This window comes from Enterococcus sp. DIV0970a (assembly GCF_051711265.1).
In the GTDB taxonomy this organism is placed as follows: domain Bacteria; phylum Bacillota; class Bacilli; order Lactobacillales; family Enterococcaceae; genus Enterococcus_D; species Enterococcus_D casseliflavus.
This window is the reverse complement of sequence record NZ_JBIOMF010000001.1, coordinates 1,326,440-1,384,110: the sequence shown is the minus strand read 5'-3', so window position 1 is coordinate 1,384,110 and position 57,671 is coordinate 1,326,440. Positions and strand designations below refer to the sequence as shown.

Genomic DNA, 57,671 nt, shown 5'->3' with positions numbered 1-57,671 from the left:
GCGCAGGTAATTCCTCTAAGCCGATTTCTAATAATAGGTTTTGTGCCATCTTATTTTCCCTCCTCAATCAGTTTTTGCGCCACTTCTGGATCAAGCAATGGATAACCGAGGTTTTCCCGTTCTGCTACAAATAGTTTTGCTACTTGACGTGCCATGTTACGGATACGTGCAAGGTACCCAGCACGTTCAGTGACGGAGACTGCACCACGTGCATCCAACAAATTGAAGGTATGGCTGCATTTTAAGATATAGTCGTAAGCTGGATGAACTAAGCGTTCATCGATACAGCGTTTTGCTTCTTTTTCAAAACGATCGAAGTTCCCTAAAAGCAAGTCTTGGTCACTGACTTCAAAGGAATATTTTGAATGTTCATACTCAGGTTGGCGGAAAATCTCACCATATTTGACACCTGCAGACCATTCAAGATCGTAGACACTTTCAACTTCTTGAATATAAGATGCTAGACGTTCTAAGCCGTAAGTGATCTCTGATGTCACTGGCTTACATGCTAAGCCGCCGACTTGTTGGAAGTAAGTAAACTGAGTGATCTCCATCCCGTCTAACCACACTTCCCAACCAAGACCTGCACAACCCATCGAAGGATTTTCCCAGTTATCTTCGACAAAACGAATATCATGTTCTAATGGATCGATCCCTAAAAGACGCAGGCTTTCTAAATAAAGCTCTTGGATATTTTCAGGAGAAGGCTTCATCACGACTTGGAACTGGTGGTGCTGATACAAACGATTTGGGTTTTCCCCGTAGCGGCCATCAGCTGGACGGCGAGAAGGTTCTACGTAAGCGGCGTTCCATGGTTCTGGACCGATTGCACGTAAAAATGTGTATGGGCTCATGGTTCCAGCCCCTTTTTCTGTATCATAGGCCTGCATCAGCATACAGCCGTTTTCGGACCAGAATTTTTGCAGGGTCAAAATCATCTCTTGCACAGTTAGTTTACTCATCTTTTTCTTCCTTTCTTATAACGCATTGACGACAGGATAAAATTCGACAACTGATCCAGGGATCAATTTCACTTCGACCACGACATCTGCTTCTAAAACATCCGATAAGTCGTAAAGCATTTGGTCTGGACTCGTTGTAAATTCATGTAAAAGCTGTTCATCCTTTAAAAGGCGAACTTGCAGTGGAATACTTGCTAATACTTTGAGCTTTTTTTCGGTAAACGCACTTGCTGGAATCGTCATATCAAATAACATAAAAACCCTCCTTTGTTTTTGTCTATTCTTGGTGTGAAACATAAAAAAGTCCCTATATCTATACAAAGTGTATAGATATAGGGACGATAAATTCGCGGTTCCACCCTACTTCCGACAAGTCGGCAGCTTCATTGATCATGCTCACGGACGCCTGCGAAATAAGGTTCCAACTTGGCTTTCACTCTCCCAAGTTCGCTTCATGGAATGGTCTTCTTTCTTTCTTCCGATCATAGCACGGATTCGATTACCCTTATGATAGTAGTTGAAGCTAGGGTTTGTCAATGATTAATTTGAACTTTTATGCTTCTGGACCTAAATCCGCCTGATCATGAAAGACGATCTCATCAGCGATTTTCCCATCACTTTCAAAAACGATGATCTCATTCATTCCGATTTTTAAAAACGGTGCTGGGACGTACAAGCGCTGCTGCGGTCCTTTTTCCCAAAAACGGCCGATCGTATGACCATTGACTTGGACAAACCCTTTACCCCAGCCTGGCAATTCGATAAAAGTATCTGCACATTCATCAAAAGCACATTCAAAGCGTGAGAAACTTGGTTGTCCTTTTTGCCATTTTCCTTGGAAATCAATGGCATGCAAATTATCCATCGGTAAGGGATAGATTTCCCAGTTGCTTTGGAAGGCACCATTGATGATCACACCGTCTTTGATGCCTTTGTGCTGATGGTTCATTTTTACGGAATAATTGACCCGCCCCATATTCTCCACTAAGATCCCCAACTCGTTTTCTGATTCTGATAAATCGAAACTGTAGGTTTGACCGATTTCTTGATCGTAATCGATGCGCAAAAGTTCCTGGTTGATAAACGTATGGGCACGATCCATCGTATTGATCAGACGGTAGTCGGCAATCTTCCGAGCAGGCCCAATCAGTGAGCGATAATAGATATAACCTGTCGCTTGATTGCAGGCTTCCATCGATAACGGGTAATTACTTATAATCGGTTGACTGATCGTGTCGATCGTCGAAAACAAGGAGACTCGTTCTTTCACTGAGAATGTTCCATAAGCTTTTCGCTCAATTTCCATACTCAAGGGAAACTCAGGAATTTCCGCATAGTCAGCGATCACCTTTTTGAAGGCTTGGTATTTGGCAGTAGGTTCTCCCCATTCTGTCAACAAGGCATCGTAATCATAGCTAGTGACATCCGGCGCTAAGCGTTCATAATAATTTGACCCGTTCATAAAGCCAAAGTTGGTCCCGCCATGAAACATATAGATATTGACAGAACCTAATGCTAAACAATCCTGCAATTCCTTTACTGCATCTTGTGTTGAGGTCGTATGGTGCTGGTCGTCACCCCAGGCATCAAACCAGCCGATCCAAAATTCCATGACCATCAGTGGCCGTTTTTCTCCGTGAAATTTTCGAAGTTTTTCAAAATTTTCCTTGATGTTGGAGCCGCAGTTGATCGTAGGCAATGCCAAGTCTTTGATACTGCCGTTTTCTAGCATATCGTGCCAAGGTCCGTCAGAGGTCACTAACGGCGTTTCTACACCATGCTGCCGCATCGCAGCCACCATTTTCCGCAAATACTCTTTATCATTGGCATAGCTGCCGTATTCATTTTCTACTTGCATCATTATAATCGGACCGCCTTGGGTGATCTGCAGATCCCGCACTTGTGGAAACAAATGGGCGAAATAACGAGTGATTTTTTCCATAAATGGGGGATAATCAAACCGAAGCTTCATCATAGGGTCTTGCAATAGCCAATAAGGCAGTCCCCCAAATTCCCACTCCGCACAAATATAAGGTGCTGGTCGCAAAATGACGTAAAGCCCTACTTCTTGTGCCGTTTGGATAAATCGCCGCAAATCAAGGATCCCATCAAATTGATAGACACCTTCCTGTGCTTCATGAAGATTCCAAGGAACATAGGTTTCGACGGTATTACAGCCCATCAAGCGTAGTTTCTCTAAGCGATCTTGCCAATATTCAGGAACGACACGAAAATAATGGATCGCTCCAGAGATCACTTTAAAAGGCTTGTTGTCTAGATAAAAGTCATCTTCAATAGCAAAAGTTCGCATCAGTTACGCCCCTCTTTGACGATATAGGTGGTGTATTGCGTCAGCATCATTTCTGAAGAAAGAACCTTACCCGTCAGAAGATCCGTTTTTCCAACAAACATTTCTGGCAGCGGTTGTGCTTCTTCGTGGAAATTGATGATGACGAAAAATTTCGCCTCTTCATTTTCACGACAGGCAATTTCTAGTTTTGTTGCCTCCTCGATCACTGGGGTAATATCGGTCTCTTTGACGATCGTTTTGAAAAGCTGATCTTGCAGCTGATCTTCCAACTGTCCACCAAAGTAATAGACGGTTCCATCGCCAAATGTATTTTTGGTCACTGCCGGCATTCCTGCATAGAAATTGCTCGTGTAATGCGCTAGCGCTTCGGCGTTTTCTAAATGGATCAAATCGCTGACTAAATTACTTGTTCCTGTAAGTTCTTCATTAACTAACGAAACCCCGTTTGATTGTTCTGGCGCTAATGCATCGATTTCTTCCACCCAGATGCCAGCTAACTCCCGCAAGGGGCCAGGGTAACCGCCTAAGTGAACATTGTCTGATTGATCAACGATGCCACTCATATACGTTGTAAGTAAAGCACCACCTTGCTTAACGAAATCAGTTAGCCGCTCTTGCATCCCTTCTTTGATCATGTACAGAACCGGAGCTGCGACTAGCTTGTATTTTGATAAGTCAGCATCCACGGGAACCAAATCGACCGCAATATTTTGTTCGTAAAAATAGCGATAGTAACGATGGATCTGTTCCACATATTTCAGATCAACGGTTGGACCACTCGTATATTCTAAAGCCCAATAATTGTCCCAATCGAAAATCACAGCAACCTGTGCTTGGGTTTGCGTGCCAATGATGTCTGAAAGCTGCGCTAATTCAGCCCCAAGAGCTGCTGTTTCTCGGAAAACCCGCGTGTCTTCATGACCGACATGTTCGATGACCGCACCATGGAATTTCTCACAAGCACCAATGGAACGTCGCAATTGGAAGTATTGGATCGTATCTGCCCCATGAGCAATCGTTTGATAGCTTTGCGCCCGCATCTGTCCTGGTTTTTTTAATGAATTATAAGGCTGCCAGTTTTGTTGGGAAGGTGTTTGTTCCATCAGCATAAAGGGTTGCTGTTTTAACCCGCGCATCAAATCATGGGTCATGGCTACTAAGCTCCATGGCGTATTGTACGATGGATAATTATCCCACGAAACAAGGTCCATTTCCTTTGCCCACTTGAAATAATCCAGTCCTTTAAAGGTTCCCATCAAATTCGTTGTAATCGGTGTTGTGGGATCGATTTTCCGAATAGCGTCCCGCTCCATCATGTAGTTTTTTAAAAGACTATCCGAGTTGAACCGCCGGTAGTCAATAGAAATTCCTGCAAATGCCGTCTTGTCATAGCCGATTCCTTCTGACAGCGCATTTGGCAGCACGATTTCATCCCATTCATACACGGTATGACCCCAAAATTCCATATTCCAGGCTTTATTCAGTGCTTCGATCGTATGATATTTATCCTTTAACCAGACACGAAACGCTTTTTCACAGTTGTCGCAATAACATTCGCCGCCGTATTCATTATTGATGTGCCAACAAGTCACTTGTGGATTTTCGCCGTAACGTTCGGCTAATTTCGTTGCCAAGCGTTCTGCGTATTTTTGATAAACCAAACTGTTGGGACAGGCATTGTGCCGTTGCCCAAACTTATGATGGCGTCCATCATAATCGGTGCGAGCGACTTCTGGATACTTCTTAAACATCCAAGCTGGCAAAGCAGCTGTGGAAGTGGCTAAGACGATGTCGAAACCTTCCGTACTTAATTTTTCGATGATTTGATCCAATTCCTCAAAATCATAATAATTTTCAGAGGGTTGGATCTTTGCCCATGAAAAAACATTGACGGTCGCGCTATTGATACTTGCTTTTTTAAAGATCCGAATGTCTTCTTCCCAAATCTCTTTCGGCCACTGATTTGGATTATAATCGCCGCCAAATAGAATTCTATCAAAAAATTTTGTCATGTAAGTGAACGCTCCTTTAAAATAAAATGATTTCTACTCTCTTATTGTAAGGCTTTTCATTCTGTTGTAGTATAATACATGAAACACTATTTTATAACTTTTCGAAACATGGAGGTACACTATGCCTATCTACTTTTATCAAACCAATCAGCAGCTGCCTTTATCTCTGGAAAGCATCGGCAACGATTGGACGCAAGATGACGTCGCTCGTCCTGATGGCTATCCCTACTTCCATTGGCTGCAAACCGAGCAAGGGGAAGGCCGAATCACATTTGGTCAGGAATCGTTTATCTTACGTCCAAATGAAGGCATTTTGATTTTTCCTTTTACGCCCCATCGCTATTATCCATTGACTGACTGGAAAACATCCTTCGCCACATTCCAAGGCCCTTTGGCAGCTGAGGTGTTAAAGCAGTACACGAATCAGCCCTATATATTAGCTGAAGAGTCAGAAACCTTTTCTTATGTCACCTGGATCAATCAACGGATCAAAGAAGACCAACAAATCAGTTGGGACCCGCTACGGGCTTCTAGCGAATGTTACCACTTTTTATTGGCGATCATGCAAGAACGCTCAGGGAATCCAACAGAAAAACACCCGCTGTTCCAACAATATCTGGTTCCCGTTATACAAGAAATCGAAACGAATTACGATCAGGCGATCACGATCAAAGAACTAGCAGGGCTCGTCTATGTGTCACCACAGTATCTCTCACGTTTGTTCCAACGTTTTTTGGGGCAATCTACTGCACAATATTTATTGAACTACCGCATGACCCGAGCCAAAGAGCTTTTGGTGGCACAGCCAGATCTGCCCATTCAACAAGCTGCCTTCGCAGTGGGGTTTCAAGATGCAAGTCACTTTACAGCATTATTCAAAAAAAGAGTCGGCTTAACTCCATTAAAGTTTCGCCAACTCTATCATTGATTTTTCGGTTTTAAGACGTCTTGCCATTGCCCCATCTGATCGATAAACTTCTTACTTTTTAGATAAATGCCCACATATTCATCATATAATAAATCAATCACTCGTCGGATCGCGGCTTTCGTTTCTGGCTTTAATTTGATTGAAGCAATCTGCTCGTAGGATATTTGCGAAAATAAGCGAATAAAATGGATCGCCCGAGAATCAGCATGATAACGACGTTCGTCCATCCCCCAGTGCTGTTCACATAAAATACCGCTATATTTTGAGGAATAGTCAAACCGACCGTCGGTTTTTCCGCAGATCGCACAATGGGTCCAATTCGGGGTGATCCCGAAACGGTGCAAAATCTGGATCTCAAAAATATTGGTGATGATCTCTGCGTCGTTTTCTTGGTCCATTAATTGCAAGGCCTCATGTAAAAATTGGTATAGATGTGGGTCATAGACCCGATCATCAATAGCAGAATCAGCCAAATTCAATAAGTAGGTTGCATAACCAGCAATAAAAATATCACTTTGGATCGTACGAAAAGGATGGATGTCTTTGGCATTGTTTAAAAAGGACAAGCCTTCCGTTTTGATGGTTCCCATGTAGGTGGCTTCAGTATAGGAGAGCAGTGCTGGTGCCAAGGGGTTGTTTTTCCGATGGGCACCCTTGACATAAAACATTTGCTTCCCAGCAGATTCCGTAAAGATTTTGACTAGCTTGTCTTTTTCTTTATGGTCTTTTGAAAAAAGTAAGATTCCTTTTGTTTCAACAAGATTCATCGTCGCACCCCATTTCTTTAAAAAAAACTGATCCAGTTCGCTAACTGCATCAGTTTTTCTTCATTAAAACAGATCATGTTTGATCTGCATGTCATCAATACTCATCTTTGCGATAGCCATAATCTGTTAAGAATGTTTGCTTGTCGCGCCAATCTTTTTGAACTTTTACCCATAATTCCAAGAAGACTTTGTCATCTAACAAGTGTTCAATGTCTAAACGAGCTTTCGTACCGATCTGTTTCAGCATTTTTCCGCCTTTGCCGATGATAATGCCTTTTTGACTGTCACGTTCGACAATGATCGTCGCTTGAATATGCACCTTGTCATTGTGGTCTCGTTTCATGGAGTCAACCACGACCGCTACTGAGTGAGGTACTTCATCTCTGGTCAGTAGCAAGACTTTTTCCCGCACCAATTCGGAAACGATAAAGTATTCTGGATGATCCGTGATTTGATCCTCTGGGAAGTACTGAGGCCCTTCTGGCATTTCATCGATCAGTAGCTTCATTAACGTTTCGAAATTATTGCCTTCTGTTGCGGAAATCGGTACGATCTCAGCAAAGTCCATTTGTGAGGAGTAGTCTTCAATAATTGCCAATAAGGCATCTGGATGGACTTTATCAATTTTATTGATCACGAGGAAAACCGGTGTCTGACTTTGGCGCAATCGTTCGATAATAAAATCATCGCCCTTCCCACGCTTTTGGTCCGCACTGATCATAAATAGCGTCACGTCAACTTCTCGCAGTGCACTATAGGCGGTTTCAACCATAAAATCGCCTAAACGGTGTTTGGGTTTGTGGATCCCTGGTGTATCGATAAAGATCAGCTGTGCGTCATCCGTCGTGTAGACCCCTTGGATTTTGTTACGGGTCGTTTGCGCTTTGTCACTCATGATCGCGATTTTTTGTCCTACGACTCGATTTAGTAGTGTTGATTTCCCAACATTTGGCCGCCCGACGATCGCAACGAAGCCTGATTTGTGTGTTGTCATTGTTGTTCCCCTTTATCTTGTGGTTTTGGTGCGCATCAGAAGAGCTGCAGCAATTTTGGCAAGAAGATGATCGCTGCGACGACTAACGCAAAAACTGCAGTCATCAGCACGGCACCAGCTGCCATATCTTTGATTTTTTTTCCAATAGGATGGAAATGGAAATCTGTAAACATATCTACGACGTTTTCAAAGACGGTGTTGATGATCTCAACGATCCAGACTAAGAAAACAGCTAGCAGCAACCAGAGCCATTCCATTTGACTCAAACGGAAAATAAAGCCCGCAATGATCGCAACGATTCCTAGTGCAACATGTTTACGCATATTGCGTTCCTCTTTAAATACGGTTTTTATACCAGTGAAAGCAAATTCGATCGACGAAATAAATTGTTTGTTTTTCCCAATATTCTTATCTTTTGAGTCCATAGGCATCCAGTATTTCCTTTTGCAATCCAAACATTTCCTTTTCATCTTCAGGTGTCATATGATCATAGCCATTGATATGCAAGAAACCATGTAACGCCAAGAAACCCAGCTCCCGATCATAGGTATGCCCGTATTCAGCAGCTTGTTCTTTCGCTCGTTCAATGGAGATCATAATATCTCCAAGATCACGCGGCAGCTCTTCAAGGGCTTCGTCAAAAATGATCGACAGCTCTTCGTCTGTTTCTTCTTCAAAGGCAAAACTAATGACATCCGTTGGCATATCTTTGCCGCGGTACTCCCGATTGATTTCTTGGATCGCCGCATTGTCCATAAATGTGACGGACATTTCTGTATCCTCTGGAAGTTCTAAATGTCCTGCAGCAAATTGCAACAGTCCTTCGATCTCTTTGATCTTGGTTTCCCCCACTGAATTTGTCTCATCTAAAAAGGTAATCTCCATTAGCGCTCTCTTCTTTCTTGTTCTTCTTTCATTTTCTCTGCTTCCGACTTCATTTTTGGATATTTGATCCGTGAATGGAAGGTACTGCAAAGTCCGTTGACCAGTGATTTTTCAATCATTCGGATTTCTTTCAAAGTCAGGCCTGTTTCATCCAGTTGACCGTCTAAGATCCGATCATTGATGAGATTTGCAACAAATTCTTGAATCTTTTGATTTGTTGGATTTTCCATCGCTCGAACAGCTGCTTCACAACTATCCGCGATACTCACAACGCCAGCTTCTCGTGTTTGCGGTTTTGGACCAGGATAACGGAAATCTTCTTCCGTCACCTCGGGATTACGCTCTTTGGCTTTCACGTAGAAATAACGCATCAAGGTCGTGCCATGGTGTTGACGACAAATGTCGATCACCATGCGCGGCATTTTGGCTTCTTCGAGAATTTCCGCCCCATCGATCACGTGACCGAAGATAATTTGTTTGCTGTCTTCAGGCAACAAGAAATTATGCGGGTTTTCGGCACCAGCAGGTAAATTTTCTACGAAGAAATTGGCATGTTTGACCTTGCCGATATCATGGTAATAACAAGCCACACGAGTCAGTAAGCTTTGCCCGCCGATTTCGGCAACGGCATTGGCACTAAGATTGGCAACCATCATACTGTGATGATACGTTCCTGGCGCTTCTTCCAGCAACTGTTTTAACAATGGATGATTCGGGTTACTCAATTCATTTAACACGATCATACTCTCATCCGTCACCAACAATTCGATGTAAGGATGTAGTCCCATCGTTAGCAAATAGCTTAAGAGAGAGCCTGCTAAACCACAAATGATCGTGGTCCAAGTGTTCCCGCGAGCAAAATCCATTCCTTGGAAAATCACCAGCACAAAACTCAGTAAGAGCGGAAAGACGATCACCCACGCTACTGCCGTTTTCCCTTGACTAGCGATGCGGGCGCGCTTGATCATCGTTCCCATCAAGCCAGAGAACAAATAGGTGACTAAGACGGTCGTCAACAAGTTGGTTCCGCTAGAATCAAAGTAAATAAAGAGTGCACTGATTACTTGGAAAATCGCAGACAAAATCCCCAAACGACGGCTGGAGAAAATACTCAGGATCAACGGTGTAAACGCAGCTGGGAAAAACAGCGGGATAAAGGTCACTAATTCAGATTGGAAAAGTTGGAAAAACTTCATGATCAAAATACTGAATGCCATTGCCAAAATATAAAACGTGACCGCATTCATCCGTTTTTCCACGTCTTTCGTCTGTTTCGTGTAATAAAACACCATAAGCATCTGTAAGACTGTTGCTAACACTAAAGCGATCAATGGAAAAACAGAAAAGGTCTGATTAGTCATTCCTAAAAGCTGCAGCTTCTCTAGGGCATTGGCATCGATCTGCGAGCCCTCACGGACAATGATCTCTCCTTGATAAATCATCACTGGAGGAACAGCATCCATGGCGGTTTGACGTGCTTCTTCTGTCCGTTTTTCATTTGGGATATCGTTCACGACGATTCCTTGATTGACTAAGAAACGTAAGACAGAAGCCATGTCTGAGCTAACGTCTAAGAACTGGATCTTATCTTCCGCCTCAGAACGAAACGTACTTAATTCCGTTTGGCGGATCTGTTTCGCCATTTGTTCATCAACTAATTGTAGCGCATAGGTACGCACTGTATTTAATTCATCATCACTTAATGAGAACATCGTCGTCAAAAAATTATTGGTAAATGACTGATAAAAATCCAGTTCATCATCACTCATTTTTTCAAATTCTTGTTTTAAGGCTGCGATATATTCATCTGTACTAGGTTTAGGGATATTTTCATCCTCATCGGCCTCAGCCACTTTTTTTTCATGAGCTTCATCCACTGATTTTTTGACTGAAGCAACTAAGTCAAATAAATGATCGATACGATCATGCTGCGTTTGCGCCAGTGTATCCTGATACGTGTACTCTGGTGGTACAGCTTCGGCAGCCAGTTTACGTTTTTGTTCCGTCGCAGCGGTATTTTCGATCGTTTTATTGGCACGGATATTTTCTTCCGCCACTTGACCTTCGCTATAATCGACATTGTTTTGTTTGACGCTGGTGTACATGATACCAATCGAAAAAAGAAAGAAAAGGAACATCAAAACTGGTAGATAGAATTTCCCAAGTCTTTCTCTAAATTTCCGTAGTGGTTGAATGATCATAGTTCTCCTCCTAAAAGACGATTAGCGCTTGTCTTTAAGATCTGCTTCTTCATATGCGCGAATGATCTCGGCAACAACTGGATGCCGCACGACATCTCCTGCTTCAAAATTAGCAAAAGCAATTTTAGGGATCTCTTGTAACGTTCGTTCGGCGTGGATCAGGCCGCTTAAAGTCCCTTTTGGCAAATCGATCTGGCTGGTATCGCCATTGACGATCATTTTAGAGTTGAATCCTAAACGGGTCAAAAACATTTTCATTTGAGCGATCGTCGTATTTTGCGCTTCATCTAAAATGACAAAGGCATCTTCTAGCGTACGTCCACGCATATATGCCAATGGTGCGATCTCAATGACGCCTCGTTCCATGAGACGGTTCGTATGGTCCATCCCAAAAATTTGATACAACGCATCATAAACGGGGCGTAAGTAAGGATCAACTTTTTCTTTCAAGTCTCCTGGTAGGAAACCAAGATTTTCTCCTGCTTCAACGGCGGGACGTGTCAAAATGATTTTTTGCACTTGGCCTTTCTTTAGAGCTGCAATTGCCATTACGACTGCTAAGAAGGTCTTTCCGGTTCCAGCGGGGCCGACACCAAACACTACATCATGTTTACGGACGGCTTCGATATATTTTTTTTGCCCAGCATTTTTCGCTCGGATCGGTTTGCCGTTACGGTCTTTGATGATCTCTTCTTCATACATATCTTTGAAATAATCAAGACTGCCCTTATTCACCATATTCAAAGCAGTGATCACATCAGGGGTACTGATATTGATGCCTCGCTTGATCAACTCTTGCAAAGCCCGAATCACGGATTGTGCCTTTTCAGCGGCTTCAGTTTCTCCTACGATTTGGATCAGCTCACCACGAGTGTGAATGACCGTTCCTGTGGAGTCTTCAATAATTTTGATGTTCTTATCGTGGGCACCTAATAATAAACGAACGTCATCGTTTTCACTAAGTGTTATCTCGATCGTTATTGTTTTGTCTGTCAAATATGTTACAGCTCCTTTTTTGGCGTTCTTATTAATAATAACATAAGATGGAAAAAAGAAAAATTACTTATCAAGCACAACAGTCGTTTCCCCTTGTCCTTATGCTTTTTTTAAGTTTTCGAAATCAGAAAAAAAAGCCGCAAGCATGTCATCCATACTTGCGGCGTGAGCTTACATTTGATCCAATAATTCTTTAACGATCGCATTGACTTGATTACCGTCTGCTTTGCCTTTAACTTGTGGCATTACAGCACCCATCACTTTTCCAAATTCTTTGGAAGAAGAAGCACCAGTTTTTTCAATCGCTCCAGCGACGATTTGGCGGATTTCCGCTTCATCGAGTTGTGCTGGCAAATATTTTTCAACAACTGCAATTTCAACTTTGACTTTCTCTGCTAGATCATTTCGGTCAGCTTTCTCAAACTCATTTAAAGAATCACGACGCTGTTTCATCTCACGAGACAAAACGGTCAACTCTTCTTCTTCATTCAAGTCAGAACCTTTTTTGATCTGCTCATTTTGAATTGATGCTTTCAACATGCGGATCACCTGCAAGGTTTCCTTGTCTTTGGCTTTCATCGCTGTCTTCATGTCATCATTCAGTGTACTTAGTAGTGTCACACTACCAGCTCCAATTCTCAAAACAGTAGAAAATTAGAATTTTTTGCGTTTTCTAGCTGCTTCAGATTTTTTCTTACGCTTTACGCTAGGTTTTTCGTAAAACTCACGTTTACGAGATTCCTGTAAAGTACCCGCTTTTGACACGGAACGTTTGAAGCGACGAAGAGCATCGTCAAGTGATTCGTTTTTGCGAACGACTGTTTTTGACATGTAAATTCCCTCCCTCCGAGCTTAAAAAGTAACCGTAGTTGTTATTGAAATAAAATCCCAAAAAACACGACTGTCCTTTAAAAATTATAGCTAACCCCTGAAAAAGTGTCAAGGCATTCTGTTAAAAAAGTCTTCGATCCCATCAAGTTTGTTTGGGTTTTCATTGACATTCTTCACAACGGCCCAAAATCTCGAAGCGATGTCCCTCGATCAAGCAGCCAGGAAGCTGTTCTTGGAAGAAGTCCATCGGGCAAATATGCAGTTCTTTTGTTTTGCCACAAACCGTGCAAATAAAGTGATGGTGATGATGGTCCTCTAATTCTGCACAGCAGTTATAGCGAAACTTCATCTCCCCGTTCAGCTCTGTTTCTTCTAAAATACCGATCTCAGAAAAATCATGCAGATTACGGTAGATCGTATCATAGCTCAAGCCAGGATACTTTTCTGACATGTATTCATGAATTTCCTTGGCTGGCAAATAGCGATTGCGTTTCACTAAATAGGCGATGATCGCTTCTCTTTTTTTGGTGTATTTAAAGCCATTTTCTTTCAATGTAGTCATGGCATGCTCAATAAGTGTTTGATTTTTCATCGTAGGCCCTCCTGATAAATCAAAATCATTCCGATTCTATCGATCTTAAGTATGGTATAATGAAATCAATAAAAAAGCAAGAGAGGATTTTTCTTATGAAGCCAACTGAACCTGAACAACCAGACTTGCAAGAAAAATTGCAAACCAGTGCCGCAGTGACGATGTTCGTGTTGTCGGACTCTGCCGGCGAAACGGCATCGAAGCTTGCACAAGCGACAATGGCCCAATACCCCAGCGTCGAATTTAACCTTTTTAGACGCACGTTTATCCACACAAAAGAGCATTTGATCAAAGCTTTGTCTGATGCAAAAAAACACAACGCCATTATTCTTCATACCTTGATCAAAGAAGAACTTGTGGATTTGACGAATCATTTTTGTGAAGAAGCTGACCTTTACCATTTCGACGTATTGACCCCTCCAGTAAGTGAAGTAGAACGCCGAACTGGCGTAGCACCTTCACGAGAGCCAGGGGCTTTGCACCACTTAAACGAAAATTATTTCAAACGCATCAAAGCCATGGAATTTGCGGTTATGTACGATGATGGGAAAGACCCTCGTGGTTTCTTGGAAGCAGATGTCGTGTTACTAGGGGTTTCTCGGACGTCAAAAACGCCTTTGAGTCTATTTCTAGCAAACAAAAATTTAAAAGTTGCTAACCTGCCTTTAGTACCGCAAGCCCACATCCCAAAACAGCTCTGGGAAATCGATCCGAAAAAAATCGTCGGGCTAACAAACGATCCGAATGTGTTAAACAGTATTCGCAAAGAACGGATGCGCTCCTACGGATTGAACCCAGATTCTGCGTATTCCGATATCGAAAAAATCAAAGCGGAGCTGACGTTTGCCAATGATCTGTATGAAAAACTAGGCTGTGTCGTGATCAATGTCGCTTCTCTTTCCATCGAAGAAACCGCCTCTATGATTTTGAATGCATTAAACTTAGAAGATCATAGCTATTACACGTCAGAAACGAAAGACTAACCTCGATGAAGCAATGAAAAATGGTGAGCAGAAAATCTTCTGCTCACCGTTTTTGGTCTGTGGCTCATTTATTATTCTCTTTTAGAACACTTGCAGCCCTTCACGATCGATTTGTAATTGTTCGATATACGCATTGCTCTCCAAGGCGTGCAAAAGTTTTGAGATTCGTTCTGCCCGTTCCTCTGGGACGATCGCTAAGACCGTAGGACCTGCGCCGCTTAAGAAACAGCCATAGCCGCCTTCTTCTTCGCAGATTTGGCGAATGGTCGACAAGTGCGGCACAAGCTTTTCCCTATAGGCTTCATGAAAACGATCCTGTTGCATCAATTTTCCTGCAAGAGGCAGATTGCCATTGATGACCGCTGCGATCATCACGTTGGCGATCGCACTGGCTTCGACAGCTTGCTCGTGCGAAAGGGTCTGCGGCAAAACTTGACGACTTGCTTCAGTCAACAGTTCTTCATGAGGAATATAGGCAATGATCTCGCACTCTGGAAAATGATGCTTGACTAAATACGTATGCTTGTGCTGATGATCGTAAGCAGCAACCGCAAAATCTCCATAAATCGCTGGTCCAACGTTGTCAGGATGCCCTTCGATGGCAGTTGCGATCTCAAGCTTTTGTGCTACACTCAGATTCATGTGGGCCATGCGGTTGGCTAGTTCAATCCCGGCGACGATCACCGAGGAACTGCTGCCTAAGCCTCTTGCCAAAGGAATGTCCGAACTCATTCGGATTTTCAAAGGCTTCATGTTTGGTGCTAATTTCAATGCCACACGCAAAAGCAAGTTGGTTTCGTCCGTTGGGATCTCTGAACCTAGCTCATGGATGATTTCCCACGTATCGTTTTCTTTTAAAACTTCAATGAACAAATACTTTGACAGGGCAATCCCGCAGGAATCAAAACCAGGCCCTAAGTTCGCACTGGTTGCAGGAACGCGGATCTTCATAGATTGGCAACTCCTTCACGAAGATGCTGACGCATTTCTTCTAAATCACTCATCTTATTGATGGTTACTTCTGTCGCTTTGATAGCTGTATCAGGATCCTTCAGACCATTTCCAGTAAAGACGGCAACGACAGTCTCACCTGGTTTGATTTTCCCTGCTTTCACGTGCTGGATGACACCAGCCAGCGAGGCAGCTGAGCCTGGTTCAATAAACACACCATCTTGCGCAGCAATTTTACGGTAAGCATTCAAAATTTCCTCATCGGTTACTGCATCGATGTGTCCATTTGATTCATCACGAGCGGCTTCTGCCAACTGCCAGCTGGCTGGATTGCCGATCCGAATCGCTGTAGCAATCGTTTCTGGTTGTTCGATGACTTCACCACGGACGATCGCAGCAGCACCTTCAGCTTCAAACCCATGCATTCTTGGCAACGCGGTGCCTTTTTTCTCATGCCATTCTTTGAACCCTTTCCAATATGCCGAGATATTCCCTGCATTACCGACAGGAATCGCAAGAACATCCGGTGCTTGTCCTAATTGTTCGCATACTTCAAAGGCCGCTGTTTTTTGTCCTTCTAAACGATAAGGATTGACTGAGTTTACTAGCGCCACGGCTTCGGTTTCTGCAATATCTCGTACTGCTTTTAACGCTTCATCAAAGTTTCCTGGGATCGAAATGATGTCGGCTCCATAAACGATTGCTTGCGCCAATTTTCCCATAGCGATCTTGCCATCTGGAATAACAACATAGGCTTTGATCCCCGCTCTGGTCGCATAAGCTGCTGCTGCCGCACTGGTATTTCCTGTCGATGCACAGACGATTGCTTTGGCACCTTCTTCCACCGCTTTTGCCACCGCCATGACCATCCCTCGGTCTTTAAAAGAGCCTGTCGGATTCAGCCCTTCGTATTTTCCATACAATTGAATCCCTAATTCCTTGGAAAGGCTTGGTAAGGGAATCAACGGCGTGTTGCCTTCAGCCAGCGACAATGCTGGTGTATTTTCGTTGACTGGCAGATATTCCTTGTATTGATGCAATAATCCTTGATACATGTTTATTCCTCCATCACTTTCATTATTTGTATGTCTTGTGCATCGGTATAAGTTGCGAGTTTTACTGTTAGCTCTTTTTCGCTCATTGGATTGGTGATTCCAGCTATTCGTTGGTCTGCTTCGTTGAACACCGTTTGCTCAAACGCAAACCATTCTGGAAGAGCGTTCCCTTTGATCTCTTGACTTGAAAAAGACACATAATGCCGGCTAGGAACTTCTTCTACAGATGCTAATGCTGTTTCTTTTTCAAAAGTTAGAAAAGGTTCAACGATCCCAAAACTTTTATTTTTTGCTAAAACGGTCAAATCCGCTACCACGCTGGTGGCCGTCGGTCGTGATCCTGCTCCTGGTCCATAAACCATTGATTGATCGATGCCTTCACTCTCGATAAAAATGCCATTAAACTCGTTTTGGATCGTCGCTAACGCATGGTTTTTCGGCACTAATACAGGTCCAACTGACACAGTAAGGGAACCGTCAACTGTCTTTTGTGCTACACCGATCAACTTCACTTCATAACCAAAGGCTTGTGCCTGCTTAATATCTGCCACAGCTAAGCCGCGGATGCCTTTTGTTGCCACATCAGCAACATAGATCGTTTTCCCAAAAGCAAATTTGGTCAGGATCACCATTTTATAGGCCGCATCGATACCGTCAACATCATTAGTAGGATCTGATTCGGCAAAACCTTTTGCTTGGGCTTGTGACAAAGCATCTTCATAGGTCATGCCATCTTCCGTCATTTTTGTCAGCATATAATTGGTCGTCCCATTGACGATACCAAAAATCCCTGTGATGGTATCAGGCAGATAGTGGGTGCTCAATGTACGCAAGATCGGAATGCCACCACCCACGCTGGCTTCATAATAAAGAGACACCCCGGCTTTTTCAGCGATTGCCAGCAGTTCAGGTCCATGGGTGGCAATCAAGTCTTTATTTGCCGTCACAACGTGCTTCTTATTTTCTAAAGCAGCTGAAATAAACGCTTTTGCCGGATCGATCTTCCCGATCAATTCCACAATTACGTCGATGGTCTCATCTTCAAACAACTCATTTGCCTCATTCGTCAACGCAAACCCGTACTTAGCCGCTAACGCAGACTTATCCTCGTAAGGCGAAGCTAATGCTTTCGTGATTTGCACACTGACTCCTGTGCGTGCCAGAATGGCTTCTTTTTGCTCTGCCAACACTTGGCATACCCCGCTGCCGACAACACCCATTCCTAATAATCCAATGTTCAATTGCTTACCCATAATGCCCCCTAACTGAAAACGTTATTAAAAACCGTTCATCTAATTTTAATATTTCCACTAGCATACCAAAAACAATAAGAAAAAACTAGGACTTTTGAGAAATTCTCGCCCTAGTTTTAACGGTGATGGATATGTTCGAATGTTTTTTGCAAAATATCCACAACATGTTTGTCATCAAGACTATAAAGGATGGTTTTTCCTTGTCTTTCCGACTTTACGATCCGATTATCTTTCAAAAGTTTCAGCTGATGAGAAACTGCTGATTGTTCCATATGTACTTGTTCTGCAATCGAAGTGACATTGCGCTCTCCTTCTTGAAGAGACAACAAAATTTTTAGTCTAGTGGGATCACTAAGCATTTTAAAAATCTGTGTTACTTGCTGAATTTCTTCTAGTTTCGGCGTAGTCATCGCGCCACATCCTCTCTTATTTCCTTTTGCATTTTAGCCCTTGATAGACAGCTTGTCAATCAATGCTCGACGATCAAGGAGAAGAAACCAGCTAAAAGACAAGAATAGATCCAAGCGTCAGAAAATTCCCTTTAGAAGCTTCGGTCCTTCAACACCTGTTTGCTGAGGGAAGCGAACGCTTCTTTTTCTACCACTCGGATCATTCAGTCAATTGCAATTTTTTTGATTATGAAGACATCAGATGACTTTATTCACCTGTGATTTCTTCGATCGCTGCTTGCAGATCAGCAATTTTTTGTTCTGCTGCTTCTGCCGTATCGCCTTTTACACCAATATAAAACTTGATTTTAGGTTCGGTCCCAGAAGGACGAACAGCAATCCAGCTTTCATCTTCCAAGGTGTATTTCAAAACATCAGAAGGCGGTGTGGTCATTTTTTGTTGGTGACCATCTAAGCCCACACGAGTCAACAATTTAAAGTCTTCTGTTTGCACGACAGGGGTTCCTGCGAAGACGGAAGGTGCTTTTTCACGGAAAGTCTTCATCAAGGCAGCAATCTTAGTTGCCCCTTCCATGCCGCTCATCGTTACAGAAATCGTTTTTTCTGCATAGTAGCCGTACTCTTCAAAAATATCTTGCAGACCATCATACAATGTTTTGTCTGATTGTTTGTAAAAAGCAGCCACTTCTGCTAATAAAACGAGCGCTTGGATCGCGTCCTTGTCCCGTACGAATGGTTTAACTAAGTAGCCATAGCTTTCTTCAAAGCCAAACATGAAAGTTTGAGAATGGTCTGTTTCAAATTGTTGGATTTTTTCGGCAATAAATTTAAAGCCAGTTAAAACATTGATCATATCAACATCGTAGGATTTAGCGATCGCTGTTGGCAATTCACTAGAAACGATCGATTTTAAGACTGCTGCATTTTCTGGCAATGTTCCAGCTGTTTTATGGGCTTCTAGAATGTAACGGATCATCAATGCACCTAACTGGTTACCTGTCAAGACTTGGTAGTTGCCATCTGGCATTCTTACTGCAGCCCCTAAGCGATCGGCATCTGGATCTGTTGCGATCAATAGATCAGCACCTTCTTTTTCTCCTAAAGCAATCGCATATTCAAAGGCAGAGTGCTCTTCTGGATTCGGTGATTTTACTGTACTGAAGTTTGGATCAGCAACCGCTTGTGAGGGTTCAATAATGAATTGTTGGAAACCAGCTTGTTTCAACGCTTTCTCGCCAAGCATCCGCCCTGTTCCGTGAAGTGGTGTATAGACAAGTTTCAAATCTTTGCCCACCGTATCGATCAATTCTTGATCGATCGTAACTTCTTTGATTTCTTTCAGATAGGCAGTATCGATTTCTTCGCCAATAATAGAGATCAAGCCGCTGTTTTTGGCTTCTTCTTCACTTAATACAGGGATCTCCAACGGATTTTCAATTTCCCGAACAAATTTTGTCAATGCATCCGCATCTGCTGGTGGCATTTGCCCACCATCTTCCCCATATACTTTGTAGCCATTGTATTCGGCTGGATTGTGAGAAGCAGTGATCATGATTCCAGTAAAGGTTTTTAAGTAACGCACAGCAAAAGATAATTCTGGCGTCGGACGTAAGCTTTCAAAGACAAAGGCTGGAATATCATGTTTTGCCAATGTTTTTGCTGCTTCCATCGCGAACTCAGGTGAAAAATGACGGGAATCATAGGCAATCGCTACGCCACGACGTCTTGTTTCGGGATCTTGTGTATCCATAAAGCGAGCCAAGCCTTCCGTTGCTTGACGAATCGTATAAATGTTCATCCGATTGATACCAGGTCCTAAAATCCCTCGCATGCCAGCAGTCCCAAATTCCAAAGGCATATAAAAAGCGTCTTCTAACATCGCAGGATCTGCTTCTAATGCGGTCAATTGTTCTTTTAATTGTGGATCTAAGTGTTCACTGTTTTTCCATTGATTAAATGTTTGTTCCCATGCCATAAAATAACCTCTCCTTTTTCCGTTAAAATGCTCTAAAATTAGTATAACACTACTTACAGATTTCTCAAAGAATAACCAAACGAAAAATAAAAAAAGCTGCTATCAAAAGTGATTGACACTTTAAAAATAACAGCTAATTCCATTAGATTATTTTGTTAATTGAGCATCCTTTTGTGTTTCAATAAAATCAAACACTTGTTGACCAGCAATACTGCCATCGCCGACTGCCGTTGTGATTTGACGCAAGCCTTTTTCACGAACATCGCCAATCGCGTAAACACCAGGAATTGAAGTTTCCATCTGATCATTTGTTAAGATCCAGCCAGCATCATTCGTGATACCGCTAGCTTTGAATGGTTCTGTCAACGGATCTAAACCAACATAGATAAAGACACCGCCAGCAGCTTCTTCTGTCACTTCATCCGTTTTTACGTTTCTGATTTGCACGCCAGTTACGACCATCTCATTGCCTTTGATTTCTTCCACAACAGAATCCCAAATAAAAGAGATTTTCTCGTTGGCAAATGCGCGGTCTTGGATGATTTTTTGTGCTCGTAATTCATCACGACGGTGAACGATCGTTACTTCAGAAGCAAATTGCGTTAAGTAGATAGCTTCTTCGACTGCTGAGTCGCCTCCACCAACAACGATCAAGCGTTTGTTACGGAAAAAGGCACCGTCACAAACCGCACAGTATGAAACTCCGCGTCCTGCGAATTCTTCTTCGCCTTTGACGCCTAACTTTCTATGTACACATCCTGTGGCAATGATGACTGTTTTCCCTTGATAGGTTTTGTCTTCGGTGGCAACTTCTTTGAACTCACCTTGATCCGTGATGCTTTGAACGATCCCATAGGCATTTTCAACACCAAATTTAATGGCACCTTCATACATTTTAAATGCTAATTCAGGGCCTAAGATTGATTCGAAGCCAGGATAGTTTTCAACCTCAGCCGTATTGTTCATTTGTCCGCCAGGTGCTCCTCGTTCAATCATTAGTACTGATAAATTCGATCTTGACGCATAAAGCGCTGCTGTCATCCCCGCAGGGCCTGCGCCGATGATAATTACATCATACATATATTTCCCTCCAATTTGGACTACCCATACTTTACTTTCAAAAGCAAATTCTTTCAACTCATCTGCTTACAAAAAATAATAAGATATTCCTGCTTTTACTTTTGAAAATTACATTGACTTTCTTTTCAATTTTTGTAAAATTTTCACGATACGTCTATTATATAGAAAATAAGGAGTCCTTACAATTGAATAAGAAAAAACTTTTAGGAAAATCAGACCGTGAACTGATTTTTCTCAGCTGGCCGATTTTTGTTGAGCTATTTTTGCGGGTCGTTATTGGGAATGTCAACGTTTGGATGATTTCTCATTATTCCGAGCCAGCAGTAGCGGCCGTCAGTGCTGCCAATCAACTATTGAATTTAACGGTCTTTATTTACGGTTTCATCACCGTGGGTACTCAGATCATTATCGCACAATTGATTGGTGCGAAAAAACGCGACCAGATACCGAAAGTCATCAATACCGCTCTTTTTGGGTCATTGTTCATCGGGATTTTGATCAGCTTGATGTTCCTTTTCGGCTCAACCTACCTTTTGCGATTCATGGGCTTAGATGCTGAATTAGTTGCTTTAGGTCATGGATACTTACAAGTGTATGGCGGAAGTCTGTTCCTTTCATCGATCACGGCGGTCATAATTGCTGTCATGCGTAGCCACAGTTTCACAAAACCTGCGTTATTGGTACCGATGTTTGCTAGTATCCTAGCCGTCATTGGCAATTACTTTGTCTTATACAGCCCCTTTGGTTTACCGAATTTCGGTGTGACTGGATTGGCATTTTCTAGCGTCTTTGGTAATTCGATCGGTTTACTAATTGCCGCCATGTTGCTGAAGAAACATGTGAATTTTTCTGTTTTATCTGCCCGTTTCTCGAATGTCGCTTGGGGCGTGATGAAAAACATTTTGACTTACGGATTGCCTTCTTCTGGCGAGTCTCTTTCCTATCAAGGAGCGCAAGTCGTAGTGACGATGATCGTGGCTCAACTAGGTGCAAGTGTCTTGATTGCAAAATCTTACGTAACAGCTATCACCCAATTTGTTTATTTGATCGCCTCCGCATTGAGTCAAGGGAATCAAATCATGATTGGACGCAATGTCGGTGCGGGTGAATTCGATCGCGCGCATCAGCGAGGCATGCGCACGATGGTGATCGGGATCATCGCCTCGGTAACGATCTGCTTATTGACCTATCTATTTATTGAACCGATCATGGGGATCTTTACTTCCAATACCGAAGTAATCGAGATTGCTAAAGGTGTCTTTTTAGTAGAGATCGTCTTAGAAACAGCGCGTGCAGTCAATATGATCCTAGTTGGTTCATTAAATGCAAGTGGTGACGTGAAGTTCCCATTGATCTGCAGCCTAATTGTTCTATGGGTCATCAGCTTACCGTTTTCATACTCACTGGCCATCGTCTTTAAATTTGGCTTGATCGGCGTTTGGATCGCTTATGCCATTGACGAAGCATTGCGCAGTGTCTTAATGATCTATCGCTGGCATTCTGGGGTATGGAAAACTAAATCTGTCGTTCATCCACAAGAAGCAGAACCTGAAGTCTTACCAGAAGCATAATAAGAGTCCAGTGGTCCCAACGGCCGCTGGATTTTTTGTTTTTTATAAGAAATAAAATGCGCCAAGAAGTTTGCTTGGTTTTTTTGAAGACTTTGCTCTATACTTATCTCAGAAACTATCGACTATGATTTACATTAAAAGGAGCGTTTGCTATGTCAATTTATGACTACCAAGCAACATTAGAAAACGGCGAAACTTATTCGCTAGCAAACTACGAAGGTCAACCGCTGGTGATCGTCAATACAGCTACAAAGTGCGGGTTGAGCCCGCAGTTCAAAGAATTACAAAGTCTTTATGAAACCTATAAAGACCAAGGGTTGGTCGTTCTAGGGTTTCCTTCTGACCAGTTCAAACAAGAAGTCGGCTCAGCCGAAGAAGCCGCAGCCGCTTGCCGAACCACCTATGGTGTTGATTTTCCGATGCACAAGTTAACGGTGATCAATGGCAAAGACGCAGATCCCTTGTTTCGCTATTTGGAAGCAGAAGCACCGGGTACATTAGGCAAAGCCATTAAATGGAATTTCACGAAATTCTTGGTGGACCGCCAAGGTAAAGTCGTGGAGCGTTTTGCTCCACAAACCAATCCTCAAAAAATGATTCCAGAAATTGAAAAAGTTCTTTAAAAAATGAATAAAGGCGACCTTAAGGACAAAACATGTCATGCTTAAGGTCGCCTTTTTTTGTAATTGCTGCAACGCAAGCCTTTTACAGCACTCTCATTGTCGGTTATCAATAATCTCTGAACAGCCATTTCTACTTATACAAATCATTCGTTTCAATAGATTTTAAAAAGACTTTAAAAAAACTGCAGTCGATCTACTTAGATTTCTCTAAGGGATCAACTGCAGCTTCTTATAATTAGTTATTCGATAAATCTTCACCGTTTGAAGCAATCACTTGTTTGTACCAATCAAATGATTTTTTCTTTGTTCGTTTCAAGGTGCCGTTTCCTTCATTGTCACGGTCCACATAAATGAAACCATAGCGTTTTTTCATTTCACCTGTTCCAGCTGAAACTAAATCGATACAACCCCAAGTCGTGTAACCCAATAAGTCGACACCATCTTGTTCAACCGCATCTTTCATTGCTTGAATATGCTCTGCCAAGTATTGGATCCGGTAGTCATCTTCCACATAGCCATCTGCATCTGGTGTATCCACAGCTCCTAAGCCGTTTTCAACGATAAACAATGGTTTTTGGTAGCGATCATAAATGTCATTCATTGTGATGCGCAAACCAAGTGGATCAATCTGCCACCCCCACTCACTTGCTTCCAAGTATGGGTTTTTCACAGAGGCAAAAATATTGCCAGCCGTTTGTTCTAATAATTCAGCGTCCGTGGTTGATACGCGGGAAGAATAGTAAGAGAAGGAAATAAAGTCTACGGTGTGAGCTTTCAACAGCTCAAGGTCGCCTTCTTCCATTTTGATTTCGATCCCATTGCGTTCCATTTCTTTCAGCGCATATTGTGGATATTCCCCACGTGATTGAACATCAATAAAGAAATAGTTTTCGCGATCTGCTTTGCGTGATTCCCAGACATCTTCTGGTTTGCTTGTATATGGATAGTATGCGCCAGCAGCTAACATACAGCCTACTTTGTTCTCAGGGTCGACTTCATGAGCGATTTTCGTTGCGATCGCAGAGGCCAATAGCTCATGGTGAGCCGCTTGGTATTTCACTTGCTCAACGTTATCGCCTTCTTCAAAGTAAAGACCTGCTCCCATAAATGGCGCATGGAGAATCATGTTGATTTCGTTGAAGGTCAACCAGTATTTTACTAATCCTTTGTAACGGTTGAAAATCACGTTACACAAGTTTTCATAGAATCCGACCAATTCACGAGAACGCCATGCCCCGTATTTTTCAACTAAATGCATTGGGCAATCAAAGTGAGTGATCGTTACTAATGGTTCGATCCCATATTTGTGGCATTCTTTGAAAAGATCTTCATAGAACTTCAAGCCGTCTTCATTTGGTTCTGTTTCATCCCCTTTAGGGAAAATCCGACTCCAAGCGATCGACAAACGGTAGGTTTTAAAGCCCATTTCGCCAAATAGCGCGATGTCTTCTTTGTAGCGATGATACATATCGATCGCTTCTTTTGCTGGGTAGAAATGTTCGTCATCAAAATCGAACATTTTCATTTGACCAGTAATGACTGGAAAACGATCTTTGCCGATCGGTACCACGTCAACGTTTGCCAAGCCGCGTCCGCCTTCTTGGTAGCCTCCTTCACATTGATTGGCAGCTGTTGCGCCGCCCCATAAAAAGTCTTTTCTAAATGCCATGTTTCTTTCCTACTTTCTCTTTATTTAACTAGTTCGCGATCAAGTTCGCGGGCTACTTCATCTTGTACTTCTACGCCTTCTTTTTCAAGACGTGCGATCGTTTCCTTAAATTTAGGCAAGTGATCTTTGTGGGCAATAAACAGTTCGTCCATGACACGTTTTGCCGTATCACCTGATGGAACCAATGGGTTGATGGTGAAGGCTTGTAATGCGATATTGTAATCCCCCGTCACAGCTGCTTCGATCGTTAATAATTCCATTGCTTTCATTACCTGTAACCAACCTTTTTCAGCTGTCGGTAACTCACCAAAGGCAACATTTCTAGCCCCTTGTCCGCCAACGTAAGCTGTTACTTCGACTACGCAATCGGCAGGAAGATCTGGAACGGCGCCTTCATTTTTGGTTGAAACGACGATTTGGGTATTTTTATTAGCATAAATGGAAGCAATCGTTTCACACGCTGCATCTGAGTAGTAAGCACCACCACGTTTTTGCAGCTGTTCTGGTTTATGATCCAATTCAGGATCTTTGTACAACTCAAACAATTCGGCTTCGGTTTGTTTCACTTGCTGTGCGCGTGTACCGACAGTCTTGTACTCTTCGATCGCATGATTCAACATTTCTTCTTGACGATAGTAATAACGGTGATACCCGCAAGGAATCATCTTCATTTGTTCCAGCTGTTCTTTGTAAAATGGTACATCAAAGATATTCTTCGGTAAGCCATTGTCTTCTTCATACATTTTATCAATAATGTCCATCGTAACGTCATTGCCGTGTGAGTCGGTAACTTTGTGCCAGTGAAAGTGGTTCAATCCTGCAAATTTGTAAATCAATTCGTCAGGTTCTTTGCCAAGCAACGCAGGTTCAACCATCGTTGCCATGACAGGCACGTTACACAACCCGATGACTTTGTCCCATTTTCCGTAACGCACGATTGCTTCAGTCACCATACCGCTTGGATTCGCAAAGTTGATCAACCAGGCATCGGGACACAAGCGTTTCATGTCTTCAACGATTTCAAGAATGATTGGAACCGTACGAAACGCTTTGAACATACCACCAGGGCCGTTGGTTTCTTGACCAATCATGCCGTAATAGGCAGGAATTCGTTCATCTTTGATACGGGCATTCAGCAATCCTACTCGGAATTGAGTCGTAACGAAATCAGCATCTTTTAACGCTTCTTCTCGATCCAATGTCATGTGGATTTTTACATCGTAGGGTGACGCATCCCACATCCGTTGTGCCATCGCACCAACGATTGCTAATTTTTCTTTTCCTGCTTCGATATCTACTAGCCAAATCTCACGAATCGGCAATTCTTCATAGCGTTTGATAAAGCCTTCCATTAACTCCGGGGTATAGCTGCTGCCGCCACCAATGGTTGCAATTTTAATTCCTTTTGTCATTGTATTGCTCCTTTGCTATTTTATTTACATTCTTATTATCATTCATAAAAACATTTGATTCAATGTAAATAGCATATTTAGAAAAAGCGTTTGCAAATCTCGCTTCTTCTTGCAGGTGTTTTGTAAAAAAGATTTACAAAGAGCATCAAATAAGGAATAATTAGGATGTAAACGATTCGCTAGGTACTGAATAAAAACGAATTTCTGTAAAAACCATTTACAAATAATCATAAAAAAATGTAAAAAGGAGCATATATACCATGTTGTTACAAGAAAAAATGCGCCAAATCAAACTAGCACCCGCCGAACGATCGTTGATTGATTATTTATTAGCCAATCCGACCGCGATGGCGGATCAAACCATCAAGGAATTATCTGAAAAAACCTATGTTCATCCTTCTACTTTTATTCGGATCGCAAAAAAATTAGGCTTCAATGGTTGGCTCGACTTAAAAACGGCCTTTGTGGAAGAGCAAACATATATGAGCAGCCATTTTACCGATGTGGATGCGAACTTTCCCTTCTCTTCCCATGACGGTATTATGACCATCGCCAAAAAGTTGGCAAAGCTTGAACAAACAACGATCGAAGATACGCTTTCCTTGATCCATCATGATGAATTACAAAAAGCGAAACAATCGTTGCTCAATGCCAACCATATCAGGATTTTCGCCAGCAATGCCAACACCTTGATTTCTCAAGACTTTGTTTTGAAGATGCGGCGTTTAGGAAAAAGTATCCACGTCTGCGATACCTTCGGCGAAAGTGCCTATGAGGCATCCAACTGTACCTCCGATACGACCGCAATCTTGATTTCTTACACAGGTGAAAACAAAATGGTTAAAGAAATCGGTAAGATTCTCGCCGAACGGCAGGTCTCCATCATTGGGATGACTAGTATTGGCGAGAATGCGTTAGCGAAATTAAGCGATTGTGTCTTAAATATCACAACAAGAGAAAGGCTTTATTCAAAGATCGCGAATTTTACGATCAATACCTCAGTTTGCTACTTGCTAGATTTGTTGTATGCAGTCGTCTTTTCGGAGCACTATGAGAAAAATCTGCAGCATTTGATCGATATTGGGATGGCGTATGATAAGCGCCCCACTTCATCAACGATAATCGCTGAACCAACCTATGATAAAAACCTTCATTATAAAGACTCACTGTTTCCCAATTAAATGACTGTCAAAAAGCGATCGAGCCTTCACGACCGATCGCTTTTATCCTTATATAGCTGTTTTGCAAGTAAACATTTCCTAAACTAAAGCCGTGATCAAGTCATCGGAACAACCAACTTCTCGTTTGTCAGACTCGATGATATCCAAATAATCCGCTGAGTTGGTCACTAGCACTGGGGTCTCAATATTGAATCCTGCTTTGATCAATGCATCTTTATCAAAGCTGATCAATTTTTGTCCACGAGTGACTTTATCGCCTTGCTTCACATGCGCTTCAAAGAACTCACCATTCAATTGAACAGTATCCAAACCAATATGGATCAAAAGTTCTAAACCATTCTCAGAAATCAACCCGATGGCATGTTTGGTTGGGAACAATGTCATCACAGTACCATCAAAAGGAGCCCCAACTTCGCCTTTTGAAGGATGGATCAGGATGCCTTTTCCTAGCACTCCTTGAGCAAAGGCTTCATCTTTGGCACTGCTTAGTGGCGCGATCGTTCCTTCTACTGGAGAAGTGATCACTTCTTTTCGAACAGTCATCGCTGGTTGTCCTTCTGCGATTTCTTCTTCCACTGCATCATCTTTCCAGAAAGCCATGGTCAAACCAAAGCCAATCGCTGCAGCGATCAAGATTCCGAAGACAGAGAACCACATGCCACTAGCGTCGCCTTCTGGAGTGATGTAGTTGAAAATGCCAAAGACCCCTAACCCACCAGAGGTGTAGCTCGTTGTTCCATTGATCATCAAGAAGGCACCTGCGACCGCACCACCGATCATTGAGTAGAAGAACGGCATTTTTTTCGGTAACGTGATCCCATAAATCGCTGGCTCCGTTACACCGAAAAGCCCTGAGATAATAGCTGGTGGACATAGTGCTTTCAGTTTTTTATCTTTCAGTTTAAAGTACATCGCCATCACTACGGCTGTTTGAGCAAAGCTGGCACCAAACGTAGCTACCAAAATCTGACTATAACCAAGTTGCGTGATTTGCATAATGTGTAACGGTACGACTGACCAGTGAAGACCGAAAATAACCAGTACTTGCCAGAAGAAACCTAGCAACAAGCCATAGGCAACTGGTGAGAAGTCCATCAACGCTTCAAATCCTGAGCTCAAAAGATCCGTCAACATACTGATTACAGGTCCAATCACCAAAAACCCAATTGGCAATGCAATCAAGAGAACCAAGAACGGCACTAAGAACGTTTGGACAACAGAAGGAATGATTTTTTTCGCAAATTTTTGAACTTGCGCAGCAAAGGCAATGATAAAGATGACCGGCACCACACTGCTAGTATACGTTGCGCCAACCCACGGAATTCCTAAAAACGTTTCGTACGCAGGCAAGCCTAACAAGCTATACGGTGCAGCAGCTCCCTCGCCAGCGCCTGCAAGAAATGCGGCTTGCAAAACTGATCCTTGAATTGTTGGGTAACAAAGCGCTGACCCGATCACGATTCCCACCATTGGATTTAAGCGAAACTTTTTCGCTGACGTATATCCTAAAATCACTGGCATAAACATGAAGATCGAATCGCCGATCGCATTAAACATCACATAGGTACCAGTCGTCGTTGTATAATCGATCAAGCCTGTTGTACCAATAAAAAGCAACAGTGCGTTTAGTCCTTTGATCATCCCCGCCGCACACAAAGCCCCTAAGAAGGGTTGGAAGCAGCCGCTCAAAATATCGATCAAACGATCAAACAAGTTGCCACCTGAAGCTGTTTCTTCAGCATCACCACTGATTCCTGCTACATCGATCACTTCTGCATAGACATCAGGTACATGGTTCCCGATAACCACCTGGTATTGACCGCCACTCTTCATGACCGTCACGACCCCATCCATGTTCTTTAAGACTTCATCATTTGCGACGCCTTCATCCTTTAATTTAAAACGCAGGCGTGTGATACAATGCGTCAAGCTATTGATGTTCTCTTTCCCACCAACATTTGCTACGATTTTTTCTGCTAATTCACGATATTTTCCCATTTTTGATTCCTCCAATTTTTTTGTATTGAAGGTTTAGCCAACTGAATGTCACTATCCAAAATGTTTTCTTTTTTGATTTCTTGCTACATGGTCAGATGCCTTGAAGCTGATGTTTGATAAGAATCATTGCGAAGAAATTTTTCTTTTTCGACACCTTCTCATGAATCAAAAAATCCTTCTCCTTTCTTGTTTTTTTTTCAATCAACGATTTTTTTGCACAAGTCTGGCAATATGAATCGTTAAATACAAACTTTCGTCACTGGACATTTGATACTGATACTGATTTTCTAATAGCTCAGCGATTTTTTGTACGCATTGATACGCATTTCGATACTTCACTTTGACCATAGCCAAAAGATCTTCATCGGTTTCATCCACATGAGTACTATGGTTTTGCATTCTTGAGACAAAAAATTTCAAATGCGTAGTGAAGCGATAAAAATAAACGGACTCTTCATCAAAGGTTGTTTTGAAAAAATATTTAACAATGTTTATGATGTCTTGCATCGTTTGGGTTAGTTCAGCAATATTGCCTTGGTCACCATTCTCAGTTTGCGCATTGACGAGATGCAGAGCAATAAAGCCAGCTTCGTCATCTGGCAGCTGAATCCCGTAATGTTCTTTGATTTTCTCTACTGTTTTGCAGCCTATTTGGTACTCATCGGGGAAAAAACGCTTGATATCCCACAATAAGACATTTTTGACCGTCATTCCTTTTTTCGATCGTTCAATGGCACAGTGCATGTGATCCGTCAACGAGATATAAATGGAATCATTGATTGGGGATGACAATTCTCGCCGAGCATACTCAATGATCTCATTGGATAATTCAAGATATTCCAGTGGTAAGTCAGCAAGCAGCTCTTGAAATTGAGATAAGATCGTCTGATTTTCTAAGCGATACACTTTATCGACCGTTTCTGAAGAAATTTCATCTCCCACTTTTTTCTTAAATGCAATCCCCCGCCCCATAACAATAATCTCGTTTTGACTTTGATCGGTAGTGATCACAACTTTATTGTTTAACACTTTACTGATTTTCATGTCCTACCCCCACTTACTTTATCATTGCGGATATGGTTCATTGCTTGTCTTTATTGCTGAGCCAACAGTCAACACAGAAAAAACCTCATGAAAGCAGCGCAAATACCGCAGCTTCATCAGGTTTAGCTTGTTAAAAATCAACAATCACTATCCATTAGAACCAGTTTTATTATCTTTATCATAGCAAAGGTGGAAAGCGCTGTCAATCGTTGTTCGTTATTTTTATATTCATCCCTTCTTTCTTTTTTCGTACAAAAAAACCTTAAAAACGAAAGTCTTTAAGGTTAGCGTTACTATTAAAACTATTAAACTTCACTTGCCTGCAAACGGTACATATCGGCATACAACCCTTTTTGAGCCAAAAGTTCATCATGGGTGCCTCGTTCGACGATCGAGCCTTTATCAAGCACCAAAATCAACTCGGCATCGCGGATGGTAGACAATCGATGGGCGATCGCGATCGTGGTTCGCCCTTGACGCATATTTGCCAACCCTTCTTGGATCAGTCCTTCTGTTTCAGTATCGATATTGGCAGTCGCCTCATCCAAGACCAGCACTTTCGGATCGGTCACCATGGTGCGGGCAAAGGAAATCAATTGTCGCTGCCCACTTGAATAGCTGGCGCCCCGTTCAATCACTTTGGCGTGGTATTTACCAGGTAATTTTTGAATAAAGGCATCTGCTTGAACAAATTTTGCTGCTGCTTCGATCTGTTCCTCACGAATGTCCTGATTCAATAAGCGGATATTGTCAGCGATGTCCCCATAAAACATGAAGGCGTCTTGCAATACGAGTCCGACTTTTTTCCGAAGCTCTTCCATCGTGAAGTCGCGAATATCTTGATCATCGATCAAAATTTGCCCTTCCCCGAATTCGTAAAAACGCATCAACACATTGATGATCGAGCTCTTGCCACTTCCTGTGTGACCGACTAAAGCCACGGTCTCACCTGGATAGGCGATAAAAGAAATATGATTCAATACGTTGTTTTTACCATCATAGGAAAAACTGACATCGCGAAATTCGATTTTTCCTTTGGTGATGGTTTGATTAGCATCGGGGTTTTGCTGGGGCGTGTATTCTTCGTTATCCATAATCTTTAGAATACGGCTACCGGCGACCATCCCATCAGTAAAGACGCTGAGAAAATCCATCATCTGTGTCATGGGATTAAAGAATCCTTGAATATAGGTCGTAAAGGCGAAAATCAACCCGACTTCAATGGGCGATTCTAAGGCATCAAACCCAAAGACCGTCAACGACAAGGCGATCGCTAAGGCATATAACAAACTAATGATTGGTGATAATAGCAGCGCATTCGTGCGGATCATAGCGTATCTAGTTTTCAAATAATCATCGTTGGTCGCTTCGAATTCTTCATTCAGCCGCGCCTCTTGACGGAATTGCTGAATGATTTGCATACCAGAAATCGATTCATTCAATTTCGTATTCAGCTGACTCAGTTTTTCCCGCATTTGACGATAGATACGAGAGCTGAATTTTTGATAATACCAGATGACTACCATTAGGATCGGCAGAAAAATCAAGTTCAGTAAGGCAATTTTGACGTTGATGCGGAACATGGCGGCAAAAGAAGAAACCACCGCAAAAATTCCTGTCAATACCATCAAGAAGACATACCAAAATTCATACAACGTTTCTGTGTCGTTGCTGACCCGTGAAACGATCGAACCCGCTGGCGTCTGATCGAAATAGCGCATCCCAAGACTATGCAATTTTTCAAATAATTTTGCTCGAATATACTGATAGGTTTTTAAAGAACCCATCGAATAAAGGAACCATTGGAAAAACCAAATCACAGCTTTTACCAACACCCCAAAGAAATACAATGCAGCAAAGAAATAAATGACTTGCTGGGTCGCCGTTTGATTGGTCAAATAATTATCCATAAAGGTTTGAATGATCAAAGGCAACAGGATATTGACGATCGATAGCACAAAAGCAAAAAAGATCGCTGCATAGAAGGTTTTTCGAAATGGCTTGGCAAAAAGAAACATTCGTTTGATGATGTTTTTTTGCTCTTTAAAGGGAATCGATTTACTCCATTCTGATTCTTGCATTAGGCTTCACTCCCTTCGATTTTGGCTTCTAGTTGCTGTTTGTCCCACATTTTTTTATACCAGCCATTTGCAGCCAATAATTGTTCATGGGTCCCGCGTTCACTGATTTTCCCATTGTCGATCACGAGAATTTCTTCTGCGTGCTTGACACTGCTTAGGCGGTGGGCAGCAATGATCGTTGTTTTATTCTGACGGAACGTCCGCAACTGTTGTAAAATAGCTTCTTCCGTTTTGGCATCTACTGCTGAAAGAGCGTCATCTAAAATCAATAATTCTGGATCGGTGATCAAAGCACGGGCAATGGATAACCGCTGTTTTTGTCCGCCAGAAAGAGAAACACCACGTTCCCCCACCATCGTTTCGTACCCTTCAGGAAACTGACTGATATCCTCGTGGATCACTGCCAATCCAGCAGCTGCTTCCACTTCTGCTTGAGAAGCCCGTGGCTGCGCAAAGCGGATATTGTCTCGAATCGTCATGGAAAATAAGAAATGATCTTGCGGAACATAACCGATCGACCCCAAAAGAGCATTCAAGGAGTATTGCTTGCTGTCGATGCCCCCGAAGGTGATCGCCCCGTCAAATGAATCATACTCTCGCAACAAGAGCTTCATCAAAGAGGTTTTTCCAGCACCGGTTTTCCCGACGACACCTAGTGTCTGACCAGCTGGCAAAGTAAAGTGGATGTCTTGCAGGGCAAAATCATCTCCTTGATAGTGAAACTCATTGATTTGAACGTTCACCGTTCCTTGGGCTGAGGCATCGACCGCATCTTTGGCTTCAATAATATGGGTCTTTGCCGCCAACAATTCGGCAACCCGATCATAACTAGCATTGCCTCGTTCCAGCACATTAAACAGACGTCCGATGGCAAACATCGGCCAAACTAACATACCGATATAACTGATGAAGGATACCAATTGACCGATCGAGATGGTACCGTCCATAACATAATTGCCGCCGACGATGATCGTTAGCACATAGGAGATTCCGATGATGATCGTAATAAACGGATCAAACAAGGCATCCAGAAAATTGACTTTGCGGTTTTTGATGATGGCATGGTCGATTTTGGTTTGAAAATCAGCGATGTCCTCTTTTTCCTGTCCAAAGGTTTTGATGACTTTCATCCCAGTAATACTTTCTTGGGCTTTGTCGTTGATGGAAGAAAATGCTTCTTGCGAGTCACGAAACGCATCATGCAATTTGCTGCCAAGAACCCTTGCCATGACTGCTAAGAAAGGCAGCGGCAATAGAGCAATGATCGTTAACCGCCAGTCGATAAAGAGAACCATCGCAATGATGGTTGCCCCTCCCGAGATGAAGGAATCGGCAAAGGTCAAGATCCCTGCCCCTGCCACATTTTGGATGGCATTCAAGTCATTGGTGGCATGGGCCATCAAATCACCTGTCCGATGCTTTTGATAAAACAACTGATCCATCCTTGTAAAATGTGCAAATAGCTGTCTGCGTAACGTTTTTTCTAGCCGAGCGGCACTGCCCCAGATATGCGTTCGCCAGACAAAACGAAACACGTATTGAGCGATGGCTGAAGCAATCAAGATCATGACCCAAAAAAAGATCGTCTGCATCGAGATCTCTTTTTCCGCAATCTCATCGATGATGATCCCGATAACTTTGGGAGGTGCCAACTGTACCAAGGCGACCAAGACTAAAGAGCCTACGCCTAACAAATAATGTTTCTTTTCTTGTTTAAAAAACCAACCTAACTTCCTAAATATTGACATAACACTCTCCATTTCTTTATGACCTGTTGCCTAAATTTTGCGATTTTTCCGAATATTCATTGGATTTAGATTCGATTGCTTCCCCGCTATTTACAGAACGTAAACAGAAAAAGCAGCTTGGGGACATTTTTGATTCGTTGCTGCGTTTTGCCGCAATAAAAAGCGAGCTGATAAAATCAGCCCGCTTTTTAGAAAAAACCTACTTTTGGTTTTTCATTTGCTGCATCATCTGACGAATTTTTTTCTCAGAAGGTTTTTGACCCATTGACATCATCATCGAGCGAAGCATATCCTCATTAACGGGAGGATTTTTCTTTAGATAATCTTGCATATATTTACGCGCCAAAAAGAAGCCGCCGACAGCGCCTAGTAATGCTGCAACAACAGCGATCACGATTACGATTCCTACACTAACCATTCGAAAACTCTCCTTTCTCTTGTACTCTCAATGAATCATTTTACTAGAAAAAAACACAAAAAGAAAGAGTGAAAGCTGGATTTATCCAAAAACTTTCACTCGTTTCCTCAACTTAATGCGACATCTCTTTTGTTGAATAACCAATTTGTTAAAAGGTAGATTAAAACACTGTAAACAAGGATCCCGATCGCCATTTCCCAATAGCCCAATCCCGGATCAAAGGCAGTCATCTGCATGTCAGGACTATTTAATAAACTCGGTATTTGCTCTTTAATATTCATAAAATTAAATGGATTCCACTTCAGCCATGGGTATTTTTCTTGCGCAAAAAGCATGATCGAGTTGATGATGCTGCTTCCAAACAACATACCCAAGCCTAAGCCTACCGCCAAGCTTTGGGAGCGAATGACGGCTGAGATAAAGATGGTCAATGCAATATAAAAGACAATCAATAGTAAGTTGGTTCCCGCAAAAACAAGGGCAACGAGAATCGCCGCTAGCCCGTTGTAGCCAGTAGCAGCAAAAGGTGATTCAGCTGCTAAAAATAAATTGGCGGCTGCTAAACTACTGATTAGTAAAACAGCGGTCCCTAAAAGCGCAAATAAAAACGTGTTGATGGCTTTTGCTGCTATGATTTGGCTTCTGGAAAAAGGCCGAATCAATAAGAACTTGATCGTTCCACGACTGAACTCTTCTGCCACTGAAGAAGCCGCCACAATCACTACAAATAAGTTTAAGAACGACGTCATATCGCTTAAAGAAGCAAATAAATCATTGGCACCAATTTCTGGACTACCTAAGCGTACAACATAGGTCAAGCCAAACGTCATTAAAACCAATAAAAGCAGCATGATCCAAGTAGAACGCTTTTTGGTTAATTTGATCCATTCATTTTTTATCAATGTCAGCATGCTTACAAACCTCCTTCTTCGGTCCAAGCCAAGAATGTATCTTCTAAAGAAGATTGCTTTGTCCGTAGTTCTTTTAAGCCGATACCCGCCGTCACGATCGCTGCAGCGATTTCAGAACGCTGATCTGTTGCTAGAGTGACTTGCAATTCATCTGCAACCTGCAAGACCTCGACCTCAAAGGAAGCTTTTAACAGTGCTTCTGTTTGCGCATTATCATCTGTTTTAATAATCAGTACATTTTTCTCTGCTTTCAACTCTGCCATTGCTACTTGATGAGTGACTTTTCCTTTTTGCACCACGATCAAATGATCGGCAATTTGTTCGATATCGCTTAATTGATGACTGGAAACTAAGACAGAAACTCCTTTTTCTCTCAAAGAAAGAATCATTTCTCGAAACTCCCGCATGCCTTTAGGATCCAGGCCATTCATCGGTTCATCTAAAACTAATAGATCTGGTTGATGGACCAACACCTAAACGCTGACGCATCCCTAATGAATAGGTTTTGACTTTTTGATGGATATGTCCTTCTAAATGCACCTGACGGATCAGGGCTTCTAGCTCAGAGGCTGTGCCTTTTTTCATCGCCATACGCTGATACTGCATCAAATTCTCATAACCGGTCATATAATTATAAAACTCAGGATTCTCAACGATCGCTCCGACTGAGGCAATCGCTGTTTTAAAAGAAGAATCCAATAAATTTCCCATAATGGCAATTGATCCTGTATTGTGCTTCATCAAGCCAACGATCATTCGGATGATCGTCGTCTTCCCAGCCCCATTGGGCCCTAATAAACCAACGACTTGTCCTTGGTCCACCACAAAGGAAACATCATCAATGATTCGTTTGGTTCCAATCAATTTGGAAACATTTTGCAGTGCTAATACTTCTGTCAAAGTTACCCCTTCTTCCTAACACCATTTCTGCAACGATTTTAAATAAAAAACGTTATGATAATATGTATACCATGCCATCTCTGTAAAAAAAAGTCAAGAAGCGAAAAAGGAACATCGATGCTCCTGTTTTTGCTTCTTGACAACTTCGTTTATCACTGTTGCTTTTCACGTTTGCCCTATTGCTGCTGGTCAAAAGCTTGGCAAAATTATAAGTTCTATTGGCTCGATCTTATAGCGGGCTCACTCCGTTTGGGTGAATGCCAGCTGGGCGAACGCCGCCTTGTTCTTGGCACTTCTGATCTGTTTGATCACTTGCTTGAGCTGTTTCCACTCCTTTGCGCTTGGGTGACCATTCCAATAAAAGAGGTAAGGCTGTTCTTCCTCGGAAAATTCCTGATGGATCGGATAATCGCTGATCACCAAATCTGGTTTTTGAGACAGCGAATAATGGGCCATCGCTCGATGCGTGGCATTCATCAAGCGGTTCTTGATCCAAAGCTCTTGCGTTTTTCCGTATTTCGAATGGATCGAGAACGTGACCGGCTGTTCATATTTGATAAAAATAACTCTCAGTAACATACAGTATTGGAAAATCAAGCGATCATTCATTTGCAGTAATCTACGCAAGTCTGGTAAAGAAACAGTCGCTTCCAAAAAAAACCGTTTCATGGTTGGATAAAGCACTGGAAAAGCGGCTTGCAGCTCTTGCTCGTCGGATGTTTTGCCAAAACTATCGCTTTTTTGTCGCGTACCAAAACAGCCAGAGGCGGAATGGATCATGACCAGATTAACCAATAAATAGTTTTTTTCGGCTTCTGTAAACGTCAACCGAAAATACACGGCTAATTTTTCAACAAGCTGCGCTTCTTGCTGGTACTTTGGCTGAGTCAGCCACGAGATGTTAGCAGCATCGAGATCCTCCTCAAGATAGGTGTTCATTACCCCAAACATATAATACAAGAAGCTGCGTTCAACCTCCGAAATTTCAGAAAACGGCAGATGATTCCTGTTAAACAGTGGGTTCAAAAAGACCTGATCAAACTGATTTTTTTCAATTAATGGGTGCTCAAAGGTTAGTACTTCGTTTGGTAAAAACGAAAGCGGATGCTTTTGATGGATTCTTTGCTCGGAGATAGCGAATAGATGAAGAAATTTATCGATATCGATTTTTCTCATATAAGGAGCATGGGTTTCAAACAACGCTTCAGCCTGCTCTTTCTCCTTGATCGATGCCAAGACTTGTGAGTCCTTCTCATCAAAAATTTGCCAATAGGTAAGATGATAAAAATAGCGGATCGCATATTCAGCACCTGCCAAAGGATCACCCTTTTTTAAACTATAGGACAAATGATAATTCGCCAAAACATGATTTAACTCCTGCAATTTTCGTTGAATCGTGCGGGGACTGCTAAAGGTTTTGTGACTGAGTTGTTCAAGGGAATGATAATCCCCCTGAAAGAGTGCATCCAGCAAGATAAACCCAACGGTTCCCTGCAACAATACACTATAGGCTTGGCTCAATAGAAATCGTGGAGAAAAAGTAATCGACACTTCTTTTTCCAACCGATCATAGGTCAAAGTAAACTGAGGATAGCGTGCACGAAACACCTCTACTTGCTGAACGATCGACTGCATTTTGTTGGTTTTCCTATCGAAAACACCTGAGAGCTCTTTAATTGTATAGTCTTTCTTGTTCGTTTCGTAACAATAACTTAGAAACGCATAAATTTGTTTTTCTGTCGTATCCAAAAGTGCCTGTAACATGAAATTTCCCTCGCTCGTATAATCAGCAAACGCTGTTTTTATCCTAAATTTGTCATCTTACAAAATTGTAAGCTGGCAGTGTTTGGTGATCGTACCACCGTGCGCTCTTTTCTGTCAAATCACTTTTAACAAATTTTCCTTTCGTTATCTGTATATTTTCATAAAAAAAGTCTGACGCCTCAAAACGATCGTCAGACTTTTTGTTAAAAACGGTAAAACAAAACGTGATTGTGCTTTCTGGGGAAGAAAATTCCAATCGTGGGTTATCAATTCTCTCATTATCCTCGGCTTTTTTCTTTACTGTCTCTCATCAGAAAATAACTTTCGATTCAGCCAGTAAAGAAAGACAGTAAGGATAACCACGCCTAGACCAAAGAGTAAATAGCGAATACTCGTATTTTTGCTGCCGGTTTTCGGTAGTAAGGCTCCATTGACCTCCTTAGCACTGCTTGTCTCCGTACGTTGTTCCTGTTCCATTTTCACTGAAGACGATGCTTTAGCGAGTTGTTTGCCTACGGGATCATTGGAGGAAACACTTCGCTTGCTTGACTGACTTTGGTTAGGCGCTAATTTGTTTGGTTTCGTTTCTGAATCTGAAAGATCCTCAGATGCCGCACCACTAACGGTCATTGTTCCTGTTGTTGCGGTGGTTTCTTGACTCCTAATTGTCTGACTCGATTCACTCTCACTAACTGGTTGGGTGTTGAAGTTTTCTGACTCACTTGCATAGTGACTACTTTCGATACTTTGAGAATCCTGACTTGTGTTTTCCGTAGTAGAAGTCCTTGGATCCGTCGATTGAGAGTCGCTAAATTTCGGTTCGATACTACTAAAGGAAGAGCTTGTTTCTTCAGACACCTTAGAGCTTGCGCTTATCTCAGAGTTCGTGGTCTCACTAGAGCTCGGGGGTGTGATTACCTGCCATTGACTAGGCTTCAAGTTTTCAGTAATCGTTGTTTTACCGTCATAAATCACAACTAAATCTACTTTATCCACACTTTTGATCTCATCGATGGCCATCTCAGCATAGATCCTTAAGTAGTTTTCAACACCTGAAAACCAATCGACATTTGTTAGATACGTTTCACCAATCACCTTTTCACTGTGTCCATTGCCATCCCGACCATAAGTTAAACGGATACAAACGTTTTGTGAAGTCAGCGTTTTGTTCGGCCGTACCGGGATCGTAATGACTTTCAAGGCTTCATCATAGATCACTCGATTCGTTTGAACAGAAAACGATAAATTTCCTCCGGCTCGTTCTTTTGCTGAAGTATGATCGAAACCAAACACCAGCAGCAATAATCCCGCTAACAGCAAAATCAACACAATTCCAACCAGTTTTCTCATTTCCTCACTTCCTAAATGAATATTTCAAGATAACTTGATAAGGAAATTATAATAAATTCTCAGAGAAAACATGCGCCGAAAAAAAAAGGGAAGACCCAATAAAATGGCATCTTCCCTTTAAATAAGTCTTTATTAATTATTCTTCCAAGTAAAAAACTGCCTCCAAAATTTCAGTTTCTATCTACCTGATAAATTTACTCCAACTTAACTTCAATGCGCACCCTGCTAAAACCATTCCTATTGCAATCCATAAATGATTAGACGATTCATTCGTTTGAGGAAACTGCTGTTTTTCTGATTGATTATGCAAAATATTTGATTGGGATACCTGCATGTTCCCTGTGATTGAACTTTGATGTGTCATCGCTCCATTATTACTAGAACTACTCCCGTTATTTGATTCTGAACTACTAATCATACTGCTTTCGCTACTTGGTTCCGTGCTGCTACCTGTACTACTTTCACTACTTGGTTCCGTGCTGCTACTAGTGCTGCTTTCACTACTTGGTTCCGTGCTGCTACTTGGTTCCGTGCTACTACTACTTGTACTGCTTTCACTACTTGGTTCCGTGCTACTGCTGGTGCTGCTTTCACTACTTGGTTCCGTACTACTGGACTCTCCTGGTTCACCGGTTCCGCCACCACCGCCACCATAGCGTGGCGTATAGCCAGTAATACTGCTTGTTCTTGGCACATCATTGACCAAAGCATCAAGGATGCCCCGATTGGTATATTGTTCCAATGAACCATCCGTTTCTGTTTTGTAGGTAATGTAGATCCGTTCCTCTGTATCCCGCAAAGGAATTTCAAAGGATCCGTCACTATTTAAAACGATCGGTACTTGCTCGTCATACGTTGGGTTGGAAACGCTGGGTCCATAGACCACTCGAGCACTCGTACTGACTAGTGTCTGATGAGGACCTACAAAGTCAATAAACGTTCCATCTTTGATCGTCACTTGGTCCGTGTCAAACGAGTTGATATACACTCGCCAATCAATGATCCGTTTGGGTTGTTGCGTACCTAAATACAGTCCTTGTTTGGTGAGTAAGGCACCATCCCCTGAATCATCCACTGCTTGAATAAAAATAGGCACCGATTGCGTCCCATTTGCCGTTTCAAAGTGGATGTTGTTGATCTGGTTTTCTATCACGTCATCACTGAACTTTGTCCAAAAATAAAAGTCCCCATGTACATTGGTATTTTGTTCGACAAATTCCGTGAAAACAAAGGTCAGCTGATTGCCAACTTGGGTAACATTGACCACTAAGTTGTTATTTTCATCGTATAAAGCATACGTATTATTAACGCCTTCAATCTCAGCTGGCAAGGTGACGGTCGCTTTGTCACCTGCTTTTAAATCACCTAAGTCCTCCAAACTCCAGGTCATATCTATTTTGAAGGAATCATCCTTTTCAATACTTGTGATGACCTCGTTGTGGCTATTAACGATCGATACATTTGTGATCAGCTTGGCACCCACATCGGTTTCCCCATAAACAACCCGCATACCAGCAAAAACAGGAATCAACAGCAGCAAGACAGCAAATGCTTTTCCTAAACGTTTGATCATTGGTTTCCTCCCTTAAGTGAGCGCTTAGCTAACCCCATCGGTCACAGCAATTACTGTACTCGACATGAATATTTTCATTAACAGTTGTCTTTTCGTTTCACGGTGAGAAAAATAGACTTCCAGTTGCCACATTCTTGCAGGGTATCCGCGACTGCCTAATAGAATCAGTGTTAACTAATTTTATCTGCTTTTCGGTGATTTACACAATTAAAACGCTTCATTGGTGAAAGAAAATAACAATGCAGCAAGCAAAAAACCAAATCCCAATCTGTGTTGATTGAAAGAGATTTGGCTAAAAAATAAATCACTCTGTCGGATCGGCGATCCTATCAATTTGCTGGAAGTACCGGTACTGACAAACAAAGTAAAAAACGATTTGGAAAATCAAAAAGAGACTAACGATCACGCCATAGTATTGCCAAACAGGCAATTCTACTAAAATACGCAAAGCGGTCATTGCCACCGCAAAATGGATCATTGCCACGACTGTTGGCAAGAAGTACATCACTTGCAGCTGGCGTCTCAGAACGTTGTGACGCTCCTTGGGCGACACACCTAAAATATGCAAGGAACGATGATACGCACCATCTTTATCTAAATCTGCAAATAAACGGAAATAGATAATCGAAGCGGAGAAAATAAAGAAAACCGAACCTAGTAATACCGTGATCATTAAGATGATGCCATTTCCTTGACGATTTTCTTGGAAAACTTGGTATTTCGAGGTATAAGACGTACGCATCGGAATGTCTTTTGCCGCTTCTGACCACTCTTCATCTGTATAGTCACCTTTGGCTTCAAACTCCCGACTGAGTTCTTCGTATTGCTGATCGATCAAGGCATTTTCTTTATCTAACTTTCCATTGAAATCAGATACCAATTCAGGTGTTTCAGCCCATTCTGGATAGTCTAACCAAATAAAACCAGATTCCATATCATCGTTAAATTCTTGTAAGAGAGCTTGCCATTCCTCAAAGGTCTTATCTGTCACAACTGACAATCCAAAGTAATCCAGAGAAAGCATTGAGGGGCTGTGGACAATCGTAACATCCTTTTTTATACCGGTTTCTGAACCTAATTCAAGTGGATAGATACTTGTGCGTTCGTTCTCAGGAACTTCTAGAAGCTGTTTTCGACGTGAATAATTAGCACTAAGTGTCATTATTTGATTATCTGCAACGGAATCAGCTTCCTCACCGATTTGTTTCATCATTTTCTGATAGTCGCTTTCTCGCATAATTGAAAAGCCATTCGTCGTATAAAATGAATCATTCATAACTGCAGATTCATCAAGATTCGCATAGGCCCATAGTAAGGAAACACTATCCGTTACAGGTGAGTACCCTTTTTCTTCTATGGCAGTTTTAATTTCATTCATTTTCCCCTCAGAATGATCGAGGTCTTCTGGCCCAGACCACGGAAACACATAGGCTACACTGATTCCTTGGATTGAAGAAAAAGAAGAACTGCCAATCGCCAGCATCACGGAAATCCCAACGAATGCCACGGAGGTACTAATAGCGATCAAACTATACATCGCCGCATTGTCTCGCATGCGAAAGATCCATTCGCTGATAGTCAGCATCCGAGTCCCACGTAAGAAGGTCGGGCGTTTTTTTAATCGTTTCAACAGAAATACGCTGAACTGATGGAATGACAAAATCGTGCCTGCAACAGTCAACAAGACTCCTAGCATAAGTGGCAGCATTGAGTAGGTTTGGTAGCTAAAATAAAAGACCGATCCATAGCCAACTAATAACAGCACAATTCCTGAAAATGCCAATGTCCAATGACTTTTTGGCTCAGGACGTGGTTTTTCATTTTCCTTGATCAATGAGATGATCTGTTCTCCTTGCAAGGCGCGAGTACTGAAAAAGGAGATCAAAAGAAAAATGAAGACATAGATCCCAAAGGTCAATCCTAAAGCTTCCAGAGGAACCATAAATTTCAGTCCTTCTGTTAAGTACATGACATTTTGCGCAATCAGCAGCAACAATTTCGTCACTAAAATCCCCAACCCAATACCGGTCACTGTAGCGCCGGTCCCTAAGAAGGCATTTTCGACAAATAAAATCTTTCGCAGATCTTTTTCTTCGATCCCCAAAATCAAGTAGATCGCCAGATCACGTTTGCGTCGTTTCAAAAAGACCACAAATGTATACCATAAAAACAACAGCGACAGTAAGGCGATCACCACGAGTGCGACGGATAGACCAACCTTAGCTAAGCTTGAAAGTGTATCGCTATTAGATAAGTTTTCTTCCAATTGCGGATGAAAGAGCAAAAGACTAAAGATATAAAACACCATCGCCGCAAAGGCACTGCTGACGAAGTAGGCCGCATAAGTTCGAAAATTCCCCCGCAGATTACGAATGATCAACTGTCTGAAATTCATGACGGTGACCTCCTAAATGTGCTAGGACTTCAAGAATTTTTTGATAAAATTGCTGTTGATCAGCACCACGATAGACTTCGTTATACAGCTTTCCGTCTTTGATGAAAACGACCCGATCAGAAAAGCTGGCGGAATACGGATCATGGGTGACCATCATAGTGGTGACTTTTCGCTGTTTGTTCATCTGACTTAGTATTTCCATGACATCTCGTGCTGCCTTGGAATCAAGATTACCCGTCGGTTCGTCTGCTAAAAGCAATTCTGGTTGATGGATCAAAGCTCTAGCAATCGCAACTCGCTGCTGCTCTCCACCGGAAAGCTGATAGATGCGTTTGTCTTTTTTCTCATAGATCCCAAGTTCACGTAATAGCTGCTCCGAACGTTCTTTCATCTCAGGAACTGCCACCCGATCCAATGTCAGTGGTAAAATCACATTCTCAAGCACGCTCAATGGCGAAAGCAAATTGTAGTTTTGAAAAACAAAGCCTAGTTGCCGACGACGAAACTCCGCGAGTTTTTGCTTAGATAATTCTAGTGGCTGCTCTCCCTTGAGGATCACCGAACCTGAAGTGGGATTATCCAATGTTGCCACCAAATTCAGCATGGTGGTCTTGCCACTGCCAGATGGACCCATAATGCTGATAAATTCTCCTTCTGGCACTTTGAGATCGATTTGTTGTAAAACCTCAACAGACACTTCCCCTGTATAGGTTTTCGATACATTTTTCAATTCTAGTAAAGCCATCATCTTCACTCCTTTGCTACCAGTTTAGCAGGCGACACCGCAATCAGTTATCGATTTCATGATAGAAAGCTTACAAAATTGTAAGAAAGCCTTCACCTCCGAAATGTTAAGGTAACCGTCGTGCCTTGATTCTCCTTAGAGGCAAGCGATACATCGATATCTAATTGCGTACTGATCGTTTCAACTAAATAAAGACCGATCCCAGTTGCCTCTCCTGTTTGCCGCCCATTCTGACCTGTATAAAAGGGGCGGAAAACCCGCGGGAGATCCGCTGCTGCAATCCCGCAGCCTTCATCTGCGATCGTTAAGCTTCTAGAAAAAGGATCGATCTCAAAATAGACTTTACTGTCTGGCTTTGAGTACTTGATGGCGTTGCTGATGAGTTGAAAGAGCAAAATACCTAGCCATTTTTTGTCTGTTGTCACCGTGATATCTGCTTCACTCATCAGCTTCGGATAGACTTCACTGCGAATAAAATTTCGCTTCTGGTCACCGATACTGTGTTTTAACAATTCCAACAATGAGGCTGATTCGATAACGAAGTCCTCCGTGAAATCTTCCAAGCGCACAAAATTCAGCGCAGTCGCCAAGCCACTTTTTAAGCGATCTGTTTCAGCCAAAAGATCATAGCTATCGACTTCTTCACTTTCAGCCATTAGCGCCAAAACTGAGACAGGTGTTTTCATTTGATGAACCCAGATATTCATGAAACGAATATGATTTTGATGGTGCTGATCTAATTCTGTCAGCCGCTCTTGCTCTTGCTGTTCATGGGCATCGAACTGCTTGCGCCATTGCTTGGAAAGGTAGCCATTGCTTCGGTGTGTCGCTCTTCCATGCTTGATATACTGATAAAACGCAGTATTGGAAAGGTAATCTACCAAATAAACAAGAACAATGAACAGCCCGAATAGAAGCAGACCATAACCAATTACGAGGTAATTTCGATAGCCATCCAACCAAATCACTAAAACGAACAATGAAATGGCTAGGAACGTAACGAGTAGTTTAGGTAAATGAACACTTGCATATGCTTTCATTCTTCCGTACCTATCACTGATAAGGCGTAGCCCTTTCCGCGAATCGTTTGGATCGGATCATTGATGCCCATTGCCGCCAGTTTTTTTCGCAAACGGCCGACATTGACAGAAAGCGTATTGTCATCAACGAAGCGCTCATCATCCCATAATAGATTTAAGATCCGTTCCCGTTTGACCATCTCTGGGTGTGCCGACATTAACAGGGTCAATAATTCTCCTTCTCGAACAGTCAGCCATTCACTGGATTCACGATAGACCATCTTCAATGCTTCGGGATAGTAGATCAATTCGCCGGCTTTCAAACTTCTCGCCCGATCAGACTGTGAATAATCCCCGTAGACTCTGCGAATGTGGCTTTTTACTTTTGCCAGCAGCAAGTCATAAGAAAAAGGTTTGACTAGATAATCATCAGCACCATATTCTAGAGCCATCACTTGATCCATATTGCCGTCACGGGCGGAGATGAAGAGAATTGGAACCAACGAACGTTCCCTGATTTTTTGGCACCAATAAAACCCATCATAATAAGGTAGATTGACATCCAACAAAACCAAATCAGGTTGGATCATCAAGAATTCATCTAAAACCGCAGCGAAATTTTCTGGAACAAAGGTTTGATACGCATAGCGGGATAATTGATTTTCCATCATTTTGACTAACGATTTGTCATCTTCGACCACGAATATTTTCATAGAAATCCTCCTGTTTTCTCTAAAGTTTACCAAAACTGCGTGAAAAAAACCGCAAAATTCCAGCTTTTTTAAAAAAAGTGTACTTATTTATTGTAAGCAAAATTATTTTATAGTATACTACGTTTTGTGATTAAAACTTACTTAAAGTAAAGGTGGAAAAAAATGAAAAATATTTTAGTTGTTAAAGCCAATAACCGTCCTGATGGAGTATCTGCAAAAATGTTTGATACGTTCGTTGAAAATCTTGATACCAACAATGTGGACGTTGTAACCTTTGATGTGTACGCACAACCAATGCCTTATATCGGTCAAACGTTATTTGAAGCATTTGGCAAACTTTCACAAGAACAAGAATTAAACCAAGAAGAACAAGAATTGATGACTGTCCGTCAAGACGTGATGAACAAATTCGCAGCAGCGGATACCATCGTTTTCGCTTTCCCAATGTGGAACTTAACGATTCCTGCTGCCTTGCACACATTCATCGACTATATCTTCCAAGCTGGCTTTACTTTTTCTTATAACGAAGATGGTTCAATGAACCAATTATTGAAAGACAAAGAAATCGTTCTATTGAATGCCCGTGGTGGTGTTTACTCAGGCGAAATGAGCGCAATGGAAAACGCTGTAACCTTTATGGAAAAAGTTTTCGGTGGTATGTTCGGCATGAACATCACAGAAGAAGTAATCATTGAAGGCCACAATGCAGATCCTTCTAAAACAGCAAAAATCATTGCTGAAGGTTTAGAACGCGTAGCAGCTGCTGCGAAAAAATTCTAATCATTGCTATCGATCAACTCCTCAACAAAGCGCTATTGCTTGTTGAGGAGTTTTTTTATCCAAAAGCGTAGCTCGTCCATGGAATCGATAAAATAAAGAAGCCCCTTAGAACACAGCGGTCTGTAGTGACCCCAAAAAGTTAGACTTTTATGGAGTGGAGAAATCCACTCCTTTTTTGTACGATAAGATTAACTGTTAGACAGCTGTTTTTACAGCTTCTCGAAACTGAACCGGACTTCGCCAATTTAATTTCTTTTTGATGCGTTTATGGTTGTAATAATAGATATATTGGTCAATTTTTGTTTTCAATTCATCTAAACTCCGATAGACTTCTCCATGAAAAATCTCTTGCTTTAATAAACCAAAGAAGTTTTCCATAGGTGAGTTATCTAAACAATTCCCTTTACGAGACATACTCTGGAAGATTTTATGCTGCTTCAATTTATTCTTATAAGCATTCATTTGATAGGCCCATCCTTGATCTGAATGGAAGGTTCTACGAAATGGACAATCATTTGTCATCTGGATTGCTTCTTCTAATCCTTCCATTATGGCTAGTGCGTTTGGTTTTTCAGAAATCCGATAAGATAGAATTTCACTATTGTAGAAATCCATGAAAGGATCTAAATACAGCTTTTTCTGACGAACGACACCTGTGGTGTCTACTTCATAATACTTAAACTCTGTGGTGTCAGTTGTAATTTTTTGGTGACAGATATTTGTATAAAACCGACGATGAATACGATTTTTGGCGACAGTACCAACCTTCCCACGATAAGAATTGTACCGTCGAGATTTTCGAGTGTAAGACTTTACTTCGATACCTAGTTTTTTTATCAGGCGTTGAATCTTCTTTTTATTGACATGAATCCCTTGATTCTCTAATTCTTTTTTTAGTCGCAGACAGCCATAGTCTTTATGCTCTTTGCGAATTTCAAGCATTTTTTCTTCAATTTCTTGGTCTGGGTTTGGTCTGTCAAACCGTTTCTGCCAATACATATAGGTTGCTTTAGGAAATTTCAATGTTTCAAGAAGCTCAACTAGTTTGAATGATCCTCGGAGGCTGGCGATGATTCGTGCGATTGATTCTTGCGTCTTTGCTGGGCTTCCTGTTTTCGCAGCTTCCTCAACTCTTTTAAAAAGGCATTCTCAATTTGAAGGGATCGGACTTGCTTTTCTAATGCCTTGATACGCTCGCGTTCTTCAGTTGTTGTATTTTCTTTTTTGTTTTCTTTTTTTCTAGTCAAAGTAAGTGGTCGCCCTTTCTCTTTTGAGAGCCCCTCAATACCTGCTTCTCTGAAATTACGCATCCAATTGGCAATAAGCGCAGGGTTGTTCATTTCTAAAGTGCTAGCAACTTCTCGATAGGACATCTCACTTGTTTGATATAACTCTAGCGCATTTAACTTAAATTGAACAGAATATTTCTGATTTTGATGCTTTCTCAATAGACCTTCCTCTCCGTATTCACGATAGGCATTCACCCAATTACTTACTTGAGACTTGCTTGAAATACCGTATTTGTTGGCAAGATACCGATATCCGCCCACGCCACTAAGATATTCTTTAACGATTTTTAGTTTTAATTCAAAAGGATATTTTGCCATACAAATAACGACCCCCAAAAGTTAGATTTTTTGGTCTAACTTTTGGGGGTCGCTTCAGTCTAAGGGGCTTCTTTTTATTTTGATGCTTTCCAATCAACAGGCAACAGCTCTTCTAGCGTCATGATTTTTCCTGCTGCGATCATGACCTGCGTGTTATGGTTGGCAGGATCCAGCTGGCTGATGAATTCACGGCAACGACCACAAGGTGGGATCGGCTCACCTGCCGAATTGATTGCAACCATCTGTAACACCCGCTGCTGACCATCAGTGATCATTTGCGCAGCCGCAACCTGTTCGGCGCAAAAACCCATAGAACAGCTGGTATCGATACAGATCCCTGTATAAATCTGTCCATCTGCAGTAGCCAGAGCTGCCGCAACACTCCCTGCTTCTGCAAATTGAGAGAGCTGTCTGAATCCCAGTTTTTGCTTCGCGGCATCGATCAGCAACTGAAAGTCCATTTTTCTTCCTCCAATAATAAGCTGCTCATGGTTAAATGAACCGTTTAAGCACCCGCCATGATTTTCGTCAATAGCTCAGGATCAAAGGTCTTTTCCCGCAGCATCGCGATTTCATAGCCATAAGGGGCTTTTTTATTCTTTTTGTCTTCGCCAACATAGGGTGTTTCCAAAATTTTTGGTAACGCTGATAATTGCTCATGATGAACGATCTTATTCAAGGCTTCAAAGCCGATCGTGCCAAAACCAATATTCGCATGTCGGTCTTTGTGGCTGCCCTGTGGATTTTTTGAATCATTGACATGGATGACCTTCAAGCGATCCAACCCGATGATTTTGTCAAACTCGTTTAACACGCCGTCAAAGTCTTCTTTGACATTGTAGCCAGCATCGTTCGTGTGACAAGTATCTAGTGTAACGGATAATTTTTCATTTAAGGTGACACCATCGATAATTGCTGCCAATTCTTCAAAGCTGCGACCAATCTCGGTGCCTTTACCTGCCATTGTTTCTAATGCGATCTGGGCAGTTTGATTTTTTTCAAGGACCTCGTTTAAGCCTTTAATGATCTGCTTGATCCCAGCTTCTGGTCCTGCACCGACATGGGCACCGGGGTGCAATGTGATTTGAGTTGCACCTAAAGCTTGGGCTCGTTGGATTTCTTCTTGTAAGAACGAAACAGCAAAGCCAAAGTTTTCTGGTTTGATGGTATTGCCTAAATTAATGATGTACGGGGCATGGACGACGATATTCGAGATTCCTTTTTCCGTCATAAAATCTTGTCCAGCTGCGATCTGCATCTCTTCGATCGGTTTGCGCCGCGTGTTTTGCGGAGCTCCGGTATAGATCATAAACGTAGTAGCTTGATAGCTAGCTGCCTCTTCTGCTGCTCCTAAAAGCATTTTTTTGCCGCTCATTGAAACGTGTGAACCAATCAACATTTTTCTTTTCCTCCTAAATCTAGTCTTCTCTATTATCGATAAAAGCGCCTTGTAAAGCGATTATTTTGCTCATTGCCGTATTTTTTTATCAAGCGAGTCCAAATAACATCAGAACACCCGTCATTAGCGGCATACTTATCAAAAAGCTAATGGAAGAAACGAACCCCACCGCTTCTTCCTCCATTCCAGCAATCACGGAATTAATGACACCGAATAAAGGAATTGGAGCAAACACTAACAAACAAAGAACTGGCTTTAATAAAACTGGGATTGGTAAAACATAGAAAGCTGCGAACAGCACGAATGCCAGTCCGTACCGCAAGCTTAAAATTTTGATCACAGTTTGGGTGGTGTGCTTCGGTAAGCGGAAATCCAAAAATAAGCCAATCATAAACATGGACAAAAACGTATTTGCGATCCCGATTGGTTGGACAAGCGCCAATGCCGCTTCGGGAATCCTCCAATCCGCACTGCGGATAATCAGCATCACTAGATAAATGGTAAACGTTGGCGAACGCAGGAGATTCAAAAAGATTTTCCCTGGTTCAAACGTCGTCCGCTTTCCAATCAAGAATTCGATGAAAATCGTCGTTCCCCCTGCCAACATGATGCTGTTCCCCATATCAAACAGCGAAATCAGCGGAATCCCTAAAGGATAAAAGCTTTGGGCAAAAGGAATCGCAAAATTGCCGATATTAAAGCCTGACCCGCAGTACATCGCAAACTGCTGCAACGTGTTCGATTCTTTTTTGGTCAAGAAAAATGCGAAGAGGATCTGGACGATCGTAATGATCAACGCGATCACAATCAAACTAAGCGCACTGACTTGTACTTGCATTGAAGCTAAATTCAAAATGATTGCTGCCGGTAACGTCACATTCAAAATAATTTTGGATAAGATCGAGCCATCGGCTTTTGAAAGGACATTTAGCCGCTTAAGAAAATACCCTAAGAAAATCATGGCAAATAAGCCGGCGGCATTCAACACTATGTTTCCCATTCCAACAAAAACCCTTCCTCTACAAAAATTTGAAAAAAGCGAACCAACAGGGCGGTTCGCTTTTTGCGATTAAAATGTTAATAAGAAATATTTTTTCTTGCCACGACGAATCACGACGTATTTCCCACCGATCCGGTCACTTGCTTGGAGCTCGTACGTTAGGTCTTGGACGCGTTCCCCATTGATGTAGATGGCCCCATTTTGTACGTCTTCTCTTGCTTGACGTTTTGATGGTTCGATTTTAGCAGTTGTCAATACTTCAACGATGTTCAAAGAATCATCAGTTGTTACCTGGTGGCTAGGAACCCCTTTAAAGCCTTGTTCGATCTCTTCAGCGTTCAACTCTTTGATGTTGCCACTGAATAAACTTGCTGAGATGCGTACGGCTTGTTCATAAGCCTCTGCCCCATGAACCAAAGTAGTGACTTCTTTTGCCAAAGCTTTTTGTGCTGCTCGAGATTCTGGTGCAGCGTTAAACTCTGCTTCGATCGCAGCGATTTCTTCTAATGATAAGAAGGTGAAATATTTCAAGAATTTGACTGCATCACGATCATCCGTATTGATCCAGAATTGGTAGAACTCGTAAGGCGTCGTTTTCTTGGCATCTAGCCAAACCGCATTGCCTTCTGTTTTCCCAAATTTCGTTCCATCTGCTTTTGTGATCAATGGCATAGTCAAACCGAACCCTTGGACTTCACGCTCACGACGTAATAATTCGATCCCAGAGGTGATATTCCCCCATTGATCGCTACCGCCTAATTGCAACAAGCAACCGTGGTTGTCGTAAAGGTTCAAAAAGTCATAGGCTTGTAAAAGCTGGTATGCAAATTCGGTGTAGGAAATTCCTGTTTCGATCCGACGTTTGACACTTTCTTTGCTCATCATGTAGTTGATGGTAAAGTTTTTCCCCGTGTCCCGTAAGAAATCGATCAGTTTCAATTCCCCTAACCATTCATAGTTATTGGCAATGATGGCAGGATTTTCTTGGTCATCAAAATCAATAAAGCGAGATAATTGGCTTTTGATACTTTGTGACCATTCCAAAACGGTATCCAATGTGTTTAATTGACGTTCTTGATCTTTAAAGGATGGGTCACCGATCATTCCTGTACCGCCACCAACTAATGCGATCGGCACATGTCCGTTTTGTTGGAAACGGCGCAACATCAAAATAGGCAATAAATGACCAATATGCAGGCTATCTGCGGTAGGATCAAAGCCGATATATAGTTTCACAGACTCTTCATTTAATTGTTTGGTCAAGGCTGCTTCGTCTGTGGTCTGATGAACTAATCCGCGTTGCTTTAGCTCTTCAAAAAAGTCTGTACTCATTCTTTCTCCTCCTAATAATTGCTTCATTGTTCATCTTAACTGAAAAAGAGGTCAATGAAAAGTCTTTCTCTCAAAGTCCTTTACCAAAAAAGAAACTTTTAGGCAAATCCGTTCATTTTCCTTTATTATCGCTGGTTCAATACAAACACCAACTGGCATTTTCTCGCACACTTCTTTCGATAACAGATAGGGTGCTACCCAAGCGCCTTGTTTTTTGCTATAATTACACGGAATCTATTCTAATTTATTGAGGTGACTCTTTTTGTCCCAGAAAACGAAAAATCAAAAGAATACAGAAAACAAAAATAGAGGCTGGTTCTATTTCAACATCAGTCTTAGGGTTTTACATGCCTTGTTCTTAGTTGCTATTTCTTTGCTGGTTCTAGGCGGTTCTTTAGCCTTAGGGATCGGTGCCGGCTACTTTGCTTTTCTTGTGGAAGATACCGCAGCTCCTTCTAAAGATGAGTTACAAAAAGAATTGACCGACATCACAGAGACTTCTCAACTTGCATACGCTGATGGCAGCAAAATCGCAACGATTCGCTCGGATCTAATGCGAACGTCGGTTAATTCCGATCAAATTTCAGATTATTTGAAAAAAGCGATCATCGCAACAGAGGACGAATATTTTAATATTCATAATGGGGTCGTACCAAAAGCAGTCGTGCGGGCATTATTATCAGAAGCGACAGGCTTTGGCGGCAGCGGGGGTTCCACTTTGACCCAGCAGCTGGTAAAACAACAAATCCTTTCCAGTGAAACGACCTTTAAACGCAAAGCCAATGAGATTTTATTAGCCATGGAAGTGGAGAAATTTTTCGATAAAGATGAGATCGTCACTATGTATTTAAACATCTCCCCTTTTGGTCGAAACAATAAAGGGCAAAATATCGCAGGTGTGCAAGAAGCGGCGCAAGGAATTTTTGGCGTCAACGCAGCTGACCTGTCTTTACCGCAAGCAGCCTTTATTGCGGGTCTGCCACAAAGCCCGATCGTCTACAGCCCTTATACAAATACGGGTGAGATCAAGGAAAACTTGACCGCTGGCTTAGAACGAAAAGACTTCGTGCTCTTCAGTATGTATCGTAACCACGATATCACGAAAGAAGAATACGAAGAGGCGCTTAATTATGACTTAAAGCAAGACTTCAAAAAACAAGAAGCCATTGAACAAACGGATCAAAGCTTCCTTTATTACACTGTGTTAAATGAAGCAAAAGACATTATTGCCAAACAGCTGGCAGATGAAGATGATGTCAGTGACGAAGAATACGCCAAAGAGGAAACCTATCAAAAATACTTCGAATTGGCGCAGCAAAAACTTGTTAATGGCGGCTATACCGTCACATCAACGATCGATAAAGATATTTATAATGCGATGCAAGATGCCGTCGACAAATACGGCTATATGCTAGACAACTGGGGTGACTCCACCATCGAAGTCGGTAATGTCATGATGGACAACGCCACTGGGAAAGTACTAGGCTTTATTGGCGGTCGTAACTATGCTGACAATCAATTCAACCATGCCTTTGATGCCAAACGCCAAGCAGGTTCAAGTATCAAACCCATGCTGGTTTACGGACCGGCGATCGAAAGTGGCTTAATGGGCTCTGAATCGATGGTTTCTGACTATGCCGCAAAATGGCGGACAGGAGAAAACGCCGGTGAGCCGATCGTCAATGCCACAAACCGTGGAACCAATACTTTTATGTCGATTCGTGAATCATTGGAGGTTTCCAGTAATATCGCAGCGACAAATATTTTCCAAGATCTTTGGGAAAAAGAAGGCGATCATTTTTATGCCTACACAAATTATTTAAGCAAAATGGGCTATCCCGAAGATAATAGCTGGGCGTATGAATCAGCGCCATTAGGGGTTACAGATGTCACAGTCTTGAATCAAACGAATGGCTTCCAAACATTTGCCAATAATGGTGTTTATCAGCAAGGCTATATCATCGAATCAATCAAAGACAATGAAGGCGAAGTGCTTTACCAGCATGAAGCCAAACCTGTCCATGTCTTTTCAGAAGCGACGGCTTCCATCATGACCGACATGATGCGTAGTGTCATCGATGAGCAAAAAACCAGTTCCTTTAAATCGGTTATCAGCGGATTGGATTGGAACCTCGGAAATGCCGATTGGGTCGGAAAAACTGGTTCCACCAACAACTGGTCGGACTCTTGGCTAGTCGTCTCCACCCCATCGATCACCATCAGCAGCTGGTCAGGTCGAGATGACAATAAAGGGACCGATAGCGCTGCAGGAACTCGGACAGCTAACTATATGGCTTACTTGATCAATCGTATTTATCAAACAAACCAAGAAGTCTTTGGTGTGAATCAGAAGTTTGAACTTTCTAGTGATGTCAAAAAAGCTCAAGTTTCCAAGTTTACTGGTACCCAACCAGGAGGAACCGTGCGAGTCGATAATCGAACCTATACGAATCCAAGCAGTACCGTTACTTCGTATTGGGCCACTGGCGGACCAGATACGGTCGATTTCAAATTTGGACTCGGTGGTTCAGATGCAAACTATGCTGACTATTGGAAAAAAGCATCTTCTAGCCGTTCAACCAATCGTTCGTCGAATACATCATCGAATAACGGATCCAACAATGTTACACCTACGGCAAATGATGAAGATGACGATGAGGAACAGCAAGACAATAATCAACAAAATACCAACAATAATGATGACTGATCAGCCTTGTGCTGATCAGTTTTTTTATGCAAAAAAAAAAGTGTGAGGAGAAAATCCATAGATTTTCTCCTCACACGAACGATCGTTGAAGCAAAAAGTGGAACAACAAGGCGTTGTTCCACTGATCGTTTGATCAAATCGCTGCTTATTTCGTAGAACTTTTTTCTGAAATACCGTAAGGCAAGACGATCGTTTTTTGTTCTACATCTTCTTTGTTCATCATTTTTGTCAATAGACGCATCGCAACGGCACCCATATCATACAATGGTTGCGTCACACTTGATAAGCGTGGACGAGCGGCTTCAGCCAATAATGAATTGTTGCTGGTGATGATCTCGAAATCTTCAGGAACTTTAACACCTTTGTCTAACAAACCATCTAAGACGCCGATGGCTAACTCATCGTCTGTGACATAAGCTGCTGTCGCACCACTGTTGATGATGCGATCAACTAAGGCTAAGCCTTCTTTAAAGCTGTATGGTGATTCAAAGATCAACCCTTCAGAATATTCAAGGTTGTTTTCTTTCAAGGCTTCTTTATAGCCTTTCAAGCGGTTTTGGCCATTGATTGGATCGATCAAAGCACCGCTGACAAAAGCGATTTTTTGATTGTTTTTCGCCAATAATGAAACAGCATCTTTGGCAGCTGCTGTGTAATCGATATTGACACTTCCTACTTGTTCATCAGGATCGATCGAACCAGCTAAAACGACTGGTGTTTTTGAGCGAGAGAATTCCCCGCGAATTTCATCCGTGATGCGATGACCCATGAAGATAACGCCGTCCACTTGTTTTGCTAACAAGTTGTTCAAAACGTTGACTTCTTTCATAGTATCGCCATCAGAGTTGGCTAAGATGATATTGTATTTATACATGGTCGCTACATCATCGATCCCACGAGCAAGTGATGAGAAGAACATATTGCTGACATCAGGAATGATGACACCAACAGTCGTGGTCTTTTTACTTGCTAACCCTCGAGCAACTGCGTTTGGACGATAATCCAAGCGGTCGATCACTTCCAGCACTTTCTTACGAGTTGCTGGTTTTACATTTGGATTTCCGTTGACTACCCGTGAAACAGTTGCCATCGATACATTCGCTTCCCGTGCAACATCATAAATCGTAATTGTTTGTTTTTCCATGATATATCTCCCTTATTCTATTTTCAGAAAATCTTATTTACATTTCTTTGTTAGGATAGCAAATTTTTTCCGTATTTGCAACCGTTTTAATTTTGTTTTCATGAAAACTTAGCAATTTCCTACTTTCCCCGCCCCTATTCTCTTCGAAAGCATGATAAAATAGAAAAAGAATACTTGAAAGAAGGTTTTTTCAAATGAATGATAAAAAAATCAATGAGTTAAATGGCTGGTTGAAAACCAATGGCGCAGATGTTGCCTATATTTCTAATCCAGCAACGATCGCTTATTTTTCAGGTTTTAAAAGTGAACCTCATGAACGGGTCCTTGCTTTGTTTGTCGCACCTGGAAAAGATCCCTTTCTTTTCACACCAGCTCTGGAAGTAGAAGAAGCAAAAAATAGCGGCTGGCCTTTTGACATTATCGGTTATCTCGATAGCGAAGACCCTTGGGCGAAAATCTGTCAGGAATTGACCTCTCGTTACCAAGTTTCTTCCTTGGCACTAGAAAAAAATGACCTTTCCGTCGAGCGCTATGAAGCATTGAAACGGTTTTTGCCACAGACCGATTTTTCTTTAGATGTGACTCCGGTCATTCAAAAAATGCAGTTAACTAAAACGGCTGCTGAAATTGACACCTTGCTAGAAGCTGGCAACTGGGCAGACGTTGCTTTTGAGATTGGATTTGCTGCCACCAAAGAAGGCGTCAGCGAAATGGCAATCGTGGCAGAAATTGAGTACGAGTTGAAAAAGCGTGGGGTTTCCCATATGTCCTTCGATACAACGGTGTTAGCTGGTGCCAATGCAGCAAGTCCTCATGGCGTACCTGGTGACCGCAAAGTGACTGCCAATGAACTTGTCTTGTTTGACCTAGGGGTCGTTTGGAAAGGATATTGCAGTGATGCAACCAGAACGGTTGCCTATAAAGAACCGACTGCCTTACAAAGAAAAATTTATGACATCGTTCTTGAAGCAGAACTAGCAGCGCAAGCAGCGGTCAAACCTGGGATCACCGCTGGAGAATTAGACAAGATCGCTCGTGATGTGATTACTGGCTATGGCTACGGCGACTACTTCAACCATCGTCTAGGTCACGGCATCGGGACCACGGTTCATGAGTTCCCCTCTTTGATCACTGGCAATGATTTAGTGATCGAAGAAGGCATGTGCTTCTCTATCGAACCGGGCATTTATTTACCAGATCAGGTCGGTGTCCGCATTGAAGACTGTGTGTATGTCACAGCAGATGGCTGTGTACCTTTTACCAAAACAGCAAAAGAATTATTGATCTTATCTTGATTTTCCTAATGAAACGGCGCAACTTGTTGGCATTACATGAAAAGGAGTGTTCTTATGAGTAAAAAAGTGTTGGTTTTAGGCGGCACACGTTTTTTCGGTAAATATT

51 protein-coding genes and 1 pseudogene (2 of these 52 running past the window's edge) are annotated in these 57,671 nt (G+C 42.1%); 9 read left to right on the top strand and 43 right to left on the bottom strand.

Going from position 1 to position 57,671, the window contains the following annotated elements:
• From glyS to IGK14_RS06450, 5 genes are all read right to left on the bottom strand, one after another.
• A protein-coding gene (gene glyS, locus IGK14_RS06470; RefSeq protein ID WP_034868511.1) for a glycine--tRNA ligase subunit beta crosses the window boundary here: on the bottom strand, positions 1 to 49 show its 5' portion. It extends 2,024 nt beyond the left edge of the window; the window shows 49 of its 2,073 coding nt (coding positions 1–49); the start codon lies at positions 47 to 49; the stop codon falls past the left edge of the window.
• Position 50: 1 nt separating this feature from the next.
• Complete coding sequence (glyQ, locus tag IGK14_RS06465) at positions 51 to 962, bottom strand: glycine--tRNA ligase subunit alpha (RefSeq protein ID WP_005225852.1); 912 nt, start codon at positions 960 to 962, stop codon at positions 51 to 53.
• Positions 963 to 977: 15 nt separating this feature from the next.
• Positions 978 to 1,217 carry a hypothetical protein gene (locus IGK14_RS06460; protein WP_015509542.1) on the bottom strand — a complete coding sequence of 80 codons (240 nt, stop codon included), beginning with the start codon at positions 1,215 to 1,217 and terminating at the stop codon, positions 978 to 980.
• Positions 1,218 to 1,515: 298 nt separating this feature from the next.
• A complete protein-coding gene (locus IGK14_RS06455) occupies positions 1,516 to 3,273 on the bottom strand; it encodes a glycoside hydrolase family 35 protein (RefSeq protein WP_231473551.1) in 1,758 nt (585 codons plus the stop codon).
• Positions 3,273 to 5,285: a beta-galactosidase gene (locus IGK14_RS06450; protein WP_154694417.1), complete on the bottom strand. Its 2,013-nt coding sequence runs from the start codon at positions 5,283 to 5,285 to the stop codon at positions 3,273 to 3,275. Before IGK14_RS06450 ends, IGK14_RS06455 begins: the two co-directional genes overlap by 1 nt.
• 121 nt (positions 5,286 to 5,406) lie before the next feature.
• On the opposite strand from IGK14_RS06450, the gene IGK14_RS06445 reads away from it, so the two are divergent.
• Positions 5,407 to 6,213, top strand: coding sequence for an AraC family transcriptional regulator (locus IGK14_RS06445; protein ID WP_154694416.1), 807 nt, complete (start codon positions 5,407 to 5,409; stop codon positions 6,211 to 6,213).
• Here the strand turns inward: IGK14_RS06445 and recO are convergent.
• From recO to IGK14_RS06400, 9 genes are all read right to left on the bottom strand, one after another.
• Positions 6,207 to 6,980, bottom strand: coding sequence for a DNA repair protein RecO (gene recO, locus IGK14_RS06440; protein WP_074535734.1), 774 nt, complete (start codon positions 6,978 to 6,980; stop codon positions 6,207 to 6,209). The two genes, IGK14_RS06445 and recO, sit on opposite strands and share 7 nt — an antisense overlap.
• 94 nt (positions 6,981 to 7,074) lie before the next feature.
• Positions 7,075 to 7,974 carry a GTPase Era gene (era, locus tag IGK14_RS06435; protein ID WP_005225846.1) on the bottom strand — a complete coding sequence of 300 codons (900 nt, stop codon included), beginning with the start codon at positions 7,972 to 7,974 and terminating at the stop codon, positions 7,075 to 7,077.
• 35 nt (positions 7,975 to 8,009) lie between these two features.
• A complete protein-coding gene (locus IGK14_RS06430) occupies positions 8,010 to 8,399 on the bottom strand; it encodes a diacylglycerol kinase family protein (RefSeq protein WP_016610244.1) in 390 nt (129 codons plus the stop codon).
• The gene (gene ybeY / locus IGK14_RS06425; protein WP_005225844.1) at positions 8,383 to 8,859 is read right to left on the bottom strand and encodes an rRNA maturation RNase YbeY; all 477 of its coding nucleotides are present in this window, start codon (positions 8,857 to 8,859) and stop codon (positions 8,383 to 8,385) included. Before ybeY ends, IGK14_RS06430 begins: the two co-directional genes overlap by 17 nt.
• Complete coding sequence (locus IGK14_RS06420; RefSeq protein ID WP_010748045.1) at positions 8,859 to 11,060, bottom strand: HD family phosphohydrolase; 2,202 nt, start codon at positions 11,058 to 11,060, stop codon at positions 8,859 to 8,861. The genes ybeY and IGK14_RS06420 overlap by 1 nt, the downstream gene beginning before the upstream one ends.
• A 21-nt stretch (positions 11,061 to 11,081) precedes the next feature.
• Positions 11,082 to 12,056: a PhoH family protein gene (locus IGK14_RS06415; RefSeq protein WP_005225842.1), complete on the bottom strand. Its 975-nt coding sequence runs from the start codon at positions 12,054 to 12,056 to the stop codon at positions 11,082 to 11,084.
• Between the two features lie 171 nt (positions 12,057 to 12,227).
• Positions 12,228 to 12,677: a GatB/YqeY domain-containing protein gene (locus IGK14_RS06410; protein ID WP_005225841.1), complete on the bottom strand. Its 450-nt coding sequence runs from the start codon at positions 12,675 to 12,677 to the stop codon at positions 12,228 to 12,230.
• 33 nt (positions 12,678 to 12,710) lie between these two features.
• The gene (rpsU, locus tag IGK14_RS06405) at positions 12,711 to 12,887 is read right to left on the bottom strand and encodes a 30S ribosomal protein S21 (protein WP_002356740.1); all 177 of its coding nucleotides are present in this window, start codon (positions 12,885 to 12,887) and stop codon (positions 12,711 to 12,713) included.
• A gap of 160 nt (positions 12,888 to 13,047) precedes the next feature.
• Positions 13,048 to 13,479 carry a Fur family transcriptional regulator gene (locus tag IGK14_RS06400; protein ID WP_154694415.1) on the bottom strand — a complete coding sequence of 144 codons (432 nt, stop codon included), beginning with the start codon at positions 13,477 to 13,479 and terminating at the stop codon, positions 13,048 to 13,050.
• 95 nt (positions 13,480 to 13,574) lie between these two features.
• Between IGK14_RS06400 and IGK14_RS06395 the strand changes: the two genes are divergently transcribed.
• Positions 13,575 to 14,462 carry a pyruvate, water dikinase regulatory protein gene (locus IGK14_RS06395; protein ID WP_010748043.1) on the top strand — a complete coding sequence of 296 codons (888 nt, stop codon included), beginning with the start codon at positions 13,575 to 13,577 and terminating at the stop codon, positions 14,460 to 14,462.
• A gap of 81 nt (positions 14,463 to 14,543) precedes the next feature.
• On the opposite strand, the gene thrB is transcribed toward IGK14_RS06395, so the two are convergent.
• The 6 genes from thrB to trxB form a co-directional block, all read right to left on the bottom strand.
• The gene (thrB, locus tag IGK14_RS06390) at positions 14,544 to 15,413 is read right to left on the bottom strand and encodes a homoserine kinase (RefSeq protein ID WP_231473553.1); all 870 of its coding nucleotides are present in this window, start codon (positions 15,411 to 15,413) and stop codon (positions 14,544 to 14,546) included.
• Positions 15,410 to 16,468 (bottom strand): threonine synthase, encoded by a 1,059-nt coding sequence (gene thrC / locus IGK14_RS06385; RefSeq protein ID WP_005225830.1) that lies wholly within the window; start codon positions 16,466 to 16,468, stop codon positions 15,410 to 15,412. Before thrC ends, thrB begins: the two co-directional genes overlap by 4 nt.
• 2 nt (positions 16,469 to 16,470) lie before the next feature.
• Positions 16,471 to 17,721, bottom strand: a complete 1,251-nt coding sequence (locus IGK14_RS06380; protein ID WP_438711886.1) for a homoserine dehydrogenase — start codon at positions 17,719 to 17,721, stop codon at positions 16,471 to 16,473.
• A gap of 116 nt (positions 17,722 to 17,837) precedes the next feature.
• A complete protein-coding gene (locus IGK14_RS06375; protein ID WP_005225828.1) occupies positions 17,838 to 18,131 on the bottom strand; it encodes an ArsR/SmtB family transcription factor in 294 nt (97 codons plus the stop codon).
• Between the two features lie 247 nt (positions 18,132 to 18,378).
• The gene (locus IGK14_RS06370; protein ID WP_087627355.1) at positions 18,379 to 20,106 is read right to left on the bottom strand and encodes a phospho-sugar mutase; all 1,728 of its coding nucleotides are present in this window, start codon (positions 20,104 to 20,106) and stop codon (positions 18,379 to 18,381) included.
• Positions 20,107 to 20,253: 147 nt separating this feature from the next.
• The gene (gene trxB / locus IGK14_RS06365) at positions 20,254 to 21,186 is read right to left on the bottom strand and encodes a thioredoxin-disulfide reductase (protein ID WP_015509534.1); all 933 of its coding nucleotides are present in this window, start codon (positions 21,184 to 21,186) and stop codon (positions 20,254 to 20,256) included.
• Between the two features lie 185 nt (positions 21,187 to 21,371).
• Between trxB and IGK14_RS06360 the strand changes: the two genes are divergently transcribed.
• Both IGK14_RS06360 and IGK14_RS06355 read left to right on the top strand, forming a co-directional pair.
• Positions 21,372 to 22,757 (top strand): MATE family efflux transporter, encoded by a 1,386-nt coding sequence (locus tag IGK14_RS06360; protein WP_154694413.1) that lies wholly within the window; start codon positions 21,372 to 21,374, stop codon positions 22,755 to 22,757.
• 152 nt (positions 22,758 to 22,909) lie between these two features.
• The gene (locus IGK14_RS06355) at positions 22,910 to 23,380 is read left to right on the top strand and encodes a glutathione peroxidase (RefSeq protein ID WP_005225824.1); all 471 of its coding nucleotides are present in this window, start codon (positions 22,910 to 22,912) and stop codon (positions 23,378 to 23,380) included.
• A 235-nt stretch (positions 23,381 to 23,615) separates the two neighbouring features.
• Here IGK14_RS06355 and IGK14_RS06350 read toward each other — a convergent pair whose 3' ends face one another.
• Together IGK14_RS06350 and IGK14_RS06345 are read right to left on the bottom strand one after the other, a co-directional pair.
• On the bottom strand, positions 23,616 to 25,049 hold the full coding sequence (locus IGK14_RS06350; RefSeq protein ID WP_008378424.1) for a 6-phospho-beta-glucosidase: 1,434 nt from the start codon (positions 25,047 to 25,049) through the stop codon (positions 23,616 to 23,618).
• Between the two features lie 20 nt (positions 25,050 to 25,069).
• A complete protein-coding gene (locus IGK14_RS06345; RefSeq protein WP_005225822.1) occupies positions 25,070 to 26,461 on the bottom strand; it encodes a 6-phospho-beta-glucosidase in 1,392 nt (463 codons plus the stop codon).
• A gap of 260 nt (positions 26,462 to 26,721) precedes the next feature.
• On the opposite strand from IGK14_RS06345, the gene IGK14_RS06340 reads away from it, so the two are divergent.
• Positions 26,722 to 27,642 carry a MurR/RpiR family transcriptional regulator gene (locus IGK14_RS06340; protein ID WP_010748037.1) on the top strand — a complete coding sequence of 307 codons (921 nt, stop codon included), beginning with the start codon at positions 26,722 to 26,724 and terminating at the stop codon, positions 27,640 to 27,642.
• A 78-nt stretch (positions 27,643 to 27,720) separates the two neighbouring features.
• On the opposite strand, the gene IGK14_RS06335 is transcribed toward IGK14_RS06340, so the two are convergent.
• From IGK14_RS06335 to IGK14_RS06270, 14 genes and pseudogenes are all read right to left on the bottom strand, one after another.
• Positions 27,721 to 29,640, bottom strand: a complete 1,920-nt coding sequence (locus tag IGK14_RS06335; protein WP_154694412.1) for a beta-glucoside-specific PTS transporter subunit IIABC — start codon at positions 29,638 to 29,640, stop codon at positions 27,721 to 27,723.
• Between the two features lie 201 nt (positions 29,641 to 29,841).
• The gene (gene licT / locus IGK14_RS06330) at positions 29,842 to 30,684 is read right to left on the bottom strand and encodes a BglG family transcription antiterminator LicT (protein WP_154694411.1); all 843 of its coding nucleotides are present in this window, start codon (positions 30,682 to 30,684) and stop codon (positions 29,842 to 29,844) included.
• 305 nt (positions 30,685 to 30,989) lie between these two features.
• On the bottom strand, positions 30,990 to 32,765 hold the full coding sequence (locus tag IGK14_RS06325; RefSeq protein WP_154694410.1) for an ABC transporter ATP-binding protein: 1,776 nt from the start codon (positions 32,763 to 32,765) through the stop codon (positions 30,990 to 30,992).
• Positions 32,765 to 34,513: an ABC transporter ATP-binding protein gene (locus IGK14_RS06320; protein ID WP_154694409.1), complete on the bottom strand. Its 1,749-nt coding sequence runs from the start codon at positions 34,511 to 34,513 to the stop codon at positions 32,765 to 32,767. Before IGK14_RS06320 ends, IGK14_RS06325 begins: the two co-directional genes overlap by 1 nt.
• A 199-nt stretch (positions 34,514 to 34,712) precedes the next feature.
• Positions 34,713 to 34,931 carry a YneF family protein gene (locus tag IGK14_RS06315; RefSeq protein ID WP_005235432.1) on the bottom strand — a complete coding sequence of 73 codons (219 nt, stop codon included), beginning with the start codon at positions 34,929 to 34,931 and terminating at the stop codon, positions 34,713 to 34,715.
• Between the two features lie 107 nt (positions 34,932 to 35,038).
• Positions 35,039 to 35,842: an ABC transporter permease gene (locus tag IGK14_RS06310; RefSeq protein WP_154694408.1), complete on the bottom strand. Its 804-nt coding sequence runs from the start codon at positions 35,840 to 35,842 to the stop codon at positions 35,039 to 35,041.
• A gap of 2 nt (positions 35,843 to 35,844) precedes the next feature.
• Positions 35,845 to 36,742: pseudogene (locus IGK14_RS06305) on the bottom strand (ABC transporter ATP-binding protein).
• Between the two features lie 240 nt (positions 36,743 to 36,982).
• Positions 36,983 to 38,506: a helix-turn-helix domain-containing protein gene (locus IGK14_RS06300; protein WP_154694407.1), complete on the bottom strand. Its 1,524-nt coding sequence runs from the start codon at positions 38,504 to 38,506 to the stop codon at positions 36,983 to 36,985.
• 297 nt (positions 38,507 to 38,803) lie between these two features.
• Positions 38,804 to 39,856, bottom strand: coding sequence for an LPXTG cell wall anchor domain-containing protein (locus tag IGK14_RS06295; RefSeq protein WP_154694406.1), 1,053 nt, complete (start codon positions 39,854 to 39,856; stop codon positions 38,804 to 38,806).
• Between the two features lie 181 nt (positions 39,857 to 40,037).
• A complete protein-coding gene (locus tag IGK14_RS06290) occupies positions 40,038 to 41,429 on the bottom strand; it encodes an Ig-like domain-containing protein (protein ID WP_270792587.1) in 1,392 nt (463 codons plus the stop codon).
• 304 nt (positions 41,430 to 41,733) lie between these two features.
• Positions 41,734 to 43,824 carry an ABC transporter permease gene (locus IGK14_RS06285; RefSeq protein WP_154694404.1) on the bottom strand — a complete coding sequence of 697 codons (2,091 nt, stop codon included), beginning with the start codon at positions 43,822 to 43,824 and terminating at the stop codon, positions 41,734 to 41,736.
• Positions 43,796 to 44,572, bottom strand: a complete 777-nt coding sequence (locus IGK14_RS06280) for an ABC transporter ATP-binding protein (protein WP_438711881.1) — start codon at positions 44,570 to 44,572, stop codon at positions 43,796 to 43,798. The genes IGK14_RS06285 and IGK14_RS06280 overlap by 29 nt, the downstream gene beginning before the upstream one ends.
• Before the next feature lie 89 nt (positions 44,573 to 44,661).
• The gene (locus IGK14_RS06275; protein WP_154694402.1) at positions 44,662 to 45,609 is read right to left on the bottom strand and encodes a sensor histidine kinase; all 948 of its coding nucleotides are present in this window, start codon (positions 45,607 to 45,609) and stop codon (positions 44,662 to 44,664) included.
• Complete coding sequence (locus IGK14_RS06270; protein ID WP_154694401.1) at positions 45,606 to 46,301, bottom strand: response regulator transcription factor; 696 nt, start codon at positions 46,299 to 46,301, stop codon at positions 45,606 to 45,608. The genes IGK14_RS06275 and IGK14_RS06270 overlap by 4 nt, the downstream gene beginning before the upstream one ends.
• Positions 46,302 to 46,463: 162 nt before the next feature.
• On the opposite strand from IGK14_RS06270, the gene IGK14_RS06265 reads away from it, so the two are divergent.
• Entirely contained in the window at positions 46,464 to 47,081 is a 618-nt protein-coding gene (locus IGK14_RS06265) for an FMN-dependent NADH-azoreductase (protein ID WP_154694400.1), read from the top strand.
• Positions 47,082 to 47,276: 195 nt separating this feature from the next.
• Here IGK14_RS06265 and IGK14_RS06260 read toward each other — a convergent pair whose 3' ends face one another.
• The 6 genes from IGK14_RS06260 to tyrS form a co-directional block, all read right to left on the bottom strand.
• Positions 47,277 to 48,152, bottom strand: coding sequence for an IS3 family transposase (locus tag IGK14_RS06260; RefSeq protein ID WP_317726542.1), 876 nt, complete (start codon positions 48,150 to 48,152; stop codon positions 47,277 to 47,279).
• On the bottom strand, positions 48,122 to 48,688 hold the full coding sequence (locus IGK14_RS06255) for a helix-turn-helix domain-containing protein (protein WP_016249831.1): 567 nt from the start codon (positions 48,686 to 48,688) through the stop codon (positions 48,122 to 48,124). The genes IGK14_RS06260 and IGK14_RS06255 overlap by 31 nt, the downstream gene beginning before the upstream one ends.
• Before the next feature lie 74 nt (positions 48,689 to 48,762).
• Positions 48,763 to 49,149 carry a cytidine deaminase family protein gene (locus tag IGK14_RS06250; protein ID WP_154694398.1) on the bottom strand — a complete coding sequence of 129 codons (387 nt, stop codon included), beginning with the start codon at positions 49,147 to 49,149 and terminating at the stop codon, positions 48,763 to 48,765.
• 44 nt (positions 49,150 to 49,193) lie between these two features.
• Positions 49,194 to 50,087 (bottom strand): deoxyribonuclease IV, encoded by an 894-nt coding sequence (locus tag IGK14_RS06245; RefSeq protein WP_005225802.1) that lies wholly within the window; start codon positions 50,085 to 50,087, stop codon positions 49,194 to 49,196.
• 88 nt (positions 50,088 to 50,175) lie between these two features.
• A complete protein-coding gene (locus tag IGK14_RS06240) occupies positions 50,176 to 51,087 on the bottom strand; it encodes an AEC family transporter (RefSeq protein ID WP_005225801.1) in 912 nt (303 codons plus the stop codon).
• 69 nt (positions 51,088 to 51,156) lie between these two features.
• Positions 51,157 to 52,419, bottom strand: coding sequence for a tyrosine--tRNA ligase (gene tyrS, locus IGK14_RS06235; protein ID WP_121261658.1), 1,263 nt, complete (start codon positions 52,417 to 52,419; stop codon positions 51,157 to 51,159).
• Between the two features lie 262 nt (positions 52,420 to 52,681).
• Here tyrS and IGK14_RS06230 point away from each other — a divergent pair, with 262 nt between their 5' ends.
• The gene (locus tag IGK14_RS06230; RefSeq protein WP_438711878.1) at positions 52,682 to 55,126 is read left to right on the top strand and encodes a transglycosylase domain-containing protein; all 2,445 of its coding nucleotides are present in this window, start codon (positions 52,682 to 52,684) and stop codon (positions 55,124 to 55,126) included.
• Positions 55,127 to 55,271: 145 nt separating this feature from the next.
• Here the strand turns inward: IGK14_RS06230 and ccpA are convergent, their stop codons facing one another.
• On the bottom strand, positions 55,272 to 56,270 hold the full coding sequence (ccpA, locus tag IGK14_RS06225; RefSeq protein WP_005225798.1) for a catabolite control protein A: 999 nt from the start codon (positions 56,268 to 56,270) through the stop codon (positions 55,272 to 55,274).
• 194 nt (positions 56,271 to 56,464) lie between these two features.
• Here ccpA and IGK14_RS06220 point away from each other — a divergent pair, with 194 nt between their 5' ends.
• Positions 56,465 to 57,565: a M24 family metallopeptidase gene (locus IGK14_RS06220; protein WP_194185959.1), complete on the top strand. Its 1,101-nt coding sequence runs from the start codon at positions 56,465 to 56,467 to the stop codon at positions 57,563 to 57,565.
• Between the two features lie 54 nt (positions 57,566 to 57,619).
• Positions 57,620 to 57,671, top strand: partial view of an NAD-dependent epimerase/dehydratase family protein gene (locus tag IGK14_RS06215; protein ID WP_154694394.1) — the 5' end (the start) only. Its footprint extends 827 nt past the window's final position; only the first 52 of its 879 coding nucleotides appear in the window; its start codon is at positions 57,620 to 57,622; its stop codon lies off the right edge, out of view.

Bases quoted from the DNA above. Each gene is read 5' to 3' on its own strand.
- glyQ (WP_005225852.1), bottom strand. From the start codon at position 962: ATGAGTAAACTAACTGTGCAAGAGATGATTTTGACCCTGCAAAAATTC.
- IGK14_RS06460 (WP_015509542.1), bottom strand. From the start codon at position 1,217: ATGTTATTTGATATGACGATTCCAGCAAGTGCGTTTACCGAAAAAAAG.
- IGK14_RS06455 (WP_231473551.1), bottom strand. From the start codon at position 3,273: ATGCGAACTTTTGCTATTGAAGATGACTTTTATCTAGACAACAAGCCT.
- IGK14_RS06450 (WP_154694417.1), bottom strand. From the start codon at position 5,285: ATGACAAAATTTTTTGATAGAATTCTATTTGGCGGCGATTATAATCCA.
- IGK14_RS06445 (WP_154694416.1), top strand. From the start codon at position 5,407: ATGCCTATCTACTTTTATCAAACCAATCAGCAGCTGCCTTTATCTCTG.
- recO (WP_074535734.1), bottom strand. From the start codon at position 6,980: ATGAATCTTGTTGAAACAAAAGGAATCTTACTTTTTTCAAAAGACCAT.
- era (WP_005225846.1), bottom strand. From the start codon at position 7,974: ATGACAACACACAAATCAGGCTTCGTTGCGATCGTCGGGCGGCCAAAT.
- IGK14_RS06430 (WP_016610244.1), bottom strand. From the start codon at position 8,399: ATGGACTCAAAAGATAAGAATATTGGGAAAAACAAACAATTTATTTCG.
- ybeY (WP_005225844.1), bottom strand. From the start codon at position 8,859: ATGGAGATTACCTTTTTAGATGAGACAAATTCAGTGGGGGAAACCAAG.
- IGK14_RS06420 (WP_010748045.1), bottom strand. From the start codon at position 11,060: ATGATCATTCAACCACTACGGAAATTTAGAGAAAGACTTGGGAAATTC.
- rpsU (WP_002356740.1), bottom strand. From the start codon at position 12,887: ATGTCAAAAACAGTCGTTCGCAAAAACGAATCACTTGACGATGCTCTT.
- IGK14_RS06400 (WP_154694415.1), bottom strand. From the start codon at position 13,479: ATGAAAAATCAAACACTTATTGAGCATGCCATGACTACATTGAAAGAA.
- IGK14_RS06395 (WP_010748043.1), top strand. From the start codon at position 13,575: ATGAAGCCAACTGAACCTGAACAACCAGACTTGCAAGAAAAATTGCAA.
- thrB (WP_231473553.1), bottom strand. From the start codon at position 15,413: ATGAAGATCCGCGTTCCTGCAACCAGTGCGAACTTAGGGCCTGGTTTT.
- thrC (WP_005225830.1), bottom strand. From the start codon at position 16,468: ATGTATCAAGGATTATTGCATCAATACAAGGAATATCTGCCAGTCAAC.
- IGK14_RS06380 (WP_438711886.1), bottom strand. From the start codon at position 17,721: ATGGGTAAGCAATTGAACATTGGATTATTAGGAATGGGTGTTGTCGGC.
- IGK14_RS06375 (WP_005225828.1), bottom strand. From the start codon at position 18,131: ATGACTACGCCGAAACTAGAAGAAATTCAGCAAGTAACACAGATTTTT.
- IGK14_RS06370 (WP_087627355.1), bottom strand. From the start codon at position 20,106: ATGGCATGGGAACAAACATTTAATCAATGGAAAAACAGTGAACACTTA.
- trxB (WP_015509534.1), bottom strand. From the start codon at position 21,186: ATGTATGATGTAATTATCATCGGCGCAGGCCCTGCGGGGATGACAGCA.
- IGK14_RS06355 (WP_005225824.1), top strand. From the start codon at position 22,910: ATGTCAATTTATGACTACCAAGCAACATTAGAAAACGGCGAAACTTAT.
- IGK14_RS06350 (WP_008378424.1), bottom strand. From the start codon at position 25,049: ATGGCATTTAGAAAAGACTTTTTATGGGGCGGCGCAACAGCTGCCAAT.
- IGK14_RS06345 (WP_005225822.1), bottom strand. From the start codon at position 26,461: ATGACAAAAGGAATTAAAATTGCAACCATTGGTGGCGGCAGCAGCTAT.
- IGK14_RS06340 (WP_010748037.1), top strand. From the start codon at position 26,722: ATGTTGTTACAAGAAAAAATGCGCCAAATCAAACTAGCACCCGCCGAA.
- IGK14_RS06335 (WP_154694412.1), bottom strand. From the start codon at position 29,640: ATGGGAAAATATCGTGAATTAGCAGAAAAAATCGTAGCAAATGTTGGT.
- licT (WP_154694411.1), bottom strand. From the start codon at position 30,684: ATGAAAATCAGTAAAGTGTTAAACAATAAAGTTGTGATCACTACCGAT.
- IGK14_RS06325 (WP_154694410.1), bottom strand. From the start codon at position 32,765: ATGCAAGAATCAGAATGGAGTAAATCGATTCCCTTTAAAGAGCAAAAA.
- IGK14_RS06320 (WP_154694409.1), bottom strand. From the start codon at position 34,513: ATGTCAATATTTAGGAAGTTAGGTTGGTTTTTTAAACAAGAAAAGAAA.
- IGK14_RS06315 (WP_005235432.1), bottom strand. From the start codon at position 34,931: ATGGTTAGTGTAGGAATCGTAATCGTGATCGCTGTTGTTGCAGCATTA.
- IGK14_RS06310 (WP_154694408.1), bottom strand. From the start codon at position 35,842: ATGCTGACATTGATAAAAAATGAATGGATCAAATTAACCAAAAAGCGT.
- IGK14_RS06300 (WP_154694407.1), bottom strand. From the start codon at position 38,506: ATGTTACAGGCACTTTTGGATACGACAGAAAAACAAATTTATGCGTTT.
- IGK14_RS06295 (WP_154694406.1), bottom strand. From the start codon at position 39,856: ATGAGAAAACTGGTTGGAATTGTGTTGATTTTGCTGTTAGCGGGATTA.
- IGK14_RS06290 (WP_270792587.1), bottom strand. From the start codon at position 41,429: ATGATCAAACGTTTAGGAAAAGCATTTGCTGTCTTGCTGCTGTTGATT.
- IGK14_RS06285 (WP_154694404.1), bottom strand. From the start codon at position 43,824: ATGAATTTCAGACAGTTGATCATTCGTAATCTGCGGGGGAATTTTCGA.
- IGK14_RS06280 (WP_438711881.1), bottom strand. From the start codon at position 44,572: ATGATGGCTTTACTAGAATTGAAAAATGTATCGAAAACCTATACAGGG.
- IGK14_RS06275 (WP_154694402.1), bottom strand. From the start codon at position 45,609: ATGAAAGCATATGCAAGTGTTCATTTACCTAAACTACTCGTTACGTTC.
- IGK14_RS06270 (WP_154694401.1), bottom strand. From the start codon at position 46,301: ATGAAAATATTCGTGGTCGAAGATGACAAATCGTTAGTCAAAATGATG.
- IGK14_RS06265 (WP_154694400.1), top strand. From the start codon at position 46,464: ATGAAAAATATTTTAGTTGTTAAAGCCAATAACCGTCCTGATGGAGTA.
- IGK14_RS06255 (WP_016249831.1), bottom strand. From the start codon at position 48,688: ATGGCAAAATATCCTTTTGAATTAAAACTAAAAATCGTTAAAGAATAT.
- IGK14_RS06250 (WP_154694398.1), bottom strand. From the start codon at position 49,149: ATGGACTTTCAGTTGCTGATCGATGCCGCGAAGCAAAAACTGGGATTC.
- IGK14_RS06245 (WP_005225802.1), bottom strand. From the start codon at position 50,087: ATGTTGATTGGTTCACACGTTTCAATGAGCGGCAAAAAAATGCTTTTA.
- IGK14_RS06240 (WP_005225801.1), bottom strand. From the start codon at position 51,087: ATGGGAAACATAGTGTTGAATGCCGCCGGCTTATTTGCCATGATTTTC.
- tyrS (WP_121261658.1), bottom strand. From the start codon at position 52,419: ATGAGTACAGACTTTTTTGAAGAGCTAAAGCAACGCGGATTAGTTCAT.
- ccpA (WP_005225798.1), bottom strand. From the start codon at position 56,270: ATGGAAAAACAAACAATTACGATTTATGATGTTGCACGGGAAGCGAAT.
- IGK14_RS06220 (WP_194185959.1), top strand. From the start codon at position 56,465: ATGAATGATAAAAAAATCAATGAGTTAAATGGCTGGTTGAAAACCAAT.